This is a genomic window from Nonomuraea sp. NPDC050451 (genome assembly GCF_044458585.1).
Genome location: NZ_JBITHZ010000021.1, coordinates 1 through 57,671, shown reverse-complemented (window position 1 = coordinate 57,671; position 57,671 = coordinate 1). Strand labels below are relative to the sequence as shown.

The 57,671-nt window shown below is 70.8% G+C and carries 50 protein-coding genes (1 of these 50 running past the window's edge); 34 read left to right on the top strand and 16 right to left on the bottom strand.

Translation table 11 applies throughout. The annotated features are described in order from the left end of the window. Together ACIBI9_RS42690 and ACIBI9_RS42685 are read left to right on the top strand one after the other, a co-directional pair. On the top strand, positions 1-542 hold the 3' portion of the coding sequence (locus tag ACIBI9_RS42690; protein ID WP_397231309.1) for an NAD(P)H-dependent glycerol-3-phosphate dehydrogenase. 469 nt of this gene lie to the left of the window's left edge; the window shows 542 of its 1,011 coding nt (coding positions 470-1,011); its start codon lies beyond the left edge, outside the window; the stop codon is at positions 540-542. A gap of 72 nt (positions 543-614) precedes the next feature. Beyond that, positions 615-1,709 carry a D-alanine--D-alanine ligase family protein gene (locus ACIBI9_RS42685; RefSeq protein WP_397231307.1) on the top strand — a complete coding sequence of 365 codons (1,095 nt, stop codon included), beginning with the start codon at positions 615-617 and terminating at the stop codon, positions 1,707-1,709. Between the two features lie 16 nt (positions 1,710-1,725). Here ACIBI9_RS42685 and ACIBI9_RS42680 read toward each other — a convergent pair whose 3' ends face one another. Further along, complete coding sequence (locus tag ACIBI9_RS42680) at positions 1,726-2,157, bottom strand: DUF3515 domain-containing protein (RefSeq protein WP_397231305.1); 432 nt, start codon at positions 2,155-2,157, stop codon at positions 1,726-1,728. Positions 2,158-2,170: 13 nt separating this feature from the next. Further along, positions 2,171-2,404, bottom strand: a complete 234-nt coding sequence (locus tag ACIBI9_RS42675) for an Lrp/AsnC family transcriptional regulator (RefSeq protein ID WP_106249262.1) — start codon at positions 2,402-2,404, stop codon at positions 2,171-2,173. Between the two features lie 47 nt (positions 2,405-2,451). On the opposite strand from ACIBI9_RS42675, the gene ACIBI9_RS42670 reads away from it, so the two are divergent. From ACIBI9_RS42670 to thiD, 3 genes are all read left to right on the top strand, one after another. Continuing rightward, positions 2,452-3,417: a thiamine-phosphate kinase gene (locus ACIBI9_RS42670; protein ID WP_397231303.1), complete on the top strand. Its 966-nt coding sequence runs from the start codon at positions 2,452-2,454 to the stop codon at positions 3,415-3,417. Positions 3,418-3,686: 269 nt separating this feature from the next. Further along, positions 3,687-5,318: a hypothetical protein gene (locus tag ACIBI9_RS42665; protein WP_397231300.1), complete on the top strand. Its 1,632-nt coding sequence runs from the start codon at positions 3,687-3,689 to the stop codon at positions 5,316-5,318. An 8-nt stretch (positions 5,319-5,326) separates the two neighbouring features. After that, positions 5,327-6,136 carry a bifunctional hydroxymethylpyrimidine kinase/phosphomethylpyrimidine kinase gene (gene thiD, locus ACIBI9_RS42660; protein ID WP_397231298.1) on the top strand — a complete coding sequence of 270 codons (810 nt, stop codon included), beginning with the start codon at positions 5,327-5,329 and terminating at the stop codon, positions 6,134-6,136. A 66-nt stretch (positions 6,137-6,202) separates the two neighbouring features. Here the strand turns inward: thiD and rpmB are convergent, their stop codons facing one another. Further along, complete coding sequence (gene rpmB / locus ACIBI9_RS42655; protein ID WP_043618345.1) at positions 6,203-6,388, bottom strand: 50S ribosomal protein L28; 186 nt, start codon at positions 6,386-6,388, stop codon at positions 6,203-6,205. Positions 6,389-6,605: 217 nt separating this feature from the next. Here rpmB and ACIBI9_RS42650 point away from each other — a divergent pair, with 217 nt between their 5' ends. From ACIBI9_RS42650 to mutM, 8 genes are all read left to right on the top strand, one after another. Then, positions 6,606-8,153: a DAK2 domain-containing protein gene (locus tag ACIBI9_RS42650; RefSeq protein WP_397231296.1), complete on the top strand. Its 1,548-nt coding sequence runs from the start codon at positions 6,606-6,608 to the stop codon at positions 8,151-8,153. A 61-nt stretch (positions 8,154-8,214) separates the two neighbouring features. Then, positions 8,215-10,392, top strand: coding sequence for an ATP-dependent DNA helicase RecG (gene recG, locus ACIBI9_RS42645; protein ID WP_397231294.1), 2,178 nt, complete (start codon positions 8,215-8,217; stop codon positions 10,390-10,392). A 422-nt stretch (positions 10,393-10,814) separates the two neighbouring features. After that, on the top strand, positions 10,815-11,381 hold the full coding sequence (gene rsmD, locus ACIBI9_RS42640; RefSeq protein WP_397231292.1) for a 16S rRNA (guanine(966)-N(2))-methyltransferase RsmD: 567 nt from the start codon (positions 10,815-10,817) through the stop codon (positions 11,379-11,381). 14 nt (positions 11,382-11,395) lie between these two features. Next, positions 11,396-11,872: a pantetheine-phosphate adenylyltransferase gene (gene coaD / locus ACIBI9_RS42635; protein WP_185068071.1), complete on the top strand. Its 477-nt coding sequence runs from the start codon at positions 11,396-11,398 to the stop codon at positions 11,870-11,872. Between the two features lie 53 nt (positions 11,873-11,925). Further along, positions 11,926-12,495, top strand: coding sequence for a YceD family protein (locus tag ACIBI9_RS42630; protein WP_378525625.1), 570 nt, complete (start codon positions 11,926-11,928; stop codon positions 12,493-12,495). 1 nt (position 12,496) lies between these two features. Then, positions 12,497-12,676, top strand: a complete 180-nt coding sequence (gene rpmF, locus ACIBI9_RS42625; protein WP_139632166.1) for a 50S ribosomal protein L32 — start codon at positions 12,497-12,499, stop codon at positions 12,674-12,676. A gap of 195 nt (positions 12,677-12,871) precedes the next feature. Further along, positions 12,872-13,612, top strand: coding sequence for a ribonuclease III (rnc, locus tag ACIBI9_RS42620; RefSeq protein ID WP_397231289.1), 741 nt, complete (start codon positions 12,872-12,874; stop codon positions 13,610-13,612). A 38-nt stretch (positions 13,613-13,650) separates the two neighbouring features. Next, entirely contained in the window at positions 13,651-14,496 is an 846-nt protein-coding gene (gene mutM, locus ACIBI9_RS42615) for a bifunctional DNA-formamidopyrimidine glycosylase/DNA-(apurinic or apyrimidinic site) lyase (protein WP_397231287.1), read from the top strand. On the opposite strand, the gene ACIBI9_RS42610 is transcribed toward mutM, so the two are convergent. Further along, positions 14,444-15,607, bottom strand: coding sequence for an MFS transporter (locus ACIBI9_RS42610; RefSeq protein WP_397231285.1), 1,164 nt, complete (start codon positions 15,605-15,607; stop codon positions 14,444-14,446). The genes mutM and ACIBI9_RS42610 overlap by 53 nt on opposite strands. Before the next feature lie 91 nt (positions 15,608-15,698). Here ACIBI9_RS42610 and ACIBI9_RS42605 point away from each other — a divergent pair, with 91 nt between their 5' ends. The 6 genes from ACIBI9_RS42605 to ACIBI9_RS42580 all read left to right on the top strand — a co-directional run bounded on the left by ACIBI9_RS42605 (position 15,699) and on the right by ACIBI9_RS42580 (position 24,353). Continuing rightward, entirely contained in the window at positions 15,699-16,601 is a 903-nt protein-coding gene (locus tag ACIBI9_RS42605; RefSeq protein WP_397231283.1) for a LysR substrate-binding domain-containing protein, read from the top strand. Positions 16,602-16,612: 11 nt separating this feature from the next. Next, positions 16,613-16,900 carry an acylphosphatase gene (locus ACIBI9_RS42600; RefSeq protein WP_192787578.1) on the top strand — a complete coding sequence of 96 codons (288 nt, stop codon included), beginning with the start codon at positions 16,613-16,615 and terminating at the stop codon, positions 16,898-16,900. Between the two features lie 190 nt (positions 16,901-17,090). Then, complete coding sequence (locus ACIBI9_RS42595) at positions 17,091-17,285, top strand: hypothetical protein (protein ID WP_090938435.1); 195 nt, start codon at positions 17,091-17,093, stop codon at positions 17,283-17,285. Positions 17,286-17,461: 176 nt separating this feature from the next. Then, positions 17,462-21,142 carry a chromosome segregation protein SMC gene (gene smc / locus ACIBI9_RS42590; RefSeq protein WP_397231281.1) on the top strand — a complete coding sequence of 1,227 codons (3,681 nt, stop codon included), beginning with the start codon at positions 17,462-17,464 and terminating at the stop codon, positions 21,140-21,142. Positions 21,143-21,244: 102 nt separating this feature from the next. Continuing rightward, entirely contained in the window at positions 21,245-22,423 is a 1,179-nt protein-coding gene (gene ftsY, locus ACIBI9_RS42585; protein WP_397231279.1) for a signal recognition particle-docking protein FtsY, read from the top strand. Positions 22,424-22,676: 253 nt separating this feature from the next. Continuing rightward, positions 22,677-24,353, top strand: coding sequence for a tetratricopeptide repeat protein (locus ACIBI9_RS42580; RefSeq protein WP_397231277.1), 1,677 nt, complete (start codon positions 22,677-22,679; stop codon positions 24,351-24,353). 13 nt (positions 24,354-24,366) lie between these two features. Here the strand turns inward: ACIBI9_RS42580 and ACIBI9_RS42575 are convergent, their stop codons facing one another. Genes ACIBI9_RS42575 through ACIBI9_RS42565 form a run of 3 tightly spaced genes read right to left on the bottom strand, consistent with a single transcriptional unit; the run spans position 24,367 to position 27,244 of the window. Further along, positions 24,367-25,170, bottom strand: coding sequence for an ABC transporter ATP-binding protein (locus ACIBI9_RS42575; RefSeq protein ID WP_397231275.1), 804 nt, complete (start codon positions 25,168-25,170; stop codon positions 24,367-24,369). Then, positions 25,167-26,210 carry a FecCD family ABC transporter permease gene (locus tag ACIBI9_RS42570; protein ID WP_397231273.1) on the bottom strand — a complete coding sequence of 348 codons (1,044 nt, stop codon included), beginning with the start codon at positions 26,208-26,210 and terminating at the stop codon, positions 25,167-25,169. The genes ACIBI9_RS42575 and ACIBI9_RS42570 overlap by 4 nt, the downstream gene beginning before the upstream one ends. Then, entirely contained in the window at positions 26,210-27,244 is a 1,035-nt protein-coding gene (locus ACIBI9_RS42565) for a FecCD family ABC transporter permease (RefSeq protein WP_397231271.1), read from the bottom strand. Before ACIBI9_RS42565 ends, ACIBI9_RS42570 begins: the two co-directional genes overlap by 1 nt. 105 nt (positions 27,245-27,349) lie before the next feature. Here ACIBI9_RS42565 and ACIBI9_RS42560 point away from each other — a divergent pair, with 105 nt between their 5' ends. Beyond that, entirely contained in the window at positions 27,350-28,324 is a 975-nt protein-coding gene (locus tag ACIBI9_RS42560) for an ABC transporter substrate-binding protein (RefSeq protein ID WP_397231269.1), read from the top strand. A 6-nt stretch (positions 28,325-28,330) separates the two neighbouring features. On the opposite strand, the gene ACIBI9_RS42555 is transcribed toward ACIBI9_RS42560, so the two are convergent. Beyond that, on the bottom strand, positions 28,331-29,404 hold the full coding sequence (locus ACIBI9_RS42555) for a PLP-dependent cysteine synthase family protein (RefSeq protein WP_397231267.1): 1,074 nt from the start codon (positions 29,402-29,404) through the stop codon (positions 28,331-28,333). A 247-nt stretch (positions 29,405-29,651) separates the two neighbouring features. On the opposite strand from ACIBI9_RS42555, the gene ACIBI9_RS42550 reads away from it, so the two are divergent. Beyond that, positions 29,652-30,236: a sigma-70 family RNA polymerase sigma factor gene (locus tag ACIBI9_RS42550; RefSeq protein WP_185068057.1), complete on the top strand. Its 585-nt coding sequence runs from the start codon at positions 29,652-29,654 to the stop codon at positions 30,234-30,236. A gap of 10 nt (positions 30,237-30,246) precedes the next feature. Here ACIBI9_RS42550 and ACIBI9_RS42545 read toward each other — a convergent pair whose 3' ends face one another. Continuing rightward, positions 30,247-31,191, bottom strand: a complete 945-nt coding sequence (locus ACIBI9_RS42545) for an anti-sigma factor RsbA family regulatory protein (protein WP_397231265.1) — start codon at positions 31,189-31,191, stop codon at positions 30,247-30,249. 19 nt (positions 31,192-31,210) lie between these two features. Further along, positions 31,211-32,050, bottom strand: coding sequence for an EamA family transporter (locus ACIBI9_RS42540; protein WP_397231263.1), 840 nt, complete (start codon positions 32,048-32,050; stop codon positions 31,211-31,213). A gap of 93 nt (positions 32,051-32,143) precedes the next feature. Here ACIBI9_RS42540 and ACIBI9_RS42535 point away from each other — a divergent pair, with 93 nt between their 5' ends. The 4 genes from ACIBI9_RS42535 (at position 32,144) to ACIBI9_RS42520 (ending at position 34,826) form a co-directional block, all read left to right on the top strand. After that, positions 32,144-32,719, top strand: coding sequence for a helix-turn-helix domain-containing protein (locus ACIBI9_RS42535; RefSeq protein WP_397231261.1), 576 nt, complete (start codon positions 32,144-32,146; stop codon positions 32,717-32,719). A 286-nt stretch (positions 32,720-33,005) separates the two neighbouring features. Next, a complete protein-coding gene (locus ACIBI9_RS42530; RefSeq protein ID WP_397231259.1) occupies positions 33,006-33,311 on the top strand; it encodes a hypothetical protein in 306 nt (101 codons plus the stop codon). A gap of 30 nt (positions 33,312-33,341) precedes the next feature. Next, positions 33,342-34,139: a polysaccharide deacetylase family protein gene (locus ACIBI9_RS42525; RefSeq protein WP_397231257.1), complete on the top strand. Its 798-nt coding sequence runs from the start codon at positions 33,342-33,344 to the stop codon at positions 34,137-34,139. 36 nt (positions 34,140-34,175) lie between these two features. After that, the gene (locus tag ACIBI9_RS42520; RefSeq protein WP_397231254.1) at positions 34,176-34,826 is read left to right on the top strand and encodes a DUF2461 domain-containing protein; all 651 of its coding nucleotides are present in this window, start codon (positions 34,176-34,178) and stop codon (positions 34,824-34,826) included. A gap of 123 nt (positions 34,827-34,949) precedes the next feature. On the opposite strand, the gene ACIBI9_RS42515 is transcribed toward ACIBI9_RS42520, so the two are convergent. Further along, positions 34,950-37,463, bottom strand: a complete 2,514-nt coding sequence (locus tag ACIBI9_RS42515) for a hypothetical protein (protein WP_397231252.1) — start codon at positions 37,461-37,463, stop codon at positions 34,950-34,952. A gap of 185 nt (positions 37,464-37,648) precedes the next feature. Further along, complete coding sequence (gene typA / locus ACIBI9_RS42510) at positions 37,649-39,499, bottom strand: translational GTPase TypA (protein ID WP_397231250.1); 1,851 nt, start codon at positions 39,497-39,499, stop codon at positions 37,649-37,651. A gap of 186 nt (positions 39,500-39,685) precedes the next feature. Between typA and ACIBI9_RS42505 the strand changes: the two genes are divergently transcribed. The 5 genes from ACIBI9_RS42505 (at position 39,686) to ACIBI9_RS42485 (ending at position 46,758) form a co-directional block, all read left to right on the top strand. Continuing rightward, positions 39,686-40,429 carry an AMP-binding protein gene (locus tag ACIBI9_RS42505; RefSeq protein ID WP_397231248.1) on the top strand — a complete coding sequence of 248 codons (744 nt, stop codon included), beginning with the start codon at positions 39,686-39,688 and terminating at the stop codon, positions 40,427-40,429. A gap of 52 nt (positions 40,430-40,481) precedes the next feature. Continuing rightward, a complete protein-coding gene (locus ACIBI9_RS42500) occupies positions 40,482-42,980 on the top strand; it encodes a LuxR C-terminal-related transcriptional regulator (RefSeq protein ID WP_397231246.1) in 2,499 nt (832 codons plus the stop codon). 72 nt (positions 42,981-43,052) lie between these two features. After that, positions 43,053-43,466, top strand: coding sequence for an AMP-binding protein (locus ACIBI9_RS42495; protein WP_397231244.1), 414 nt, complete (start codon positions 43,053-43,055; stop codon positions 43,464-43,466). 54 nt (positions 43,467-43,520) lie between these two features. Continuing rightward, positions 43,521-45,950, top strand: a complete 2,430-nt coding sequence (locus tag ACIBI9_RS42490) for an ATP-binding protein (RefSeq protein WP_397231242.1) — start codon at positions 43,521-43,523, stop codon at positions 45,948-45,950. 37 nt (positions 45,951-45,987) lie between these two features. Next, positions 45,988-46,758: an alpha/beta hydrolase gene (locus tag ACIBI9_RS42485; RefSeq protein ID WP_397231552.1), complete on the top strand. Its 771-nt coding sequence runs from the start codon at positions 45,988-45,990 to the stop codon at positions 46,756-46,758. 199 nt (positions 46,759-46,957) lie between these two features. On the opposite strand, the gene ACIBI9_RS42480 is transcribed toward ACIBI9_RS42485, so the two are convergent. Further along, positions 46,958-48,391, bottom strand: coding sequence for an aldehyde dehydrogenase (locus tag ACIBI9_RS42480; RefSeq protein WP_397231240.1), 1,434 nt, complete (start codon positions 48,389-48,391; stop codon positions 46,958-46,960). A gap of 123 nt (positions 48,392-48,514) precedes the next feature. Next, the gene (locus tag ACIBI9_RS42475; protein WP_397231238.1) at positions 48,515-51,532 is read right to left on the bottom strand and encodes a M14 family zinc carboxypeptidase; all 3,018 of its coding nucleotides are present in this window, start codon (positions 51,530-51,532) and stop codon (positions 48,515-48,517) included. A 202-nt stretch (positions 51,533-51,734) separates the two neighbouring features. Between ACIBI9_RS42475 and ACIBI9_RS42470 the strand changes: the two genes are divergently transcribed. Further along, a complete protein-coding gene (locus ACIBI9_RS42470) occupies positions 51,735-52,631 on the top strand; it encodes a coiled-coil domain-containing protein (protein WP_397231236.1) in 897 nt (298 codons plus the stop codon). On the opposite strand, the gene ACIBI9_RS42465 is transcribed toward ACIBI9_RS42470, so the two are convergent. Beyond that, positions 52,613-53,908, bottom strand: a complete 1,296-nt coding sequence (locus ACIBI9_RS42465; protein WP_397231234.1) for a GH1 family beta-glucosidase — start codon at positions 53,906-53,908, stop codon at positions 52,613-52,615. The two genes, ACIBI9_RS42470 and ACIBI9_RS42465, sit on opposite strands and share 19 nt — an antisense overlap. A 57-nt stretch (positions 53,909-53,965) precedes the next feature. Between ACIBI9_RS42465 and ACIBI9_RS42460 the strand changes: the two genes are divergently transcribed. Next, entirely contained in the window at positions 53,966-54,604 is a 639-nt protein-coding gene (locus ACIBI9_RS42460) for a TetR family transcriptional regulator (RefSeq protein WP_397231232.1), read from the top strand. 127 nt (positions 54,605-54,731) lie between these two features. On the opposite strand, the gene ACIBI9_RS42455 is transcribed toward ACIBI9_RS42460, so the two are convergent. Next, positions 54,732-55,655: an aldo/keto reductase gene (locus ACIBI9_RS42455; protein ID WP_397231230.1), complete on the bottom strand. Its 924-nt coding sequence runs from the start codon at positions 55,653-55,655 to the stop codon at positions 54,732-54,734. A gap of 81 nt (positions 55,656-55,736) precedes the next feature. Here ACIBI9_RS42455 and ACIBI9_RS42450 point away from each other — a divergent pair, with 81 nt between their 5' ends. Beyond that, a complete protein-coding gene (locus ACIBI9_RS42450) occupies positions 55,737-56,096 on the top strand; it encodes a MerR family transcriptional regulator (protein WP_397231228.1) in 360 nt (119 codons plus the stop codon). A 36-nt stretch (positions 56,097-56,132) separates the two neighbouring features. Further along, positions 56,133-57,578, top strand: a complete 1,446-nt coding sequence (locus tag ACIBI9_RS42445) for a penicillin-binding transpeptidase domain-containing protein (RefSeq protein ID WP_397231226.1) — start codon at positions 56,133-56,135, stop codon at positions 57,576-57,578. The last annotated feature ends 93 nt before the right edge of the window (positions 57,579-57,671 follow it).

The window sequence follows — 57,671 nt, the reverse complement described above, 5'->3', positions numbered from 1 at the left end:
ACGAGTCGGTCGCCGCCCGGCTGCAGGCGATCTGCCACCTGCCGCCGTGGTTCCGCCCGTACACCAACCACGACGTGGTCGGCGTCGAGCTGGGCGGCGCGGTCAAGAACGTGATCGCCCTGGCCGTGGGCGTCTCCGCGGGCATGGGCATGGGCGACAACGTCAGCGCCATGCTCATCACCAGAGGGCTGGCCGAGATCTCCCGCCTGGGCGCGGCCCTGGGGGCCGACCAGCACACGTTCGCGGGGCTCGCCGGCATGGGAGACCTCGTGGCGACCTGCACCTCGCCGCTGTCGCGCAACCGCACCTTCGGCGAGAACCTGGGCAGGGGCATGACCCTCGCCGAGGTCGTGGCCGCCACCAAGCAGACCGCCGAGGGCGTGAAGTCCTGCGAGTCCGTGCTGGAGCTGGCCAGGAAGCACGACGTCGAGATGCCGATCACCGAGGTCGTCGTCGGGGTCGTGCACGACGGCATGTCACCGGCGGAGGCGGGCATGTTGCTGATGTCCCGATCGCCCAAACCGGAGCGGTACGGGGTGTGAGGATGTGAGAAAGTCCTGATTACGGCGTGCTCGGCTCGCTGTGACCGGGACACCCCGGTAGATTCGGACACCATGAGCAAGCCACGCGTCGCCGTTGTTTTCGGAGGCCGCAATTCGGAGCACGCCGTGTCCCTGATGGGCGCGGGCAGTGTGCTGGATGCGATCGACAGGAGCAAGTACGAGGTGATCCCCATCGGGATCGCCCAGGACGGCAGGTGGGTGCTGGCGGCTTCCGACCAGCGGTTCGCCATCGAGTCTGGTGAGCTGCCGGTCGTCGACACCTCGGGCGCGGCGCTGGCGCTGCCGTCCGGTGGGAGTTCGCTGGTGGCGTACGACCCCGGCAGCATCCCCGTGGAGCTCGGTGCGGTGGACGTGGTGTTCCCCGTGATGCACGGCCCGTTCGCCGAGGACGGCACCATCCAGGGCCTGCTCGAGATGGCGGGGGTGCGCTACGTCGGCTCGGGCGTGCTGGCCAGCGCGGTGGGCATGGACAAGGCCCACATGAAGACCGTGATGGCCGCCGCCGGGCTGCCGACCGGCCGCCACGTCGTCGTACGCGACCGCGACTGGCGGCTCGACCGCGACCGCGTGCTGAAGGAGGCCGAGGGGCTCGGCTGGCCGGTCTTCGTCAAGCCCGCCAGGGCCGGGTCCTCGCAGGGCATCTCCAAGGCCCACGATCTTGGCGAGCTGGAGGCGGCCGTGGAGTTCGCCAGGCAGCACGACCCCAAGGTGCTCATCGAGGCCGCCATCGTGGGCCGCGAGATCGAGTGCGCGGTGCTGGAGTCGCTCGGCGACGAGCCCGCGGTCGCGTCGCTGCCCGGCGAGGTGAAGGTCGAGGGCGGTCAGGAGTTCTTCGACTTCGAGGCGAAGTACTACCCGGACCAGATGTCGCTCACCGTGCCCGCCGACCTCCCCGAGGAGGCGGCCGAGCAGCTGCGGGCCATGGCGGTGCGCGCGTTCGAGGCGCTCGACTGCGAGGGGCTCGCGCGGGTCGACTTCTTCTACACGCCCGAGGGCGAGCTGATCTTCAACGAGATCAACACCATGCCCGGGTTCACGTCGCTGTCGGTGGCGCCGCAGCTCTGGGCCGCCTCGGGGCTGGACTACCCGGCGCTGGTCGACCGGCTCGTCCAGCTCGCGCTGTCGCGCTCGGCAGGACTGCGTTGAGATTTAGGGGGCGCCGTCACAGGGACGGGGGCGAGACCTGGGCGATCGGCTTCGACAGGTCCGCGAGCACCTCGGCGGCCACGTGCTCGCCGCCGACCGTGACCTCCACGTAGGCCGCGTCCGTGACCGCGGTGAACAACGTGGGCCTGTCGGGATCGGCGAACCAGCCCACCCCGCCGATCTCCTGGAGCTGGTCGGTGGGCGCCATCCTGGTGGGCCTGGGCACGCCGCAGCGCAGTGCGATGGACCCGTCGCCCCAGACGGCCACGTACGGCGACTCGGGCGTGGACATGCCACGCCGGTCGCCGTCGAGCGTCTGGGGCAGCAGCGTCGCCAGCTTGCCGCAGGCCGTCACCGCCTCGCCCGTCGGCTTGGGCGGATCGACCTGTACGGTGCCGCCGCAACCGGCGAGCGCGAGGAGAACGAGCAGGGCGGCGGCGGCACGCATGCGACGACTACCTTCAAATGTGGACGATCGGACACGTAAGAGTACGCGTGATCCCTTCCACCGCCTGAATCTGCGCGACGACGAGCTTGCCCAGCTCGTCGACGTTGTTGGCCTCCGCGCGCACGATCACGTCGTAGGGCCCCGTCACGTCTTCCGCCTGAGTGACCCCGGGAATCCCGGAAATCTCGCGAGCCACGGCAGCGGCCTTGCCGACCTCGGTCTGAATAAGGATGTAGGCCTGCACCATCACGTCCTCCCGGGCGATTGGATCACGCCGAAGGGCCACCGTACCCTGTGTGCGTCAGGAGGTGCGTCATCACAGTCGGAGATCTCGGCGAATTCGGAGTGATAAATCGGATTACCGGACGTCTGCCCCAGGGTGCGGCGGTAATGCTCGGTCCGGGTGACGACGCCGCCGTGGTCAGCGCGCCGGACGGCCGGGTCGTGGTCTCAACGGATTTGCTGATCGAGGGTAGACATTTTCGGCGGGATTGGTCCAGCGGTTACGACGTGGGGCGTAAGGCCGCCGCCCAGAACCTCGCCGACGTGGCAGCCATGGGCGCCGAACCGACGTCCCTCGTGGTCGGGCTGGGCGTGCCCGCCGACCTGCCGCTGGCGTGGCTGGACGCGCTGACGGACGGGTTCCGCGACGAGTGTGCGGTGGTCGGGGCGAGCGTCGCCGGGGGCGACATCACGCGGTGCGAGCTGGTGGTCATCGGGGTGACCGCGCTGGGTGACCTGGGCGGACGGGCTCCCCTGACGCGCTCGGGCGCCCGGCCCGGGCAGGTGGTGGCGGTGACCGGGCGGCTGGGGTACGCCGCCGCCGGGTGGGCGCTGCTGGAGGCGGGCGTGCCGGAGAACCCCGTACTGGAGGAGGTCGTGGTCGCGCATCGGCGGCCCAGCCCTCCGTACGCGATGGGGCCCGGGGCGGCCGAGCTGGGCGCGAGCGCGATGCTGGACGTCAGCGACGGGCTGCTGCAGGACCTCGGCCACGTCGCCAAGGCCAGTGGCGTACGTATCGAGCTGGACCCGCAGGCCTTCGCCGTGGGGGAGCCGGTTTCGGTCGCGGCCAAGGAATTGGGGGCCGATCCGCTGGAGTGGGTGCTCACGGGTGGTGAGGATCATGCGCTCGCCGCGGTCTTCCCCGCAGAGGTACGTCTGCCGCCGTCGTGGCAGGTCGTGGGCCGGGTGGTCGAGGGCGAGGGCGTGCTCGTGTACGGGCGGGAGATCGGCCGGCGCGGCTGGGATCACTTTCGGTGATGACTTGTCCCAATTTGAGTGACATTTTCCGGATTTGTGGTGGGACTCCGGGGATTACTGTGACAAGGGTGTCGCGAAGGTGTTATGAAGATTGGCGGCCACTGTAACCGCGAGAAAGGGCAGCCATGGGCCGCCACGGCACAGGTGGATCCGACGACGGGGATGAACGGGGGAACAACAGCGCATTCTGGGGTCCTGACGAGCAGGCCGAGCCGCCGGGCTGGCCTTCGCTGCCGGACGAACCCGAGGTGACGGGCCAGTGGGCTCCCATGCCGCGGCGCACTGACGGACCGCTTCCGCGCGGGCCGCAGTCCGAGCCGTTCGAGACCACCGGTGCCTTCGCGCTGCCCAACGACCCCGCCGGCGGCTTCCCCCCTGCCAACGACCCCGTGCGTGGCTTCCCGCAGCCGGGTCCTGGGGAGGAGGCCGGGCCGTTCGAGACGACGGGCGCCTTCGCCCGGCCGCCGGAGTGGGACCAACCGGGCGACCGCCCTTTCGACGCCGACCGCCCCGGTCCCTTTGACGGGGCCATGGAGCGCACGGCCTTTTTCGACGGCCCCGGCAACCCGGGCGCGCCCGCCGGGCGGGGCCCTTTTGACGCGGCGGCTCCCATGGAAGGGCCCGCCGAGCGTACGGCCTTCTTCGGCGGCCCGGACGCTCCGCCCGGCCCTGCAGGCCCGAGCCCGGGCCCGGCCGCCGGGCGAGGCCCCTTCGAGACGCCTGGCCCCTTTGACGGGCCCATGGAGCGCACGGCCTTCTTCGACGGTCCCGACGTGCCGGGTGGCGCCTTCGGCGGACCACCTCCCGGCGATCGGCCCGGGCCGTTCGACGGGCCGTTCGACGGGCCCGGCGACCGTACCGGCGCGGTGCCCATGTCGCCCGGTCCGCCCGAACCCGGGGACGTCAAGGTGGCCGGGGAGCCCACGGCCGTGCAGCAGGCGCCCGCCTGGGCGAACGCCGAGACCGGATTCCTCGCCTCCGACTGGGCGGCCGACTCCGGCCTCGACGAGCCGGACGAGCCCAAGGGCCGCCGCGGGCGCCGTAAGGGCGGACGCGGCGGCGGCGACGTGCTCACCCCGCCCCCGTCCTCGGGTGGCGGCAAGGGCCGGGTCGCGCTGCTGTCGGTCGCGGCGGTCGCCGTCGTGCTCGGCGGCACCGTGGCGGGGGTCAAGTTCATGAGCTCGTCGGGTACGCCCGACAAGTGCTCGGGCGCGACCTGCGCCGCCGTCCAGGCGACGAACAACCAGCCGGGCCCCGCGGCCTCCCAGCCGGCCGAAGAGGAGACCGCGCCGGAGGAGGAGCCGTCCGAGGAGGAGTCGGCGGACGAGCCGACGCAGTCCCAGACCCCGTCCCCGACGGCCTCGTACAGCGCCCGTACGCCGCCGCGCCGCACCGCCTCCGCGACGCCGACGCCCACCAAGACCAAGGTGAAGACGTCCGCGAAGCCGACGAAGGAGCCGACGCCGCCCGTCGAGGAGCTCGCCTCCGAGACGCCGACCGAGGAGCCCTCGACGCTGGACGACTCCGACACCGGTGGCGGGGTGAGCAACGGCGGCAGCACCCCGATCCCGTCCAACACGGACACCTTCGGGTCCGGCCAGAGCGGCGCGATGAACATCAAACAGACCATCAAGCAGCGCCTGCTCAGCTACCAGGCCGACATGACGCTCTCGAACACCTCCCAGGAGACGCTGGAGAACCCGACGGTCTCCGTCCCGGTCGAGGGCGATGTCATGACCGTGACCGGCGCCCAGTGGACGCAGGACGGCGATCTGCTGATCCTCGACCTGTCGGCGTCGCTGTCGGCCGGTGACTCGGTGAACGTCTCGTTCACCGCCTCGGGCAGGGGCCAGAAGGCCGCCAACTGCGGGCTGGTCAGCGGGGACTGCGCCATCAGCTGAGTGGTTGGATGGGGGACATGACGGTTTCGACCCCTCCACGCGTGCTGACCGTCGCCGGCTCCGACTCCGGGGGCGGCGCGGGCATCCAGGCCGACCTGAAGACCATGCTGGCCATGGGCGTCCACGGCATGAGCGTCATCGCCGCGGTGACGGCTCAGAACTCCCTGGGCGTCCAGGGCTACTGGGAGCTGCCGCCCGAGGCCGTACGCGCGCAGCTCGACTCGGTCCTGGGCGACATCGGCGCCCAGGCGGTGAAGACCGGCATGCTGGCCTCCCCCGCGCTGGTCGAGGTCGTGGCCGACGCGCTCGGCTCGTACGCCGCGCCGGTGATCGTGGACCCCGTGGGGGTGTCGAAGCACGGCGACTCGCTGCTCGCGCCCGAGGCCGTCGACACGCTGCGCACGCGGCTGCTGCCCGTGGCCACCGTGGTGACCCCGAACCTGTGGGAGGTGGAGCAGCTCACCTCCGTCAAGGTGGAGGACGAGGACGGGCTGCGGACGGCGGCCGACGCCGTTCTGGAGCTCGGGCCCAAATGGGCGCTGATCAAGGGCGGCCACCTGCCAGGCGCACCTGTGGACCTGCTCACGGACGGCACGGACGAGTACCGCTTCGCCGCCGAGCGCCTCGACAACCGCCACACCCACGGCACGGGCTGCACGCTGGCCTCGGCCATCGCCTCCCGGCTCGCGCTGGGCGACGACGTGCCGGAGGCCGTGGGGAAGGCGAAGGAGTACGTGACGGGCGCGATCGCCCGCGGCTTCCCCCTGGGAGGCGGCATCGGCCCGGTGGACCACGCCTGGCGCTGGCGCCTGGCGTAAGGGACGAAAACGCGCAAGCCCGCGGCTCCCTCGTCGGGAGCTACGGGCTTGCGCGAAAGTGTGGGACTAGCGGGTGACCTTGCCCGCCTTGATGCACGAGGTGCACACATTCAGCTTCTTCGGCGTGCCGCCGACGACCGCGCGGACCGTCTGGATGTTGGGGTTCCAACGACGACGGGTACGGCGGTGGGAGTGGGACACGTTGTTGCCGAAGGTCGGGCCCTTGCGGCAGACATCGCAGACGGAAGCCACGGTTCGCTCCTTAAAACAGTCGATGTAGCCCTGTCCGCTGATGCTTTCCGGGCGGAGGGCATGCCGGGACAACCGGCCAGCCAGACGAGAATATCCGATCCACACCGATGGGCGCGAACTGGAACGCTGGACCGGAGCCCCAGCGGCGATATTCTCCATCGACAACCGTAGCGCATTCGGGCCTGGCAATTGGCCGAGTCGGAGGGTGAGGGTGCAGATGAAGATCCTCGACCCGCCGGCCGTGCGCCGCTGGGCCCGCCTGGCCGCCGACGCGCTCGGCCGGGCCAGGACCGAGATCGACGCGCTGAACGTCTTCCCCGTGGCCGACGGCGACACCGGCACCAACCTGCACCTGACCATGCTGTCCGCGGCCGAGGCCGTCGAGTCGCTGCCCGACGACGTGGACGCGGCCGTGGTGTGGCAGACGCTCTCGTACGGCGCGCTGGTCGGGGCCCGCGGCAACTCCGGCGTGATCGTCAGCCAGGCGTTACGCGGCCTCGCCGAGGTGCTGAAAGACGGCTCCGACCTGCGGGCCGGGCTGCTCAGGGCCGCCGTGCTGGCCAGGGAGGCGGTGGCCAGGCCGGTGGAGGGCACGGTGCTGAGCGTGCTCGAGTCCGCCGCGCGAGCCGTACAGGACGTGGACGGGGACGATCTTCGGGAGGTGGCGCGGCAGGCGGCGGGCGAGGCCCGCGCCGCGCTGCGCCGTACGCCTGCCCAGCTGGACGTGCTGGCCCGCAGCGGCGTGGTGGACGCGGGCGGCGCGGGCGCGGCGATCGTGCTGGAGACGCTGGCCTCCGTGCTCACCGACTCCTACAGCGATCACTACGACGTGCCCGCGCCGACCTCGCGGGTCGCGCCGATGGCCGAGGTGGGGGTGGGGTACGAGGTGATGTACCTGCTGGACGCCGACGACGCCGCGGTGGCCGTGCTGCGAGAGGAGCTCGACGCCATGGGCGACTCGCTGGTCGTGGTCGGCGGCGGCGGGCTCTGGAACGTGCACGTCCACGTGGCCGAGGCCGGTCCCGCCGTCGAGGCCGGGGTGCGGGCCGGGCGGCCGCACCGGATCAGGATCACGTACCTGGCCGAGCGCACCCACCGCGGCAGCGCGGGCCGGGGCGTGGTGGCGGTGGCCGCGGGGGACGGGATCGCGGCGCTGTTCGAGGAGTGCGGCGCGGTCGTCGTACGCCGCGAGCCCGGCACCCGGCCCACCCTGCCCGCCATGCTGGCCGCGATCAGGCAGGCGGGCAGCGAGGTCGCGGTCCTGCCGAACGACGAGGGCGTCAGGTCGGTCGCCGCCGCGGCCGCGGAGATCGCCCGCGAGGACGGGGCCGTGGTCAGCGTGCTGCCGACGAAGGCGACCGTGCAGGGGCTGGCGGCGCTGGCCGTACATGATCCGCTGCGCCGCTTCGACGACGACGTGGTGGCGATGACGGACGCGGCGGGGCACACGCGGTACGGACACGTGACCGTGGCGGACCGGGAGGCGATGACGAGCGCGGGGCTGTGCCGCCCCGGGGACGTGCTCGGCATGATCGACGGGGACGTCGCGATGATCGGCGCCTCGCTCGACCGCGTGGCCACCATGGTCGTGGACCGGATGGTGGCCGGCGGCGGCGAGCTGGTGACCCTGGTCACGGGCGCGCAGGCGCCGCCGGGGCTCGCCGCGCGGCTGGAGGAGCAGCTGCGCGGTACGCGGCCCGACGTGGATCTGGTCGTGTACGACGGCGAGCAGGGCGGCTACCCGCTCCTGATCGGCGTGGAGTGACCTGACGTCAAGGGCCGATGGACGGGATTCCTGTCGGGCCGACGCGGTAGAACTTAATGCCGTGAGCCGTTTCGACGAGCCTCTGACGAAGGCGCTCGACCCGAAGACCGCCAAGTTGCTGCACAGCGTGCTCGACCTTGAGACGGTCGGCGACCTGCTGCGCCACTATCCCCGGCGCTACGCCGAGCGCGGCGAGCTGACCACGCTCGACGCGCTGGAGGTCGACGAGCACGTCACCGTGGTCGGCGAGGTGACCAGGCTCATGCGCAAGCCCATGCGCAACCGCGGCGGCACCTGGCTCGAGGTCGAGGTCGTCGACGGAAACGGCAACAAGCTCTACCTGTCGTTCTTCGGCAAGGGCTCCCACGTGGCCGAGTCGCGGCTCAAGCCAGGGCATCGGGGCATGTTCGCGGGCAAGGTGGGGCTGTTCGGGGCGCGGTCGAAGCCGCGCTGGCAGCTCACGCACCCGGAGTTCGAGCTGTTCGAGGAGGGCGAGGCGAACGCCGAGGAGTTCGCGGCGGCGCCGGTGCCGATCTATCCGGCGGGCAAGGACGTCACGCCGTGGGCGATCAGGCGCGCGGTCGGCGTCGTGCTCGACACGCTGGGCCCGCTCGACGACCCGCTGCCCGCCGACCTGCGGGCCCGCCACGGGCTGCAGGACCTGGGCGAGGCACTGGAGGCCATCCACCGGCCGAAGGACTTCGCCGAGGTGGGGCGGGCGCGCAAGCGGCTGAAGTTCGACGAGGCGTTCGTGCTGCAGGCCGTGCTGCTGCGGCGGCGCCAGGCCGCCACCGCGCTGCCCGCCAAGGCCAGGCCCAGGCGCGGCGACGGCCTGCTGACCGACTTCGACGCGCGGCTGCCGTTCTCGCTGACGGAGGGGCAGGCGCAGGTCGGCGAGGAGATCGCCGCCGACCTCGCGCTGGAGCACCCCATGCACCGGCTGCTGCAGGGCGAGGTCGGCGCGGGCAAGACGGTGGTGGCGCTGCGGGCGATGCTCCAGGTGGTCGACGCGGGCGGCCAGGCGGCGCTGCTGGCCCCGACGGAGGTGCTGGCCCAGCAGCACCACCGCTCGATCACCGGCATGCTCGGGGATCTGGCGCAGGGGGGCATGTTCGGGGGCACGTCGGTCACGCTGCTGACCGGCTCCATGGGCGCCGCCGCCCGCCGCGCGGCCCTGCTGGACGCCGCCTCGGGCACGGCGGGGATCGTCGTGGGCACGCACGCGTTGCTGCAGGAGCACGTGCAGTTCGCCGACCTGGGGCTGGTCGTGGTGGACGAGCAGCACCGGTTCGGGGTGGAGCAGCGCGACGCCCTGCGCGAGAAGGCGGCCGGCGGGCGTCCGCACGTCCTGGTCATGACGGCCACCCCGATCCCGCGCACGGTCGCCATGACCGTCTTCGGCGACCTGGAGATCTCGACGCTGTCCCAGCTCCCGTCGGGCCGCGCCCCCATCACCACGCACGTCGTACCGGCCGCCGAGAAGCCCCACTACCTCGAACGCACCTGGCAGCGGGTGCGGGAGGAGGTGGCGCTGGGGCGGCAGGCGTACATCGTGTGCCCGCGCATCGGCGATCTGGAGGGCGACGAGGGCGACCTGGCGGCCGCCGGCGGCGACGACGACCGCCGCCCGCCGCTGGCGGTCCTCGACGTGGCCGAGCTCCTGAAGAGCGGCCCCTTCCACGACCTGCGGGTCGGCACGCTCCACGGCAAGCTCCCGCCGGAGGAGAAGGACGCGATCATGCGCTCCTTCACGCGGGGCGAGCTCGACGTCCTAGTGGCCACCACGGTCATCGAGGTCGGGGTCGACGTCCCCAACTCCTCCGTCATGATCATCATGGACGCCGACCGCTTCGGCGTCTCCCAGCTCCACCAGCTCCGCGGCCGCGTCGGCCGCGGCGGCCTCCCCGGGCTGTGCCTCCTGGTCTCCGACTTCGCCGAGGGCACCCCGGCCCGCGGCCGCCTCGACGCGGTGGCGGCCACCCTGGACGGGTTCGAGCTGTCGCGGGTGGACCTGGAGCAACGGCGGGAGGGCGACGTCCTGGGGGCGGCGCAGTCGGGCAAGCGGTCGTCGCTGAAGCTGCTGCAGCTCCTGCGGGACGAGGACGTGATCGCCACGGCCCGCGACGAGGCCGCCGCGCTGCTGGAGGAGGATCCGGACCTGACGTCGTCCGAGGGGTTGCGGGCGGAGATCGTCCGTCTGCTGGCGGACGAACGCGCGGAGTACCTGGAGAAGACCTGACCGCCGTCGGGTGGCGCGCTGGGGTCTTGGGCGCCGGTGTGGCGGGATGGTGTGCGGTGGTGCTCGGCGCGATGCGTGCGGCGGGTCAGGGGGCTGGGGGGCGGTGCTTGCGCGGTTGCCCGGGCTTGGGGCGGTGCGGGTGGCGGCGGTGGAAAAGGCCGGCCAGAAGTGGAAAAACCCAGCCGCGGGGACGGCCTCCCCCCGAATGCCGTCCCCGGCTGGGCCCACCCTCGGGTCAGGTGCCGAGGGAACCGGCGTGCGGAAGGGCTCACGATCACGCCGGTCGGCCTTCATGTGGGTCACCTTGAAGGCCGCAGAACTCATCATGCGGGCCCGTCGCGCCGATGTGAATCACCCTTGCGTACTCGAGGCAGACACTTGTCCACTCTTGACCTGCGCGAACATGCGGAACAATGGGTCACATGACGCGGATCATCGCAGGCAGCGCGGGTGGCAGGCGGTTGGCGGTGCCGCCGGGGCGGGGGACGAGACCGACCAGCGACAGGGCCAGAGAAGGGATCTTCTTGACGCTCGACTCGCTGTACGGCCTCGCCGGCGCCCGCCTGCTCGACCTGTACGCCGGGTCCGGGGCGATCGGCCTTGAGGCGCTGTCCAGGGGCGCCAAGGAGGCCGTCCTGGTGGAGTCGGACCCCAAGGCCGTCAGGACGATCAAGGCGAACGTCCAGTCGCTCGGCCTCGACGGCGCCCTGGTGATCGCGGACAAGGTCGAGCGCGTGCTCGGCAAGCCGCCCGCCGAGCCGTACGACATCGTCTTCGCCGACCCGCCCTACGCCGTGTCCGACGAGGAGGTCCGGCGGACGCTGGAGTCGCTGCGCGACAACGGGTGGCTCCTGGATGAGGCGTTGGTGGCATTCGAGAGGGAAAGCAGGGGAAAGGCCCTGATGTGGCCGGAAGGCTACGTTGAGGAGAGGGTCCGTCGTTATGGCGAAGCGTCCGTTTGGTACGGTCGCGCCGCCGGGAACCCGTAGACCTGGGAGGCGTCTTGCGCCGCGTAGTCTGCCCGGGGTCGTTCGACCCCATCACGAATGGCCACCTCGACATCATCGGCCGGTCCGCCCGGCTCTATGACGAGGTGACCGTGGCAGTCCTCATCAACGTCGAGAAAAGCAGCCTGTTCACGGTGGACGAACGAATTGAGATCCTGCAGACCGTGACCAAGGAATATCCGAACGTCAAGGTGCGGAAATTCCACGGACTGCTGGTCGACTTCTGCAGGCAGAACGACATCCCCGCCATCGTCAAAGGCATCAGGGTGGTCAGCGACTTCGACTACGAGTTGCAGATGGCGCAGCTCAACTACCGCCTGTCGGGGGTCGAGACGCTGTTCATGCCCACGAACCCCGAATACTCGTTCCTGTCCTCCAGCAGGGTGAAGGAGATCGCCAGGTATGGTGGGGACGTCTCGGGCCTCGTGCCCGATCTCGTGCACAAGCTGCTCATCGAGCGGCTCAGGGGCTGAGCGCGACCTGCTATCCTTTCATTTCGGCCTTGTACGACGGCGATCGTCTCGCCATGCCTAGCGAGAGCAGGATGACTCAGCACCTCGACCCCCGCTCCCCGTGGGTGATCTCCACTCATGACCTGGGAAAGCGGCCGGGCACGATGCGGCAGATGACTCTGACCCTCCCGGCACCGGCAGATCTCGGCGTCGACATGATCGGTGTCCCCAAAGACGCCGAAGTCGAGCTGGACCTCCGGCTCGAAGCAGTGATGGAAGGCGTGCTCGTGTCGGGCACGGCGCAGGCCCCGCTCGCCGGGGAGTGCGCCCGCTGTCTCGACCCCGTCACCTCGGACCTCGAGGTTGACCTGCAGGAGCTGTTCTTCTACTCCGACGAGGACGCCTCGGAGGAGGACTCGCTGCTCGACGGCGAGCTGCTCGACCTCGAGCCGACGTTCCGCGACGCGGTGGTGCTCGCACTGCCGTTGAGCCCCGTCTGCCGCGAGGACTGCGAAGGGCTCTGCACGGAGTGCGGGATCAAGCTGGCCGAGGCCGGCGAGGATCACCGGCACGAGAAGATCGATGCCCGCTGGGCGTCGTTGCAAGGTCTGATTACCGACAAAGATAACGATCAGGAGAAGTGACGTGGCCGTCCCGAAGCGAAAGATGTCGCGGAGTAACACCCGCCACCGTCGCTCCCAGTGGAAGACGACTGCTGTCGCCCTGGTGAGCTGCCCGCAGTGCCGTTCGCCCAAGCAGCCGCACATCGCGTGCCCCACCTGCGGCACCTACAACCGTCGTCAGGTCATCGAGCCGTCCGCCTGATCCGTCAGCAGTTGACGTGATGCCGACCGGGTGCGATGGTGCCTCGGTCGGCGTTACCGTCTCAGATGCGTGCGGCGGCGGTTCGCCCGCGGCCGTGGTGGACGCCGGGGCTACGCGTTACCCCGACGCCCACCACGTTTTCGGGCATCTTCCGCAGTCGACGCACCATGCGAAGATGTCCGAGGAGGAAAGCACGTGGGCACAGGTCCTAAGCCGGTGGCCGTAGAGGTCGCCCGAGACGAGCTGGAGCGGGTCCTGGCGGTCGGCCTCGACCCCGACATCCTGGAGCGGGCGCTGACGCACCGCTCCTACGCGTACGAGAACGGCGGCCTGCCCACCAACGAGCGCCTGGAGTTCCTGGGCGACTCGGTGCTGGGCCTGGTGGTCACCGACACCCTCTACCGCAACCACCCCGACCTGCCCGAGGGGCAGCTGGCGAAGCTGCGTGCCGCGGTGGTCAACATGCGCGCGCTGGCCGACGTGGCCCGCAACCTGGGCCTGGGCCGGTTCCTGCGGCTCGGCAGGGGCGAGGAGGGCACCGGTGGGCGCGACAAGTCGTCCATCCTGGCCGACACCCTCGAGGCGCTGATCGGCGCGATCTACGTCGACAAGGGGCTCGACGAGGCGTTCCGGGTGGTGCACCTGCTGTTCGACCCGCTGATCGTCCGCTCGGCCTCGCTCGGCGCCGGGCTCGACTGGAAGACCTCCCTGCAGGAGCTGACGGCCTCCGAGGCGCTCGGCGTGCCCGAATACCACGTCGAGGAGAGCGGCCCCGACCACGCCAAGTCGTTCACGGCCATGGTGCGGGTCGGCGGCGAGTCCTACGGTTCGGGCAACGGCCGCAGCAAGAAGGAGGCCGAGCAGCAGGCGGCCGAGGCGGCCTGGACCCGGATCAGGGCCCGGCGGGAGCAGCGCGAGAGCCAGCCCGCGGGCTGAACGGCCGCCCGGGGGCGAGCCACACGAAAGGGTCTGAGGTGCCTGAGCTACCGGAGGTCGAGGTCGTCAGGCGCGGCCTCGCGCAGTGGGTCATCGGGCGCGAGATCGCCTCGGCGGAGGTGCTGCATCCCCGCGCCATCAGGCGGCACGCGCCCGGAGCCGACGAGTTCACCGCGCGCCTCAAGGGCCGCACGCTGCTGTCGGCCGAGCGGCGCGGCAAGTACCTGTGGCTGCCGCTGTCGGGCGCCGAGGAAGCGCTCCTGGCCCACCTGGGGATGAGCGGCCAGCTGCTGGTCGTCGAGCCCGACTCGCCGCTGGAGAAGCATTTGCGGGTACGCGTCCGGTTCGAGGACGGCGGCCCCGACCTGCGCTTCGTCGACCAGCGGACGTTCGGCCACGTCATGCTGACCGGCCTGGCCGCGGGCGTCCCGGAGCCGATCGCCCACATCGCCCCCGACCCGTTCGAGCCGGGGTTCGACGACGCGGAGTTCGCCCTGAGGCTCGGGGCCAGGCACACGGAGATCAAGCGCGCGCTGCTCGACCAGTCGCTGATCAGCGGCGTCGGCAACATCTACGCCGACGAGGCCCTGTGGATCGCCCGCCTGCACTGGGCCCGCCAGACGCAGACGCTCACGCGTCCCAAGATCGCCGAGCTGCTGGCCGGGGTGCGCGCCGTCATGTCCTCCGCGCTGCAGCAGGGCGGCACCTCGTTCGACAGCCTGTACGTCAACGTCAACGGCGAGAGCGGCTACTTCGAGCGCTCGCTGGAGGTCTACGGCCGGCGCGACCTGCCCTGCTCCCGCTGCGGCACCGCGATCAGGCGCGAGCCGTTCATGAACCGCTCGTCCTACTCCTGCCCCAGATGCCAGCGACGGCCGCGGTGAGAACGGCGAGCCCGCAGCCCAGCCACATCACCGCGGAGATCGAGACCCCGTCCACGACCCGGCCGCCGGCGAACGCGCCGAGCGCGATGGAGACGTTGAAGGCGCCGACGAAGAGCGCCGTGCCGAGCTCCCCGCCGCCCGAGCGCATGATCCACAGCTGCAGGGTCACCCCGACGCCCCCGTAGCCGAAGCCCCACACCAGCAGCACGACCAGCGGCAGGCCGATCGAGGCCAGGGCCGCCGTGGCGAGCGCGATGAGGGCGGCCAGAGCGATCAGGACCGGCTTGGGGTTCCTGGCCGCCCACGCCCCGGCGGCGAAGTTGCCCGCCACGCCCGCGGCGCCGTACAGGAGCAGGGTCGTGCTGACGAGGGCGGGGCCGGCGTGCGAGACCTGCTCCAGGAACGGCCGGACGTAGGTGTAGGCGGCGAAGTGGCCGGACACGACGAGCACGGTCATGACGAGAACGGTCTTGAGCGGTCCGGAGAGCCATCGGCGCCGGGATTCCGGAGTCCGGGCAAGGGCCTCGCCCGGAAGGGGCGGCAGGGTCGCGTACAGGACGACGATCAGGACCAGCGCCACCACCCCCATCGCGACGAACGTGCTGCGCCACCCCGCGAACGACGACACGAACGTCGCCGCGGGCACGCCCAGCACCGACGCCACGGACACCCCGGCCAGGATGATCGACGTGGCCCGCCCGACGGACCGTTCCGGCACCAGCCGCGTCCCGAGACCGGCCGCGAACGCCCAGAATCCGCCGATGCTCACCCCGGTCAGCACCCGGGCGGCCAGGATGACGGGATAGCTCGGAGCGAAGGCGCCCACCAGGTTGGCCACCGCCAGCAGCGCCATCAGCCCGATCAAGATCGTCCGCCGGTCGAGCCGGCGGGCGGTGAGCGCCAGCACCGGCGCGGACACGGCGGCGACCAGCCCCGGGGCCGACATCATCAGCCCGGCCGTCCCGTCGGACACCTCAAGGGTGGCGGCGATCGAGGTCAGCAGGCCGACGGGCAGCATCTCGCTGGTCACGATGGTGAACGTGCCCACCGCCACCGACGACACGGCGAGCCAGCGCGCCCGGGTGGCAGGGGAGACATCGGTAATGGTCATGCCCCTCAGCCTCGGGTTCGGCGGCGGACGGGAACAATGACGAAGTCCGAAGGCTTGGTTTAGGCAGGCTAAGCGATCCGAGGGGATGGGGATGGAGTTCAGGGAGCTGGAGTGCTTCGTGGTGCTCAGCGAGGAGCTGCACTTCGCGCGTACGGCCGAGCGCCTCTATCTGTCGCCCGGCAGGGTGAGCCAGCTCATGCGCTCGCTGGAGACCAGGATCGGCGGCAGGCTCTTCGAGCGCACCAGCCGCAGGGTGCGCCTCACGCCCCTGGGCGAGCGTTTCCTGGCCGACCTGCGCCCCTCCTACGACGGCCTGGCCAATGCGGTGCACCGGGCCAAGGCGGCCGCCCGCGAGGTGACCGGCGAGCTCAAGGTCGGCTTCCTGGCCACGCCCACGGAGGTCGTCACCGGCAGCGTGCGGGCCTTCGAACGCCGGTTTCCGGAGTGCGAGGTCGAGCTGGTCGAGATCCCGCTCTCGGACCCCTTCGGCAAGTTGCGCGCCGGGCAGGTGGATCTCGCGTTCACGCTACTCCCGGTGAACGAGCCGGACCTGGCGACCGGCAAAGCGCTGAACGAGGTCTCCTACCAACTCGGCGTCTCCATCCGCCATCCGCTGGCCGCCCGCACCGGCATCGCCGCGGAGGAACTGGCGGACGTGCCCCTGATCGGCCTGGACGGCCCCGCCCCGCGCGCCTGGCGCGAGCGGATCGCCCCGTCCGTAACCCCTTCCGGACGCCCGATTCCCCTGGCCGGCACCGTCGCCACCAGCCAGGAGGGCCTGACCCAGGTGGCGCTCGACCGGGGTGGCATGCTGTTCTGCACGCCGACGGCGGCCCACCACCGGCGGCCCGACGTGAGCTTCGTCCCCGTCGCCGGGCTGAGCCCGTCGATCATGGGCCTGGCCTGGGTGAAGGCGGCAGAGACCGCGGCCGTGCTGGCGTTCAACGAGACGGCCGTCGGGCACGCACACCGGGTGGAGTCCCTTGTGGCCTGACGGGAGATGAAATGCAGGAAAACAATGACAACTCACGGCTGACCGCCTGGGTACGGGGCAGGGTCCAAGGTGTGGGGTTCCGCTGGTGGACCCGGGCGCGCGCACTGGAGCTGGGGCTCGTGGGGTGGGCACGCAACACCGAGGACGGACGGGTGGAGGTGGTCGCGGAGGGCCCGCGCGAGGCGTGCGTCAAGCTGCTGGCGCTGCTCAGAGGTTGCGACACGCCGGGCAGGGTCGATGGAGTAGTGGAACGTTGGAGTGAACCCCGAGGTAGTTTGGGCGGGTTTGTGGAGCGCTAGCGACTTCCGTTAAACCGCCCAAATAGGGTATAGTTGTATGTCGGGAGTGCCCATCAGTAGGGCTCAGCGGTTCGTTCGACTTGACCGCCCACACTGCCGGTGCGACTCTTGTTAGGTACCACGCGCACCCCTCCCGCGGAATAGAAGTGCGCGAACCAGTCTGGTCACTCAGCGTGGAGGACCCTTTACCATGGCGAAGGCTCTACTCGGCCACGTCGGCGGTCCTGACCCTCGAATGGTCTCGGAGATGCGCCGCCTGCAGCAGCGTATCCGGGATCTGGAGGCAGAACTCATCCGACTTCAGGCCACCAATGACGCTCTTGCGGCGCAAACCCGCGATGAGGCGCTAAGCCGCATGCAAGAGCGCGAGCCGGCACTCACCTGAGAGTGATCGGAGCGCAAGACCCCAGGGACGTCTCGGAGAGGCGTCCCTTGTTATTTGCCGATATTCGGAAAGCTTCCTTTGCCCAGGTCGGGCCGGTGTGGACTGCACCGGCCCGCGTGGGGCAGTGAGGACCAGTAGGCTTTCCCGAGTCCGCATCAGGCAGAAGGGGGTCGCGCTTGTATTTGAAGACCCTCACCCTGCGCGGCTTCAAGTCTTTCGCCTCTGCGACCGCCCTGCGTCTAGAGCCGGGCATCACCTGCGTCGTCGGCCCCAACGGCTCGGGAAAGTCCAACGTCGTCGACGCCCTCGCCTGGGTCATGGGCGAGCACAGCGCCAAGTCGCTGCGCGGCGGCAAGATGGAGGACGTCATCTTCGCCGGCACCTCCTCCAGGCCGCCGCTCGGGCGCGCCGAGGTGACGCTGACCATCGACAACTCCGACGGCGCGCTGCCGATCGACTACACCGAGGTCACGATCAGCCGGCTGATGTTCCGGTCGGGGCAGAGCGAATACGCGATCAACGGCGACACCTGCCGCCTGCTCGACATCCAGGAGCTGCTGTCCGACTCCGGCATCGGCCGCGAGATGCACGTGATCGTCGGCCAGGGCCAGCTCGACGCCGTCCTGCACGCGGGGCCCGAGGACCGGCGGGCGTTCATCGAAGAGGCCGCCGGCGTGCTCAAGCACCGCAAGCGCAAGGAAAAGGCGCTGCGCAAGCTCGACTCCATGCAGGCCAACCTGACCCGCGTGCAAGACCTCGCCACCGAGCTGCGCCGCCAGCTCAAGCCGCTGGGCCGGCAGGCGGAGATCGCCCGCAAGGCCGCCGTCATCCAGGCCGACCTGCGTGACGCCCGGCTGCGGCTGCTGGCCGACGACGTGTGCATCCTGCGTACGACGCTGGAGCGCGAGGCCGCCGACGAGGCCGCCATCATGGAGAGGCGATACAAGGTCGAGTCCGAGCTGGCGGAAGGCCAGCAGCGCGAGGCGGCCCTGGAGACGGCCGAGGCCGAGACGCAGCCGCGGCTGAGCGCCGCGCAGGAGACGTACTTCCGGCTCTCGTCGCTGCGCGAGCGCATCACCGGCCTGGCGCGGCTCGCCGCCGAACGCCACCGGCACGCGCTCGACGCCGCCGCCATCGAGCGCCGCGGCCGCGACCCCGAAGACCTCGAGCGCGAGGCGGCCGAGGTGCGCGAGCGGGAGCTGATCCTCAGGGCCGAGCTGGAGCAGGCGCAGGAGCTGCTGGACGAGGCCGTCCAGCGGCGGGCCGAGGCCGAGGCCGAGCTGAGCACCGAGGAGCACCGCCTCGCCCTGGCCGCCCGGGCCGCCGCCGACCGCCGCGAAGGGCTGGCCAAGCTGCGCGGCCAGGTCGATTCCGTACGGAGCCGGACGCGGGCCGCCGAGGAGGAGATCGGGCGGCTCCAGCAGTCCGTGGCCGACGCGGCCGGGCGCGAGCGGCGGGCCAGGGAGGACCTGGAGGCGCAGCGGCTGGAGGAGCCCGCGGTCGATCCCGCGCTCGCCGAGGAGCTGGCCACGGCGCAGGCGACGGTGGAGGAGGCCAGGGCGGTCGCCGACGAGGCGCGGGCGGCGGCCGAGGAGGCCAAGTCGGGCCTCGACGCGCCCCGCGCCGCCCTGCAGGCCGCCAAATCCGGGATGACCACCGCGCGCGCCGCCGACCAGGAGGCCCAGCGATCCGTGGCCGCGCTGATCGCCCGCCGGGACGCCCTGGAGCTGGGGCTCGCCAAGGGCGACGGCGGCGCGGCCCTGCTGGACGCGGACCTGGCCGGGGTGCTGGGGCCGCTGGCCGCCTCGATGCAGGTCACGCCCGGCGCCGAGCCGGCGGTGGCGGCCGTGCTGGGCCCGGTCGCCGAGGCCATCGCGGTCAAGACCCTCGACACGGCCGTCGAGGCACTGGAGCTGCTGCGCGCCCAGGGCTCGGGCCAGGCGACCCTCCTGGTGGGGGCGGAGGACGACAGGGCCCGGCGCGCCCGTACGGCGGCTCCCGAAGGCGGTCAGTGGGCCGCCGACCTCGTCACGGTCCCCGACCACCTGCGGCCCGCCCTCGACCACGTCCTCGCGGACGTCGTGGTCGTGGCGGACCTCGAAGCCGCCCGCGCGGTCGTCGGGAGCCACCCCGGGCTCAGGGCGGTCACCAAGGCGGGCGACCTGGTGAGCGCGCACCTGGCCAGCGGCGGCTCCGAGGGCGGCACCTCCGTGCTGCAGGTGCGGGCCGCGTTCGACGAGGCCGTGAGGGACCTGGAGGAGGCCGAGAGGCGGGCGGAGGAGACGGCCGCCGCCCTCGACCAGGCGGTCGAGGAGGAGCAGGCGGCCCAGACGGCGCTGGAGGCCGCCCAGGCGAAGGTCAACGAGGCCCAGACCGCCGTCACCACCGCCCAGGCGGGCGTGAGCGCCGCCCAGGGGGCCCTCGACCAGGTCAGGGGCCGCCAGCGGGAGGCCGACCAGCGCAACGCCGCCGCCGCCAAGCGCCTGGCCCAGCTCGAGGCCGCCGCCAACGCCGCCCACGACGAGGCCGAGCGCCTGGCCGTGAGCGTCACCAAGGCGGAGGAGGCCCGCGCCGAAGGGCTGGAGGAGCTGGCCGAGCTGGAGATCCGCCTGGCCGAGGCCGAATACGCCCAGGAGCTGGAGTCCGAGCCCACCACCGACCTGCGCGACGACCTGGCCGGCGCCTGCGAGGCCGCCAGGCAGCGCGAGATGGACACCCGGCTCCAGGTCCGCACCGCCGAGGAGCGGGTCAAGGGCATCGAAGGCCGCGCCGACGGACTCGTCCGGGCCGCCCAGCGCGAGCGCCAGGACCGCGCCGAGGCCGCCGCCCAGCGCGCCAGGCGCCGCCGGCAGGCCGCCGTGGCCGAGGCCGTCAGCAAGGGCGCCAAGCAGGTGCTCAGCGCGCTCGAGTCCTCCATCAGGCTCGCGTCGAGGGAGCGTGACGAGGCCGACCTCGCCAGGGTCGCCGTCGACGCCGAGCTCAAGCAGGTGCGCCTGCGCGTCCGCGAGCTCGGCCAGGAGCTGGACAAGCTGGTCAACCGCGTGCACGGCAGCGAGGTCGCCCGCACCGAGCAGCGGCTGCGGCTGGAGCAGATGGAGCAGCGGGCCCTGGAGGAGTTCGGGGTCGAGATCGAGGCCCTGATCTCCGAGTACGGGCCAGAGGCCCCGGTCCCCGGCGACCCGCCCGTGCCGTACGTGCGCGAGGAGCAGGAGAAGCGGGCCAGGGCCGCCGAGCGGCAGATGAACCAGCTCGGCAAGGTCAACCCCCTCGCCCTGGAGGAGTTCGCGGCGCTGGAGGAGCGGCACGCGTTCCTCACCTCGCAGCTCGAGGACCTCAAGAAGACCAGGCGCGACCTGCTGACCGTGGTCAAGGAGGTCGACGACCGGGTGGAGCAGATGTTCGCCTCGGCGTACGAGGACGTGGCCCGGGAGTTCGAGCAGATCTTCACCAGGGTGTTCCCGGGCGGCGAGGGACGGCTGGTGCTGACCGAGCCGGCCGACATGCTGACCACCGGCATCGAGGTCGAGGCCAGGCCGCCGGGCAAGAAGGTCAAGCGGCTGTCGCTGCTGTCGGGCGGCGAGCGGTCGCTGACCGCCGTGGCGTTCCTGATCTCCATCTTCAAGGCGCGGCCCTCGCCGTTCTACGTGATGGACGAGGTCGAGGCGGCTCTCGACGACACGAACACGCAGCGGCTGCTGACGCTGTTCGAGGAGCTGCGCCAGAGCTCGCAGCTGATCGTCATCACCCACAACAAGCGCACGATGGAGATCGCCGACGCGCTCTACGGCGTCTCGATGCGCGGGGACGGCGTGACGCAGGTCGTCAGCCAGCGCCTCCGCGAACGCGAGCCGGCCTGACCCCGGCGGCTCGCCGGACAGGCGGTCTGAGGACGTGAGTTGGGGCTGATCGGTGGTGCCTTGGGCATGACCATGCCGGTCGATCTGGAAAACTGACATCTTGTGGATGGTTACCTCGGCGTCATAGTGATCGTGGCCGTCGTCGCCCTGCTGGCGGCCGGCGGCCTTCTGCTGTACTTCAAGCCGGGTCGCAAGGCGGCCCCGCCGGTCAAACCGCCAGAGCCCCCCGTGCTTCCCGAGAAGGAGGAGCGGCCCGCGGGAGTGGCGGGCGAGGAGGGCGAGGGCGCGACCACCACGCTGCCGCCACCGGTCAAGCCCGCCGAGCCGGCCGTCGTCAAGCCCGAGATCGAGGTGCCGCCGCCGTCCGCGGGCCGGATGGTGCGGCTGCGCTCACGGCTTGCGCGCTCGCAGAGCGCCCTCGGGCGCGGCCTGCTGGAGCTGCTCTCCCGCGACCGCCTCGACGACGACGTATGGGACGAGGTCGAGGAGAAGCTGATCACCGCCGACGTCGGCGTCGCGCCGACCCGCGTGATCGTCGACGACCTGCGCACCAAGGTCAAGGTGCTGGGCAGCCGCACCCCCGAGGAGCTGCGCGGTCTGCTGCGCGAGGAGCTGCTGGCCCAGATCAACCCCGACCTCGACCGCACGCTCCACATCCAGAAGCACGGTGAGCGGCCCGCGGTGGCCCTCATCGTGGGCGTCAACGGCACCGGCAAGACCACCACCACCGGCAAGCTCGCCCGCTCGCTCGTCGGCGACGGCAGGAAGGTCGTGCTCGGCGCGGCCGACACGTTCCGCGCGGCCGCCGCCGACCAGCTCCAGACCTGGGGCGAGCGCGTGGGCGCCGACGTCGTGCGCGGCCCCGAGGGCGGTGACCCGGCCTCCGTGGCGTTCGACGCCGTCGCCAAGGGGATCGAGGAGAAGGTCGACGTGGTCATCGTCGACACCGCGGGCCGCCTCCACACCAAGACCGGCCTCATGGACGAGCTGGGCAAGGTCAAGCGGGTCATCGAGAAGAAGGCCACGGTCGACGAGGTGCTGCTCGTCCTCGACGCCACCACGGGCCAGAACGGCATGCGCCAGGCCCAGGTGTTCGCCGAGGTGGTCAACATCACAGGCATCGCGCTGACCAAGCTCGACGGCACCGCCAAGGGCGGCATCGTGATCTCCGTGCAGCGGGAGCTGGGGGTGCCGGTCAAGCTCGCGGGGCTGGGCGAGGGGCCCGACGATCTGGCGCCGTTCGACCCCGAGGTGTTCGTGGACGCGATCCTGGGCGACTGACACGTTTCCGGGCGCGCGGTAATTGTCGAAGGAATAGCCATTACCAGATAAAGAATTGTTCGAAGGCTTTTCCTTGTGCTGACATGTAGCGGTCATCAATGATCGCTCGTTCCGCGCAAAGGGGCGCCATGAAGAAGATCGTCGTTCATCGGCCAGGAACCGTGAAGCCGACCGCCGCGGCCGCGCCGAGACACAGCGCCTGAGCCGCCCGGCCGGCGTCTCGTGGGGCGCCGGCCAGCACGGAAGGCCTTTCGTGGACACGATCTTCCTTGACGCCGACCGCCGGATCGGCGGCCCCTACACTTTCGCGGCCGGGCTCCTCGGCCACCTCGTCCCCCAGGCGCTGGAGCACCGGCCCGAGCTGGTCGCCGCGCACGACATCGAGATCCGCGCCGCCGCGCCGCGATTACGCGAGTCCGTCCCCGAGCGCAGGACCTCGCTGGCCGGCCGCCTGCCCAGGGGGCAGCGCATCCTCGTGCCCGGCGCCCGGCGCAGCCTCAGGATCGCGAACGGGCTGGCCGAGTTCGTCCGCGACCACCTGCGCGACACGGGCCCCCTCGCGCTCACCGTGACGAACCTGGACGCGGCCGACCACACCGACACCGAGCTGGTGGCCGTGCTGCGGCGCCGGCTCGACCCCCAGCTGCTGCGCATCGACGAGGGCCCGTCGGCTCCGAGCACCGGACCGCTGTTCGCGGACTTCGACCGGTACCGCGACGAGGGCTTCCACCACGCCATGGCCGAGTCGGGGCTGGCGGTGCTGCGCGGGATGGCGTACGAGGACGACCCGGAGGGCTGGCAGCACCTCCTGCAGCGGGTGGCCGGCGCCCTGGAGGCCATCGAGCGCGAGGACGAGGCCCGCGAGCTCTACGACCGGGCCAGGCGCGTGAGCACCGACCCCAAGCACCGCGCCACCGTCGCGTACGCCACCGCCATGATCCTCGTACGCCACCACGACCCCGCCCGGCGTGACCCCGAGCAGGCCCTGGCCTGGATCAACGAGGCGATCACGATCACGTCGCTGCTGCCGGACCGCCACGAGCGGGCCTTCCACCTCGGGTTCGACCTCAACGGCAAGGCCCTGGTCGAGGTGCGCAGGGGCCGTCACGAGGCGGCGGCGGAGCTCGTGCGGCAGGCCGTCGACCTGGCGGAGACGGACCTGGCCGGCGAGCACCCGATCCACCGGCTCGTGCTGCACGCCAACAGGGCGCAGCTCCTGGCCATGGCGGGCCGGACGGAGGAGGCGCTGGCCGACTACACGCGGGCCGTGGAGGCCGATCCCGGCTATCCCGACTACTACCTCGAACGCGGCAACCTGCTGCACCGGCTCGGCCGGTCCGAGGAGGCGCTGGCCGACTACGAGGCGGTCATGCGGCTCAGCCCGCCCTTCCCCGAGGCGTACTACAACCGGGCCGAGGTCCGGTTCGCGGCGGGCGACCTCGACGGGGCCCGCGCCGACCTGGACCACACGCTGGAGCTCGACCCCGAGTTCGCGCCCGCGTACGTGAACCGCAGCGGGATCGGTGTGGCCATGGGGGACTACGCGAGGGCCAGGGAGGACGTGGTGCGCGGGCTGGGGCTGACGCCCCGCGACCCCCACCTGCTGTGCGTGCTCGGGCAGGTGGAGCTGGCCGAGGGCAGGCGCCCGGAGGCGCGGACCGCGTTCGACGGGGCGCTGGAGGCCGACCCCGACCTGGTGGCGGCCTGGGCGGGCCGGGCCGAGCTGGCCTTCGAGAGCGGCGACCACGACGCGGCGCTGGCCGACCTGACCCACGCGCTGAAGCTGGCGGAGACGGCCGAGCTGCTGTTCAACAGGTCCGTGGTCCACCGGGCCGCGGGGCTGGCGGACAAGGCCAGGGACGACCTGCTCAGAGCCGCGGAGCTGGCTCCCGACGACGAGGAGGTCAGGCGGGCGCTGGCCGACGTGTGATCGCCGCGGTGGGTCAAGCTCGCGGGTCCGCGGGGTGCGAACGCGGCCGGATCGGAACCACGAGCGGCGTCCCCGCCACCGGATCCTCGATGACCTTGGCGTCCAGCTCGAACACCTCGCCCAGCAGGTCCTCGGTCAGCACCTCGTGCGGGGTGCCCGCCGCGACCACCCGCCCGGCGCGCATGGCCACCAGCCGGTCGGCGTAGCGGGCCGCGAGGTTGAGGTCGTGCAGGACCATGACGACCGTGCGGCCCGCCTCCTGGTGCAGGTGCCGTACGAGCTCCAGCACCTCCACCTGGTGCGCCAGGTCCAGGAACGTGGTCGGCTCGTCGAGCAGCAGCAGGTCCGTGCCCTGGGCCAGGGCCATGGAGATCCACGCCCGCTGCCGCTGCCCGCCCGACAGCTCGTCCAGCGGCCGTTCCGCCAGGTCGGCCAGGCCCGTCATGTCCAGGGCGGCGGCGACGGCGCCCTCGTCGTCCGAGGACCACTGCCGGTACCACGTCTGGTGCGGATGCCTGCCCCTGGCCACCAGGTCGGCCACGGTCAGCCCTTCGGGGGCGCTGGGCGCCTGGGGGAGCACGCCGAGGATCTTGGCCACCTCGCGGGTGGGGATCTTGTCGATGCGCTTGCCGTCCAGCAGCACCTCGCCGCCCTGCGGCTTGAGCAGGCGGCCGAGCGCGCGCAGCAGCGTGGACTTGCCGCAGCCGTTCGGACCGATGATCGTGGTCACCGTGCCCGCCTCGATGCCGAGGTCGAGCCCGTCGACCACCAGGCGTTCGCCGTACCCGAGCTTGACGCCGGCGGCCTGCAGCCTCATTTGCGTGACCTCCAGATCAGGTGGATCAGGTAAGGGGCGCCCAGCACGGCCGTGACGATGCCGACCGGCAGCTCCAGCGGGGAGAACGCGGTCCTGGCGATCAGGTCGGCGGCGGTGGTGAGCACGGCGCCCACGACCGCCGAGCACAGCAGCGGCGGCTGGGCGGAGCGGGTGAGCCGCAGCGCGATCTGCGGCGAGGCCAGGGCCACGAACGCGATCGGGCCGGCGGAGGCGGTGGCCACGGCGGCCAGCAGCACGGCCGCCAGGATCATCAGCGCGCGGGCCAGGTTGGTGCGGACGCCGAGCGCGGTCACCGTGTCGTCCCCGAAGCGCAGGGCGTCGAGGGAGCGGGTGCCGAGCAGGGTCAGCGGCACCAGTACGGCCAAGGCCAGCGCGGTGGGCAGCACGTGCTCCCAGCCGCGGCCGTTGAGCGAGCCGCTGATCCAGACCATGGCACGGCCGGTGTCGTTGACGTCGCCGACGGTCAGGAGCCAGAACTTGATGTTCGTGAACACGGCGGCCACGCCGATGCCGACCAGGACCAGCCGGTAGCCGTCCAGGCCGCGCCGCCACGCCAGCCCGTACACGACGGCCGCGCCGATCAGGCCGCCGAGCAGCGCCAGCGCGGGGATGCCGACAGTGGCCAGCAGGCCGCTGGTGCCGCCGTACGCGCTGCCGCTGGCCACGACGCCGGCCACGACCGTGACCGAGGCGCCGGTGGTGACGCCGAGGATCTCGGGGCTGGCGAGCGGGTTTCGCGCGATGGACTGGATGATCGCGCCGGACAGCGCGAGCGCCGCGCCGACGAGGGCGCCGGTGAGGGCGCGCGGCAGGCGCAGCTCCATGATGACGAAGTGGGCGGCGCTGTTGACGTCGAACGTGCCGGAGATCACTTCCGGCAGCGTCATCCGGATCTCGCCGATGCGCATGTTCATGGCCATGAGCAGGACGATCAGGACCAGGCCGATCAGGGAGACGGCGACGCCGCGCAGCCGTACCCGCCAGGACATGGCACCGACGCGAAGGGAGAGGGCGGTCATCACAGTCGCACTGGCTTCCTGCGCCTGACGAGCGCGACGAAGAACGGCGCGCCGAGCAGCGCGAGCACCACGCCCACCTCAAGCTCTCCCGGCGGGGCCACCACCCGGCCGATCACGTCGGCGAGCAGTAGCAGCGCCGCGCCGATCAGCCCCGAGAACGGCAGCAGCCACCGGTGGTCGGTGCCCGACAGCGGGCGGGCGAGGTGGGGCACGATCAGGCCCACGAACGCCAGCGAGCCGCAGGCCGCGACGGCCGCGCCCGACAGCAGGGTGACCGCGGCGACGCCGACGGCCCGGGTCGTGGAGATGTTCTGGCCGAGGCTCCTGGCCACGTCCTCGCCGAGGGAGAGGGCGTTCAGGCCCGGCGCGTTGACCATCGCGAGCACCAGGCCCACGAGGATGAACGGCAGCACCTGCCAGACCACGTCCGAGCCCCTGGCAGCGATCGAGCCGGCCTGCCAGAAGCGGAAGACGTCCATCGCCTGCTCGTCGAGCAGCACGATGGCCGAGGTCAGCGCGTACAGCAGGGCGCTCACGGCGGTGCCCGCCAGCGCCAGCGTGACCGGGGTCGGGCCGCCCCTGCCGCCCACCATGCCCAGCGCGAACACCCCGACGCTGGCCACCAGGGCGCCCGCCAGGCCGAACCAGATGTAGGCGAGCAGGCTGGAGGTGCCGAGCAGGATGATCGAGGACACCATCGCGAACGCCGCCCCCTGCGTGACGCCGAGCAGCCCCGGGTCGGCGAGCGGGTTGCGGGTGTGACCCTGCATGAGCGCGCCCGCCACGCCGAGCGCGATCCCGGCGAGGATGCCCAGGGCGGTCCTAGGGATGCGCAGCGAGCGGATGACGATGTCGTTCTCGGTCCCGCTGGGGGCCGTGAGGGCGTGCCAGGCGTCGGCGACCGGCACGGACTTGGAGCCGATCGTGATGCTCAGCACGATCGTGACCAGCACGGCGGCCAGCAGGGAGAGGAGAACGGTGAGCCGTCTGTGGCGGATGCCATGGAGGCGCGGGGCCACAGCGGTCGCACTCACCCACGTCCTCCTCAACATTTGCCCGATCACGGTGAAGTATGCCAGCTTAGGCAGGGCTAACCTAATTTAGGTTTACCTTACTTTGGGATTTGGGAAAGGGATCTTATGAGACCGTTGCGCATGCTGGTCGGCGCTCTCCTCGTGGCAGGGCTCGCGGCCTGTGGCTCTTCCGGCGCTTCCGGGGGGAGCGCGGCGGCTCCCGCCTCCGGTGCCCCGTTCAGGACCGTCAAGCACGCGATGGGCGAGGCCGTGATCCCGGCCCAGCCGAAGCGGGTGGTGGCGCTCGACCAGAGCTTCGTCGACGCGGTGCTCACGCTGGAGACGCCGGTGGTGGGGTACACCACGTACCGCTCGATCGACTCCAAGCTGCCGGACTATCTCGGGACCGTGGCCGCGCAGTACGGCAAGGAGGCGACCCCGGTCGGCACGCTGGAGGAGCCGAGCCTGGAGAAGATCATCGCGCTCAAGCCCGACCTGATCGTCTCCGCGAAGGTGCGGCATGAGGCCCTGTACGACAAGCTGTCCAAGATCGCGCCGACCGTCTTCAGCGAGACCACCGGGGCCATCTGGAAGGAGAACGTCCGGCTGATGGGACAGGCCCTGGGCAAGGAGCAACTCGCCGACTCCAGGATCAAGGAGTACGAGGGACGAGCGGCGAAGATCGGCGCGGCCATCAAGGCCAAGGACGGCGAGCTGCCGACGATCTCGGTCGTGAGGTTCGCCGGCGAGCCGACGGTCCGGCTGTATGTCGAGAAGTCCTATTCCGGGCTGGTGATGAAGGACATCGGGTTCCCGCGGCCCGAGGGTCAGCCGACCAAGGACGACGCGATCGCGGTGGACGTCAGCCAGGAGCGGATCACCGACCTGGACGCCGACCACATCTTCGTCTCGACATATCAGGATCCGTCGGCTGAGGAGGCCAAGGAGAAGTTCGTCGGCAACCCGCTCTGGGGCAAGCTCAAGGGCGACAAGCACGACGTCAACGACCTGACCTGGATGAGCGCGGTCGGCATCCAGGGCGCGCACGCGATCCTGGACGACGTGGCCAAGCTCTTCGAGGTGGACCCGGCGAAGGCCTGAGCCCGCTCAGCCCGGCAGGAACGCGCGGAGCTCCGTCAGGTGGGCATCGACGTCGAGGTCCTGGTCGGCGAGCCAGCTCGGGTTGCCGTACGTGCCCCGGTAGCGGTCGCCGCTGTCGCAGACCAGGGTGACGATGCTGCCCTGCTCGCCCGCCGAGCGCATCTCCTGGATGAGGTCCACGCAGGCCGCCATGTTCGTGCCCGTGGAGCCGCCGACGTCCAGGCCCGTGACCTCGCGCGTCCAGTGCATGGCGGCGATCGAGCGGGCGTCGGGGACGGCGATCATGCGGTCGATGACGGACGGCTGGAACGAGGGCTCCACGCGCGGGCGGCCGATGCCCTCGATGCGGGAGCCCCGCGCGGTGACGGCGGTGTCGCCGGAGACCCAGCTCGGGTAGAAGGCCGAGCCCTCGGGGTCGACGACGGCCAGGCGGGTGGGGTGGCGGCGGTAGCGGATGTAGCGGCCGATGGTCGACGACGTGCCGCCGGTGCCGGCGCCCACTACGATCCAGGAGGGCTCCGGGTGGGGCTCCATGGACATCTGGGAATAGATGGACTCGGCGATGTTGTTGTTGCCGCGCCAGTCGGTGGCCCGCTCCGCGTAGGTGAACTGGTCCATGAAATGGCCGCCGGTCTCGGCGGCCAGACGGTGAGATTCCTCATAGATCGCGCCGGGGTCGGTCACGAGGTGACACTTCCCGCCGTAGAACTCGATGAGGTGGCACTTCTCCGGCGACGTGGACGCGGGCATGACCGCGATGAACGGCAGGCCCAGCAGGCGGGCGAAGTACGCCTCGCTCACCGCCGTGGACCCGCTCGACGCCTCCACGATCGTCGTGGTGGGCCCGATCCAGCCGTTCGCGAGGCCGTAGAGGAACAAGGAACGAGCAAGTCGATGTTTGAGTGAACCCGTCGGGTGTACCGATTCGTCTTTCAAGTAGAGGTTTACACCCCAGTGCGAGGGCAGCGGAAAGACGTGCAGATGTGTGTCGCAGCTACGGTTGGCATCGGCCTCGACCTTGCGTATGGCGTCTGTCACCCAGTGGCGCGAAGCAAGGTCGTGACGGTCCACAAAACTCATGCCCATACGCTATCCCATGTGACTCTTGCCACTATTACTGCAAAATTGGGTGGGTAGTGTTATGATACTGAGACTTGTCCGGCCGTGGACGTGACCACACACGCCGCGAGCAGATGGACGGAACCCCCCTCTGACCAAGGCGGAATCTCTAACGCGTCCCTTACCGGGGACTTGCCATGATGGAAACCGCCCGCAGGCGGCTTGTGCCGAAACGGGGGATAGCGCAAGGGGGAATGAATTGATCACTATGACCGATGAGCAGCGTCAGGACTGGTTCGAGCGCGATGTCGTGCCCGTGACGTCGCAGCTGTTCGCCTCCGCCATGCGCCTCACCCGCAACGCCGCTGACGCGGAGGACCTGGTGCAGGAGACGGTGGCCAAGGCGTACACCTCGTACCACCAGTTCCGGGAGGGCACCAACCTCAAGGCGTGGCTGCACCGGATCCTCACCAACAACTTCATCAACGACTACCGCAAGAAGCAGCGTTCGCCCAAGTTGTCGGCCGCCGAGGACATCGAGGACTGGCAGCTGCACGCCGCCGAGTCGCACAGCTCGACGGGCCTGCGCTCGGCCGAGACCGAGGCGCTCGACCGGCTGCCCGACAGCGTCGTGATGAACGCCCTGCGTTCGCTGCCCGAGGACTTCCGCGTGGCCGTCTACCTGGCCGACGTGGAGGGATTCGCGTACAAGGAGATCGCCGACCGCATGGGCACGCCCATCGGGACCGTCATGTCCCGCCTCCACCGGGGCCGCCGCCAGCTGCGCGGCATGCTCGAGGAGTACGCCCGCGAGGAAGGCGCCGTACGGCTCCCCGCCCAGCGCGCCGCGTGAGGACAGACCCCTACGACCCCATCATGAGATGAAGGCGGACGCGTAACACGCCGCCTTCATTGCGCAGCTGCACGAGATCGCAGAGCTGCCGGCTGATCCAGAGCCCGTATCCCCGAGGGGATTCGGGCTCAGGTGGTATGTAGCCGGGTAACGGGTCGTCCAGGGCGCCGCCCGGGTCGGCGATCTCGCAGACCAGCTCCCCGTCGCTCACCCACATCGTGATCATGCCGTACCCGGCGCCGTGCTCGATGCTGTTCGCGGCGATCTCGGACACGCTGATCACGAGCGAGGTGATCAGGTTGCGGTCCATGCCGGCCGCCCTGGCGTAGTCGCCCACGCTCTGGCGCAGCCGCTTCAGCTCGCGGGCCGTGAAGGGGATGGTCTCGGCGCCGTCGGCGGGTGGGGGCAGGGGTGCGCGGTCGCCGTTCAGGACCAACTCGTGGGGCTCGACGAAGCGGGTGCTGACCGCCTCGCCGTCCGCGCCCAGCAGGAACGGGTGGCTGACCGGGCCGAAGTCGAGCGCGGTCTCGGGGGCGCGGCGCGCGTCGTACAGGCACAACATGATCGCCGCCGCCGGGCGGAGCGCGGCGTTGACCACCGACTCGTAGCGGATGAGCTCCCTGATGTCGCGCTCGCTCCTGCCCTCCCAGTCGGGCTCGCCGATGACGAGGGTGCGGCGGTCGCGGGTGTACTCGTGATAGGCGGCCAGGGTGCGGTACGGATGCCCGTACCAGCCGGTCGAGACCTGGCTGTCGATGCGCCCGGCGTCGCGGCCGAGGGCGTCGTGCAGCAGGGCCAGCTTGTCCGCGCACGTGATCACCAGCACGTGCCTGCCCTCGTCGAGGGCGGAGCGCACGCGCGGCGTGGCGAGCCTCACAAAGGTCTCGTCCGAGTCGTGCGGCACCGCGATGTGCCGCAGCGACTCACCGTCGGAACGTGCCCGGTCAGGGCGCACGGGCGAAACGTAGCAAGCGCTAGAGGTGCTGCGCAACGGCTATCAACGCCACCGCCCCGAGCGCGCAGGCCACACCGGCCACCTGGATGGCCCGCAGCCGCTCTCCGAGCACCTGTCTGGCCAGCAGCAGGGTGCTCGCGGGGTACAGCGACACCAGCACGGCGACCAGGCTGAGCAGGCCGTCCTGCTGGGCGAGCAGGTAGAGCACGTTGGCCGCCATGTCGAGCACGCCGGCCGCCACGATGATGTGCAGGGAGCCCGGGCCGGGCCTGAGCGCGCGCCGCGTGACCAGGGCCAGCAGCGCCACCGTCGTGATCGACGACACTCTGGCGCCGACCAGCGGCCACAGCCCGGCATCGTCCGGCGCCATGGCCAGCAGGATGAAGAAGCCGCCGAACCCGGCCCCGGCCGCCAGCGCGGTCAGCACCGAGGCGCGGGAGCCCCGGCGTTCGGTGGAGCTGTCCTGGCTGATCAGCAGCACCGCGCAGAGCGCCAGCGCCACCCCCACCAGCGCCCAGAACGTGGGCCGCTCGCCCGTCGCCAGCCCGAACACCACGGGCAGCGCCGCCGAGGTGACCGCGGTCGTCGGGGCGACCACCGACATGACGCCCGTGGCCAGCGCCCGGTAGAACAGCACCAGCCCGGCCGCGCCCGACAGGCCCGCCGCCAGGCCCCACGACAGGGCGGCGGCGCCGGCCGTGCCGGGCAGCACCGGCAGCAGGGCGAGGATCAGCACCAGGCCCGCGATCTGCGACAGCACGACGACCGACAGCACTTGGGATCGGCGGGTGGCCAGGCCGCCGAAGAAGTCGGCCGTGCCGTACACCACCGCGCACGCGGTCGCCAGGATCACCGTCACCGGTATTTCCCCCCTTTGGTTCAACAGATTGCACTGTCAGTACAACACATAGAGTACATTCCACTGCAAATCGAATTCACTAGACTGCACTGCGTGGAAGATCCAGACCTGATCAACCAGGCCATCGCCAACAACGTCCGGGCCCAGCGGGCGCACCGGGGGCTGACGCTGGACGCCCTCGCCGCCAGGTCGGGGGTGAGCAGGGGCATGCTGGTCCAGGTGGAGCAGGGCAGGACGAACCCGAGCGTCTCCACCCTCACCCGGATCGCCTCCGCCCTGGGCGTCACGGTGGCCCGGCTCGTCGAGGTCGCCGACGTGCCGACGGTGCGGATCGTGAGCAAGGCCGACGTGGTCACGTTCGACCAGGGGGACGTGCGGGCGCGGCTGCTGGTCGGGGCCGACGTGCCGATGATCCTGGAGCTGTGGGACTGGCGGATGGCGCCCGGCGAGCACCACGACGGCGACGCCCACCCGCCGGGAACCCGCGAGATGCTGACCGTCCTGGACGGGGAGCTGACGCTCACCGTGTACGGCAAGAGCCACGTGATCGGCAAGGACGACGCGGTGCTCTTCACGGCCGACCGGCCCCATCGCTACGCCAACCGGGGGACCGAGGACCTCAGGTTCGTGATGGTCGTCGCGGAGCCGCGCGAGGCCCATGACGAATAGCGGCGCTCCTCCTTGGCGAACAGCATGGAAAACCTTGGTAACAGCCAGTAATGTTTGCGGTCGGTGAGGCTTGCGTGACAGGAGGTGTGCGATGGCGATCCGAAAGTTGCCGTCGATGGCGCCGTCCCCTGTGACGCGCGCCGGATGATGACCGGCCTCCCTGCGGCCAGACGGGACCGTCAGAGCTTCAACCAGTGGTAGTTGACGATTACTTGACGCTTTGGACGGCTGATGCCCGTTGTTGGGTACATCCCTGGTGTGGCGGAACGTGGGCAGGGGGTGGCGTGTGAGTGAGGCCCTGGCGGCGACCGAGAAGCTCCAGTCGGAGCTTCGCGCTCTGGGCGTCACCAGCGCGTACGAGATAGGGGACGGAGCGACTATCTCGGTATGGATAGGCCTGGTCGTTCGGTATAGAGATGGTTTTTACCGTTGGCGGGAAGGACCGGTGAAACGTCGGCATCTGGGTACGGATCCGGTCGGATGTGCCATGCGCGTGGCGCGCCGCTACAAGGAACTGCAGGCCGATATCCCACTCTGGTGGGACGACCTGGCCAGGGAATTGCGGGGGAAACCGGTCCAGGACTATCCGTAGGCCCCCGCGCGCGGCGTTTCGGGGGGAACCATGCGCGTATGGGCTCTGCCGCTGGCCCTGCTCGCTCTGGCGATCTGCGTCACCTACTCGGTGGCGCGCCGCCATCAGACCGAGGCGCCGATCGTGCCGTACAAGGCGGCCGTCATCGATCCGGCGGTGCTCGCCAAGCGACTGGTGTCGATGCAGTACGGGTTCGGCTGGCCGCGCAGCCGCAAGTTCGACTGCGCGAAGCTCAAGTGCGTGGCCCTGACCTTCGACGACGGGCCCGGCGAGTACACCGGGCGGCTGCTCGACCTGCTGCGCAAGCGTGACGTCAAGGCCACGTTCTTCGTCATCGGGCAGATGGTGGCGGCCGACAAGGGCGGCCGTCTCACCCGGCGCATCGTCGAGGACGGCCACGAGCTCGGCAACCATTCCTGGAGCCACCCCGCCCTCGCCGGGCTCTCGCACGACGACGTCCAACGCCAGCTCAAGCACACCGACGACCTCGTGTTCAAGCTGACCGGGGTGCGGATGCACGTCATGCGGCCGCCGTACGGGTCGACCAACGACGCCGTCGCCGCGGAGGCGCGCCGCGAGGGGCTGGCGCAGATCCTCTGGAGCGTCGACACCCTCGACTGGCTGAATCGGGTCCCCGCGGTCGTGGCCCGGCGGGCGGGCGAGGCCAAGCCCGGGTCAATCGTCCTTTTGCATGACATCCACCGCACGACGGTCGAGGCCGTGCCCGCCATCCTCGACCTCCTTGACCGGAAGGGCTTCACGTTCGTCACGGTGTCGGAGCTCTACGGCAGGACGCCGTCACCAGGGCGGACGTACACCGAGCGGTGACCCGAGGTGTCGGTGCGGCGTGGCACCCTTGGGAGCATGGGTTTCAGCGGCTTCCCTGATGAGGCTTTCCTGTTCTACGAAGGGCTCGAGGCGGACAACTCGAAGACCTACTTCACGCGGCACAAACACCTCTACGAGGAGGCGGTCCGGGAGCCGATGCTCGCGCTCACGGACGAGCTGGCCTCCGAGTTCGGGGCGGCGCAGCTCTTCCGGCCCTATCGTGACGTGCGCTTCTCCAAGGACAAGGCGCCGTACAAGACCCATCAGGGCGCGTTCGTGGACCTCCAGCCGGGGATCGGGCTCTACGTCGAGCTGAGCGCGGCCGGGCTCTACACGGCGGGAGGCTTCTACACCCAGGCGCCCGACCAGGTGGCCCGCTACCGGGCCGCGGTGGACGAGGACCTGACCGGCAAGCCTCTGGAGTCGATCACGGGGGAGCTGGTGTCCGCCGGTTACGAGCTGGGCGGGGAGCGCCTCAAGACCAAACCGCGTGGTTTCTCGGAGGACCATCCGCGGATCGAGCTCCTGCGGCACAAGTCGCTCTACGCGGGGGTGCGCTGGGAGCCTGAGCCGTGGGTGCACACGGAGGAGGTGCGCGAGCGGGTGTCACGTACGTGGCGCGCGTACGGCCCCCTGGTCGCCTGGCTCACCACCCACGTCCGCGGCAGCGAACTCCCCCGCCGCTAACCCCCGGCCACCGGGTCGGCGGGACGTCGCTACGACGTGCCCCAGCCCACCGGATGCCGGGTCGGTGGTGTTCGGCGCAATGCGGTCGGTGCGCACGCCGTCGGGTGGGCGAGGGCCGAGCAGCTAGCGGGGGGCGGTGGTGGTGATTTGGTCGCCCTTGAGGATGCGGTCGACGGTTTGGCCGGCTACGGAGGTGGCGGCGGTGGTGCCGGCCGCTACGACGATGGCGAGGGTGGGGGCCGCCAGGCTGCGGATGCTGCGTAGGCTGCGGACCCGGGCCCACGGTTCCCCGGCCAGGTGCATGAGGCGCCACTCCCAGTACAGCCCCAGCCCGACGCAGACCATGGTCACCTGACCCACCACGATCCCCACCACCTGCACCTTGTCGACGGCCCCGATGTCCGGCTCCACCAAGGTGGACAGGTAGCCGGACAGCTCGGTGAGCAGGGCCGCGGCGGTCAGGTGGAGGGCCTTGGTCATCGGCTGGGTGCCGCGCAGCCGCGGGTAGAAGTAGCCGAACAGGAAGCCGAAGGCCGGCAGGGTGATCAGGTAGCGCGCGTCGAAGATGAAGCTGGTCAGGTCGGCCCCGTCCGGCCACCCGTACACGATCGCGAAAGGCAGGCTCAGCAGCAGGCTCACGGCGAAGGCGTGCACGCCGTTGTGCCAGGGCGTGCATCCGGCGGCCGTGGCGAAGGCGGTCTCCGGGTGCCGGCCGTGCTGCCGCAGCGCCTCCTCCAGGGCGTCCCGCCGCTCGTCGAAGTCGGTCATCGACATCTCGCCCGAGCCGATGCTGCCCCGTCCGACGCGGTACAGCTCCTGCTCGGCCACGAGCAGCAGCCGCTTGTGCAGGGCGGCCCTGATGAGCCGGCGGTGCTCCTCCTGGGACGCGGGCTCGGTGAGTACGGGGCGCGGCCCGGAGAGCAGCCAGCGCGCGCTCGCCCAGGCGACGATGGAGGTGATCGCCAGCAGCGGCAACGGCACGTCGATGTCCGCCAGCGTCGTGCTGCCCCCGGGCGTGATGTACAGCACCATCAGTACGGCGATCATGGTCGACTCGGCTACCGGGTTGTCGATCGCCGAGAGCTCGTCGCCGAGCCGCCGCAGCCGCAGCACCAGCATCAGGAACCCCAGCAGCAGCAACCCGAGCACCCCGCGCACGAGCGGGGTGAGCACCAGGCTGCCGATCCGGGGTTCGGGTTGCGAGACGGCCAGGCTCCACGACCCCGAGTCCAGCCATTCGGTCGGCCAGCCCTGGACCAGCAGGCTCACGATCACCGCGCCGGCCACCGCGCCGCGCGTCCACTGCTTGGTGGCCACGGCGAGGGCGGCGACCGGGATCATGGCCCAGCCCAGCGCCAGCACCAGCCGGATGCTGTCCGGCGGGTACACCCCGGCCAGCAGCGCCCGCAGCCACAGCGCCAGCGCGAGCAGCCCGATCGCGGCCTCCGCCGACAGCACGGCCAGCCGTACGATCACCGGCCTGACCCCCAGGTCCACGCTGAACGCCACCGCGGACCCGGCCGCGGCCACGGCCGCCACCGCGCCTCCGGCCAGCAGCGTCTGCCCCGGCAACTGCCCGTGCAGCCACGACCAGGCCAGCATGCCGAGCCCGACCACCACGCCCAGCCCGGTCACTACCAGCAGGTCGCGGGTGTTCCACGGCGGGCTGGTGGGCAGCACCCGTCCCGCGTGCCGCAGCGCGAGCGCGGGCACCGCGACGAAGAGCATCACGTACGCGACCGCCGACCAGTCCTCGGCGAACAGCGGGATCAGCAGCGTGGGCGCCGCCATGACGAGCCCGACGAACAGCTCCCTGTTGGCCAGCCGCCCCCACCACCCGCGCCCGAGCGAGCGCAGCAGGAAGGCGACGAGCGCGATAGCGGTGAGCACGCCGAGCGCGGTGGCCCACGAGAAGTCGTCCTCGACGACCGTGTCGGCGAACCCGAACGAGTCCGGCGCCAGCGTCATGCTCACCGGGTACGCCCCGATGGTGAACTCCAGCCGCTCCTCCTGCTCCCGGTCCGGCGTGATGCCGGCCAGCCGCAGCACCGTCCACTCACCGGGCAGCACCGCGATCGAGCGCGAGGTGACGATCAGCGGGACCGCGTTGGGCGCGGTGAAGTCGAGCTTGAGCAGCTCGTCCGTCTTGACCTGCCGCAGCAGCGTCACGGCGAACCTGGCCGTGGTGCCGGTGGAATCGGAGGTCAGGATCGGCGCCAGGCGTGTCGTGGGCGCCAGCCCGGGCCCGCCCACCTTGATCGCGCCGAACGCGGAGTCGGTGACCTGCTGAAGCGTTCCCGGGAACCCGCTTCCCTGGCGCAGCGCCTCCGTGAGCGGGTCCTTGGGCGCCATCTGGAGGCGGTGTACGACGGTCACCTTGACCTGCCGCTGGCGGGGATCGATCCGCCCCTTGGGCACCGGGGCCAGGTCGCTCTCAGTCGCCCTGGCGACCGTCACCTCGGTGGTGGCCTTGCGGGCCCAGCCCACGAGAGTGTCGGCGCGGGCGGCGGCCGCCACCCACGGGTTGGGCGCCGCGGTGCTCTTGGGCAGCGCGGGGCCCGCCACCGGTCTGGCTGCGACGGTGCACCAAACGATCGCCCCCAACGACACCAGAGCCAGCCCGAACGCAGTTGCCATCCGGAGCTTTCCCACAAATTGGATGATTCTCCGGAATGGCGGAATGTTCTATGTCAGGGGGTCACGGTGTGATTACAGCTTTTCCCCATGACCCCTTTTCTTGACGGGCTGGCCCATTCATCGCCCATGGCGAAGCTGGAGCCTTACCGGGCGTGCTTACACCGAAAAATGCCGCCCGGAAAATCTCAGGCGCGCTTGGCGCGGGCCGCGGCGCGACCGCGCGTGGCGGCGTCGAGAACGACCTTGCGAATGCGCACGTGCTCCGGAGTGATCTCCACGCACTCGTCCTCGCGGATGAACTCCAGCGCCTGCTCCAGCGAGAGGACGCGCGGCGGGATCACCTTCTCCGTCTCCTCGCTGGTGGAGGAGCGCATGTTGGTGAGCTTCTTCTCCTTGGTGATGTTCACGTCCATGTCGTCGGACCGGGAGTTCTCGCCGATGATCATGCCTTCGTAGACCTCGGTCGTCGGCGAGACGAACAGCGTGCCGCGCTCCTGCAGGTTGAGCATCGCGAACGCGGTCACCGGGCCGGACCGGTCGGCCACCAGGGAGCCGTTGTTGCGGGTGCGCAGCTCGCCGAACCAGGGCTCGTACGAGTCGAACACGTGGTGCACCAGACCGGTGCCGCGCGTCTCGGTGAGGAACTCCGTACGGAAGCCGATCAGGCCGCGCGCCGGGACCACGAACTCCATCCGGATCCAGCCGGTGCCGTGGTTGGTCATGTGCTCCATGCGGCCCTTGCGTACGGCCAGGAGCTGGGTGACCGCGCCGAGGTATTCCTCGGGGCAGTCGACCGTCAGGCGCTCGACCGGCTCGTGCACCTTGCCGTCGATGGACTTGGTGACGACCTGCGGCTTGCCGACGGTCAGCTCGTAGCCCTCGCGGCGCATCTGCTCGACCAGGATGGCCAGCGCCAGCTCGCCGCGGCCCTGCACCTCCCAGGCGTCGGGCCGGTCGGTGGGCAGCACGCGCAGCGACACGTTGCCGACCAGCTCCTTGTCGAGGCGGTCCTTGACCATGCGGGCGGTGACCTTGGACCCCTTGACCTTGCCGACCAGGGGCGAGGTGTTGGTGCCGATGGTCATCGAGATGGCCGGCTCGTCGACCGTGATCAGCGGCAGCGGGCGCGGGTCGTCGGGGTCGGCCAGCGTCTCGCCGATCATGATGTCGGGGATGCCGGCGATGGCGATGATGTCGCCGGGGCCGGCCTCCTCGGCCGGCTTGCGCTCCAGGGCCTCGGTCATGAGCAGCTCGGTGATCTTGACGCGCTGGATCGTGCCGTCGGTGCGGCACCAGGCCACCTGCTGGCCCTTGCGCATGACGCCCTGGTGGATGCGGCACAGCGCGATGCGGCCGAGGTAGGAGGAGGCGTCGAGGTTGGTGACGTGGGCCTGGAGCGGCGCGCTCGGGTCGTACGTCGGCGCCGGGATGGTCGACTTGATGATGTCGAACAGCGGCTCGAGGTCCGTCGAGTCGGGCATGCCGCCGTCTTCGGGGCGCTCCATGGAGGCCCGGCCGGCCTTGGCGGAGGCGTAGACGATCGGGAAGTCGATCTGCTCCTCCGTGGCGTCGAGGTCCATGAACAACTCGTAGACCTCGTCCACGACGTCCTTGATGCGGGCGTCGGGGCGGTCGACCTTGTTGATGCACAGGATGACCGGCATCTTCGCGCTCAGCGCCTTGCGCAGCACGAAGCGGGTCTGCGGCAGCGGTCCCTCGGAGGCGTCGACCAGCAGCACCACGCCGTCGACCATCGACAGGCCGCGCTCGACCTCGCCGCCGAAGTCGGCGTGGCCGGGGGTGTCGATGATGTTGATGGTCATGCCACCGTGCTTGACCGCGGTGTTCTTCGCGAGAATGGTGATGCCCTTCTCGCGCTCGAGGTCGTTGGAGTCCATGACGCGGTCGTCGACGTCCTGGTTGGCGCGGAAGGCCCCGGACTGCCAGAGCATGGCGTCGACCAACGTGGTCTTGCCATGGTCGACGTGCGCGATGATCGCGATGTTCCGCAGGTCGTCGCGGCTGTTCAAAGGCATGATGACGTCTCGCTCTGTGTCGTGGGGGCGGCCGCGCGAAGTCGCGGCCTTATAAGTCTAGTTGATCCCCTCTGATGACAAGCGCGACGTGAGCGGATCTCCGATGTCAAGGGGAGGCTCTATGTACATAGCCGGTTGCACAATTGTGCGCATGGCAAGCGGGGCCGGCGTCCCTAGATTGTCGGCATGACCTGGACAGAGCTGGTTATGGCCGCGGCGCCGACCCAGGGGGACCAACCGGCGGTCAGCGAAGTCAGGACCGGCGAGGTGCTGTCGTACGCCGCGTTCACCAGGCGGGTCACCCGCGCCGCGGCGGGTCTGCAGCGCCAGGGCCTGCGTTTCGGCGACGAGGTGATCGTCGACGTCCCGCTCGGCACGACGTTGCCCCTGGCGGTCCACTCCGTGGCCTGGGCGGGCGGGGTGGCGGTGCTCGCGGCCTCGGGCACGGCGCGGTTCATGATCACCCAGCGCCGCTACGACCCCGCCGCGGTGAAGGTCGACCGGGTCTTCTCCTTCCAGTCCGTGCCGGGCGCGAAGCCGTTCACCGCGCTGATCGGCGACCGCGCCCTCGAGTACGGCCCGCTGGCCGGGCCCGCGCTCACCGTCGAGGGCGGGCGGGTGTTCGATCACCACACGCTGGCGGCCGACCTGCGCAGGCTCGCCGGTCGGCTGGTGATCGGCAAGGAGGACGTGGTGATCAGCGCGGTGAGCGAGCCGTTCCGGGGTCTGCGGGTGATCGACCTGGCGATGACGGTGGGCGCGCACGTCGTCATCGCCCACGAGCCGAGCCTGGTGGGCTGCCGCGTGCTGGCCCAGGAGCGCCGGGCCACCATGGTCGTCGCCCCATATGACCTGGCCAGACGGCTGCTCGGCGACCCCGTCCTGCGTGTCGTCGACGAAAGGGCGATCGTGAGCTCGCTTGGGCTGTGAAAAGTGCGACACTGTGGGAGAGTGTGATCCTTCAGCGACGCAGGGTGACCACATGCCAGAGCCCCCCAGGCACAATCTTCCGGCGGAGCCCAACCGGTTCGTTGGTCGCGAGCGCGATCTCGACGAGCTGCGCGGGCTGTTCCGCGAGACGCGCGTGGTCACGTTGTGCGGCGTGGGCGGCATCGGCAAGACCCGGCTGGCCCTGCGGGTCGCGGCCGGGCTGGTCTCCGCGTACCCCGACGGCGTCTGGCTGGTCGAGCTGGCCAGGCTGCGCCACCCCGAGCTGGTCGACCAGGAGATCGGCCGGGTGCTCGGCGTGCGGGAGGAGGCGGGCCGCCCGGTGTTCGGCACCGTCCTCGACCGGCTGCGTGACCTGCACTGCCTGCTGCTGCTCGACAACTGCGAGCATCTCATCGACAGGTGCGCCGAGGTCGCCGCGGCGCTGATCGCGGCCTGCCCGCGCCTGAGCGTCCTGGCCACCAGCAGGGAGCCGCTGCGCATCGCCGGCGAGCTGATCTGGCGGGTCCCACCGCTCGACCTCCCCGACGAGGGCAACCCCGGCGAGGCCGGTCCCATGAGGGGCGGCCCCGAGACAGAGCCCGCCCGGGGCGCCCCCGAGGAAGAGTCCGCACAGAGGCGTCCCGAGGCCGAGTCCGTGCAGCTCTTCCTGGACCGGGCGACGGCCACCGGCACCAGGCTGGGTCCCGGCAGCCTGCCCGACGTGGTGCGGCTGTGCCGGGCGCTCGACGGGCTGCCGCTGGCGCTGGAGCTGGCGGCGGCCCGTACGAGCCTGCTCAGCCCCGGGCAGATCGCCGACCGCATCGACGACCGGTTCTCGCTGCTCACCACCGGCGGCCGCACCGCCCCCGCCAGGCAGCGCACGCTGCTCGCGGCCGTCGAGTGGAGCTACGACCTGCTGTCGGCGAAGGAGCAGGTGCTGCTGCGCAGGCTGTCGGTGTTCGCCGGGGACTTCGACCTCGACCTGGCCGAGCAGGTCTGCGCCGAGCGGCCCATCTCGGAGGCGGAGATCGTAGATCTGCTCGGCGGGCTGGTCGACAAGTCCCTCGTGCTGTGTGACGAGAGCCGCAGGCGCTACTGGCTGCTGGAGACCATCAAGCGCTACGCGGTGGACTGCCTTCAGAAGGCCGGCGAGCGCGAGGTCCTGCGCGAGCGCCACCTGCACGTGGTCTGCGAGCTGCAGGAGCGCCACTTCGCCACCGAGATGGTCGAGCCGGGCGTGCCGTGGGCGCGCCGCCTCGAAGCGCTGACCATGAGCAAGAGCCTCGTCGACGACCAGCGGATGGCGCTCGACTGGTCCGTGGAGTCCGGCAACGTGCCGCTGGGCCTGCGCCTCTGCGCCGCCAGCAGCGGGCTGCTGCCGCTCTGCGGAAACCTGACGGAGATCGTCACCTGGATCGAGCGGCTGCTGTCGCTCGACCTGACCCAGGTGCCCGGCGAGCAGATCGCGCAGGCCAGGGGCTACCTCGCCTACGGCCTGGAGGCCAGGGACGAGCTGAGCCGCTCCCTGGCGCTGGCCGAGGAGAGCCTGGCCGGGGTCACCGAGGACAACACGTTCGCGCGCTGCGTCATCCACAGCCTCATCGTCGTCGTGCTGCTGCGCATGGGCAGGCCCGAGGACGCGGTGCACCACGCGGAGGAGGGCCTGGCCCTGGCACTGCGGTCGGGCGACGCATGGAACCAGGCGGCGGGGCTGGCCGGACTGTCGGCCGTGGCACTGACGCGGGGGCGGCTGCGCGAGGCGCAGCGGCACGGCGAGGAGGCGCTCGCCCGGGCCCGCGAGCACGGCCACCGGTGGATCATGGCCAGGACCGCCACCCAGCTCGGCGCGGTGGCCGAGTTCCGCGGCGACCTGGTGACCGCCAAGGCCCACTACGAGATGGTCGTCCCGTGGCTGCGCGAGCTGGGCAGCGACCTCGACCTGTCGCGCGCCCTGGCCAGGGTCGGCAGGGTGACGGCGATGCTGCACGAGTTCGCCGCCGCGCGGGATTGGCTGACCGCCAGCCTCGCCCTGGGCCGGGAGACCGGGCAACGCCACGGCGTGGCCCTGTGCCTGGTCGGGCTGTCGGTGCTGGCGGAGCGCGAGGGCGACCTGGAGGGCGCCGTGCTGGCGGCGGGCGCGGCGGCCAGGCTGCGCGAGTCGATCGGGCAGCAGTCACCCACGATCAGGATCGAGGAACTGCTCGGCCGGGCCCGCACCAAGCTGGGCGACGGCCGCACCACCTCCCTATGGTCGCGGGGCCGGGCCATGAGCCCCGACGACGCCGCCCGCCACGTGCTGGAGGGCGAGCGCATCGCGCAGAAGGCGCCGGTGGTGACCGAGCCGGTCAGGCACTCGCTGCTGACGGCCCGCGAGCAGGAGGTCGCCGGCCTGCTCACCCGGGGGCTGTCCAACCGCGCCATCGCGACGGAGCTGGTGATCAGCCCTGCCACGGTCGCCCGCCACATCGCCAACATCATGGAGAAGCTGGGCTACACGTCGCGGGCCCAGATCGCGGTCTGGGCAGCCGAGCACCCGACCGTCGCAAGGTGACCGCGGTTCTGCATAGGGATCTGCATATTCCGCCCCATGTATGCATGAGGGGCCCTCCCTACCGTGGGCCACATGGATGAGCGCATCGTCATGGTGGACTCGGGCACCGGCCTGAGGCTCACCGAGGAGCAGCTGGACGAGAGGTCTGCAGTCGCGGCCGTCCAGCTGCGGCGCCGAGGTGTGCGCGCGGGTGACGCCGTGCTCATCTGCCTGCCCGTGGGTGCCGACCTGCTGGTGGCGGCCGACGCGGTGATCGCCGCGGGCGGCGTCGCCTGGCCGCTGCCGTGCGATCTCGACACGGGCGCCTTCAGGGACCAGATCCACGCGAGCGGCGCCCGCGTGATGATCTCCGACGTGCCGGGGGCGCTCGACGCGGCGGACGAATCACGCGTACGGATCGTGCTGAGCGTCGCCGACCTCGGCGCCCTACATTCATATCCAACCAGTCGCGAACTCTGCACGGAAAGTGATCCCATCAGCCCCTGAAGCAGGGGAGACTTGGCATCGGATGTGATCCCCCCGCGACCACCTGGGCCCCACATGATCGCGCAAGTCCCGCATAATCTCCCCGCCGAGCCCAACCGCTTCGTCGGGCGCGTCCGCGACGTGGCCGAGCTGGCGGTGCTCGTCCACGAAGAACGCGTGGTCACGCTCAGCGGCGTGGGCGGCATCGGCAAGACGCGGCTCGGCCTGCGCGTGGCGGCGCAGGAGCTGAGCCGCTTCCCCGACGGCGTGTGGCTGGTCGAGCTGGCCCGCATCGGCAACCCCGAGCTGATCGTCAACGAGATGGCCGAGGTGCTCGGCGTACGCGACGAGGTGCCCGGGCGGCTGCTGGACGGCCTGCGCACGCGCCTGCGCACGGCCAGGGCGCTGATCGTGCTGGACAACTGCGAGCACCTGGTCGAGCGCTGCGCCGAGCTGGTGTCCGGTCTGACCGCCGAGTGCCCCGAGCTGCGGTTCCTGCTCACCAGCCGCGAGCCGCTGCGCATCCCGGGCGAGCTGGTCTGGCGGGTGCCGCCGCTGGAGCTGCCCGACGAGCGGCATCCCGAGGCCGAGTCCGTGCTGCTGTTCGTCGAGCGGGCGCTCGCGGCGGGCGCGAGCGGGGTGGCGGCCGTCATGGACGACGTCGTACGCCTGTGCCACGCGCTCGACGGCCTGCCGCTCGCGCTGGAGCTGGCGGCGGCCCGTACGAGCCGGCTGAGCCCCGGGCACATCGCCGACCGCCTGGCCGGTCGCGACGGCGGGCGCTTCGGCCTGCCCGCCACCGGCGAGCGCACGGCACCCGCCAGGCAGCGCACGCTCCTGGCCACCGTCGAGTGGAGCCACGAGCTCCTCCCGCCCAAGGAGCGGGTGCTGCTGCGCCGGCTCTCGGTGTTCGCCGGGCCGTTCGACGTCGAGCTGGCCGAACGGGTCTGCGCCGACGGCGGCATCCTGCGCAAGGCCGAGCTGCCCGGCCTGCTCGCCGGCCTGGCCGGGAAATCGCTGGTGCGCCACCACATCCCCGGCCGCTACCGCCTGCTGGAGACCATCAAGCAGTACGCCGCCGAGCGCCTGGACGAGGCCGGCGAGGCCGCGCGCCTGCGCGACAGGCACCTGAAGGCGGTCTGCGAGGAGATGGAGCACTGCCACGAGTCGGGTTCGCTCGATCGCAGGACGCCGTGGGAGGAGCGCTTCGCCCATTTCACCAGGGGCAGAGCCCTCCTCGACGACTCCAGGAACGCGGTCGACTGGGCGGTGGAGTCGCGCGACCCCGTGCTCGGGCTGCGCCTGGCCCGCGCCGCCATGGCCGTCATGGCCGTCCGCGGCGACCTGGGCGAGAGCGTCGGCTGGCACGAGCGGCTGCTCGCGCTTGACCTGTCCGGCGTGCCCGCCGACCTGGTCGCGGTGGCCAGGAGCGGGCTGGCGTACGGGCTGGAGCTCGCCGACGAGCTGGGCCGGGCCGAAGAGCTGGTCGTGCGGGGTCTCGAGGAGCAGAAGCGGCACCCGTACACCCACTGGCTGGGCATCACGTACGGCGTGGCGCTGACCGTGCTCTTCCGCACCGGGCAGAGCGAGCGGGCGCGGTGTTACGCCGCGGAGCTGGAGGCGGCGGCCGGCGCCCACGACGACCTGTTCAACCTGGTCACGGCCAGGATCGCCCAGCTCAACCTGGCGCTCTTCCACGGCCGGCCGGACGAGGCCCGGCGCTACGGCGAGGAGGCGCTCGCGCTGGCGAGGGAGGCAGGGCATCACTGGTCGCTGGCCAGGGCGCTGACCCACCTGGGCGCGGTGGCGGAGGCCGCGGGCGACCTGGAGACCGCCAGGTCGCACCATGCCGCCGCGCTGCCGCTGCTGGAGGACCTGGACAACCGGATCGAGCTGGCCCGCTGCCAGGCCCAGATCGGCCGGGTGGCGGCCGGGCTGCACGACCACGCCGCGGCCAGGGGGCACATAGCCGACAGTCTGGCGCTGAGCAGGCAGACGGGCCAGCGCAGGGGGATCGTCCGCGCGCTCATGGCCGTCTCCGCCCTGGCGCAGGCGCGGGAAGACCTGGAGGGCGCGGTGCTCGCGGCCTCGGCCGCCACCGCGCTGCGCGAGTCCATCGGGCAGGTCGGCGCGTCCGGCCGGATCGAGGAACTGCTGGCGCTCGCCCGCGCGCGGCTCGGGGCGGACCGGGTGGACCTGCTCTGGGCCAGGGGGACGGGGATGCCGCCGGAGGAGGTGGCCGGGCTGGTGCTCGACGGCGATCCCGGGTCGGCCGCGCCGCCGCCGCGCGTGCCCGTCCAGGACGGGCTGACCGCGCGGGAGCGGGAGATCGCCGCGATGCTGGCCCGCGGCCTGAGCAACCGCGGCGTCGCCGAGGCACTGGTGATCAGCCCGGCCACCGTGGCCAGGCACGTCGCCATCATCATGGAGAAGCTGGGCTTCGACTCGCGGGCGCGGATCGCGGTCTGGGCGGCCGAACACGAGGTCGACGCGGAGCGAACATAAGCTCAGCTCCATGCCGTACGCGCCCCATTTCCCCGTCATGCTCAGGACCGACGACGGGGTACGCCTCAACGCCGCCCACACCCCCTCGACACGGCGACGGCTCCCCAGCGACCGAGCCCGCCTCCACGGAGTGGAGGCCATGAACACAGGGATTGTCATGGCGCACGGGTTCACGGGTTCGTGGCGGGATCGCACCGCGCGGCGCATCGTGCACGTGCTGAGCGGGTACGGCGGCGTGGTCGCCTTCGACTTCCGCGGCCACGGGCGCTCCGGCGGTGAGACCACGGTGGGCGACCTGGAGATCCTCGACCTGGACGCCGCCGTCCGGCACGCCCGCGTGGCCGGCTACTCCAAGATCGCGGTCGTGGGCTTCTCCATGGGGGCGGCGGTGGCCGTACGGCACGCGGGCCTGCGCGGCGGCGTGGACGCCGTGGTGGCGGTGAGCGGCCCGGCCCGCTGGTACTACCGCGGCACCAAGCCGATGCGGCAGGTCCACTGGGCCATCGAGCGGCCGTTCGGGCGCCTGGCGGCGAGGGTGGTCAAGCGGACGAGGATCGCCCGCGGCGAGTGGGACCCGATCCCGGTGCCGCCGCACGAGGCCGCCGCGCTCATCTCGCCGACCCCGCTGCTGATCGTGCACGGCGACCAGGACGCGTTCTTCCCGCTCGACCACGCGCACCAGCTCTACGCCGGCGCACGCGAGCCCAAGGAGCTCTGGATCGAGCCCGGGTACGGCCACGCGGAGACCGCCGCGCCCCCCGAACTCATCCGCAGAATCGGCAAGTGGATCTCCTCGAACCTTTTGTGAGTTAAACGCGTCTATCTAGGACGGAAAGAAAGAAACCACCGGGAGAAAGTCTCTGGGGAAGGAAACCGTCGCCGCGGTGGACGTGGGACATACTTCCGGTAGCGGGATCTGTACCTAGCGTTGCGGGGGCGCGCTGGGTGCACGTCCCGTGGCACGACGAAGGGCCTCGCGGCATGCCGCGAGGCCCTTCTCGACGGGGCTAGCCGAGCCGCGCGATCGTCTTGTACTCCAGGTAGCCGTTCAGGCCCTCGGGGCCCAGCTCGCGGCCGATGCCGCTGGCCTTGTAGCCGCCGAAGGGCGCGTTGGTCTCCAGCATGAAGCAGTTGACGCCGTACGTGCCCGTGCGGACCTGGCGGGCCACGTCCATGCCGTGCTCGGCGTCGGCCGTCCACACCGAGCCGGCCAGGCCGTAGTCGCTGTCGTTGGCGATGCGTACGGCGTCCGCCTCGTCCTCGTACGGGATCACGGCCAGGACCGGGCCGAAGATCTCCTCGCGGGCGATGCGCATCTCGTTGGTGACGCCGGCGAAGACGGTGGGGGAGACGTACCAGCCGCGGTCATAGGGCCGGTCGAGGCCGCCGACGACGACCTTGGCGCCCTCGTCCATGCCGATCCTGATGTAGCCCTCCACCCGGTCCTGCTGCCGCTTGGCCACCAGCGGGCCGATGCCGGTCGCCGGGTCGGCGGGGTCGCCGACGGGCTGGGAGTTGACCATGTTCGCGACGGCCTCGACGACCTCGTCGTAGCGGTTGCGCGAGGCCAGGATGCGGGTCTGCGCCACGCAGGCCTGGCCGTTGTTCATGAGCGAGGCGATGGACAGGAAGCCCATGCTGGCGGCCAGGTCGGCGTCGTCCAGGACGATCGCGGCGGACTTGCCGCCCAGCTCCAGGCTGACCCGCTTGAGCTGCTCGCCGCAGATGGCGGCGATGCGCCGGCCGGCCGCCGTCGAGCCGGTGAAGGCCACCTTGTCCACGCCGGGGTGGGAGATCAGGTGCTCGCCGACCTCGCGGCCGGCGGCCACGATGTTGAGCACGCCCGCCGGGATGCCCGCCTCGATCGCCCACTCGGCCAGCAGGTACGCGTCCAGCGGCGTCTCGGGGGCCGGCTTGAGCACGATGGTGCAGCCGGCCAGCAGCGCGGGCGCGACCTTGGTCATCGTGACGAACTGGGGCACGTTCCACGGCACCACGGCCGCCACCACGCCCACCGGCTCCCTGCGCACGGTGATCGGGCCGAACAGGCCCGGCCGCTGCTCCTCCTGCTCGAACGTCTTGCCGAGCTCTGCGTAGTACTGCAGCATGCCCAGCGGCTGGGGCGCCTGGGCGAGGTTCGAGAACGTGATCGGCGAGCCCATCTCCTCCGTGATGAGCTGGGCCATCTCGCCCTGCCGCTCGTTGTAGATCGCGGCCAGCCTGCCGATGGCCTCGGCCCGCTCGGCGAACGTCATCCGCGGCCACGGCCCGTGGTCGAACGCCTCCCTGGCGGCCGCGACCGCCCGGTCCATGTCCGCGGCCGTGCCGTCGGGCACCTGGCCGACGACCTCCTCGGTGTGCGGGGAGACGACGTCTATCGTTCCGGTGCCCGCGGGGGCCACCCATTCGCCCCCGATGAACAGCGTGTCGTGCCGGCGCATGTCGTGACCCTCCTGTTTGACCGAATGCTTGCTTGTTTTCGGACTTCCTCAAGGTGACCGAACCATGTTCTGTCCGGACACGCAAGAGGGGTGCGGCACGCTCTGCCGCACCCCTCTCCGGCTCTAACCGAGCAGGTGCTCCATGGACCTCTTGACGAGATCGGCGCGCGTGGCCGGGTCGGTCACGCTCTCAGCGCCGAAGCCCAGGTAGACGGTGTCCTTGGTGACGATGCCGGCACCCTCCTCGAACACCTGGTCCGTCCTGAACCAGTTGTTGATCGACGGCGAGGTGCCCTCGGGAGGCGCCCCGACGGCCCAGCCGCCCAGGTCCGACTCGAACGAGGTCTGCTCGGTCGTCACGCCGTCCAGGGCGACCGCGAAGTCGTCCAGGAAGACGCCCGCGCCCTGGGTGCCCCAGTCGCTGATGTAGGAGATCGACAGCTCGACCTGCTTGCCCGCGTACGGGGTCAGGTCGATCTTCCACTGCTGCCAGCCGGCCGAGTTGCCGGTGGCCGCGTTCCAGGCGCCGGAGGTGCCCGTGGACTCGCAGTTGGGGCCCTGGTAGCGCCGGGTGAACGGGTGGATCGTCCACCAGCCCTCGCCGCCGCTGGGCGGGTCGCAGCTGCTGCCGGTCACTTGGGTGGTGTGCCCGTTGGCGTCCGGAAGCGTGGTCCAGTCGTCGCCGCCGGCCGTGTGCGCCTCGACCGCGAGGTAGTCCCAGGTGTTCTCGGTGTCGTACGAGGTCCAGAACGTCAGCTCGCCGCTGCTCTTGCCGGTCAGGTCGATCGTCTTGGTCAGCCGCTTCCACGAGACGTCGGCGATGCCGCTGTAGACGTCCCATGCCCCGGAGTGCGGGTCGAACGGGCCGCCCGGGCGTACCCACTTGACCTGCGCCGAGCTCGCGAACAGCGGGAACTGCTGCGCGGGCAGGATGGCCGAGGTGGCCACGAACGAGTTGGTGTGGCCAGGCTCGATCGTCGCGCCGAAGCCGTCGAACGTGCCGCCGTTGCCCGCCAGCCCGAACGGCTGGCCCGTGTTGTGGTCGGTGCCGGCGTCGTCGAAGAAGACGTACGCGCCCAGCCAGTACTGCTGGAAGTCGTTGAACACCGGGATGCACGGCGGGTCGTCCGGGACCGTGCACTCCGCCTGCGCCGGCTGGTCGGGCTGGTAGTAGTAGGCGCCGTTGTTGTTGGCCGCGAACGACGGGTACTTGCCGGCGTGCAGCAGCTTGCCGCCCTCGTTCAGGTAGTCGCGGACCGCGAGCTCGGTGTCCACGCCGCCCTTGGAGGTCGTGCCTCCCACCTGGCCGGGCGACCTCGGGATGATGTCGTCGCCGGTCTCCCACACCACGGCCTTGTAGTGGCTGAGCACGCCCAGCGGGTGCGGGGCCTTCCGGCCCGCCTTGTCCATGTCGTACACGTCCGAGGTGTAGCCGGCCGCCGTGAGCGCCGCGGTGTACTCGTCGGCGTACTTGGCCTCGGTCACGCCCTGCGCCGGGCTGAGGCCCGTGACGTCCTCCGTGGCGAGGATCAGCACCTTGCCGCCGATGTCGGTCGCCACGGTGTAGGTGAAGTCGGCGCTCTTCCTGCCGATCGAGGCGAACCAGACCTTCACCTTGTCGCCCGGCTTGGTGCCGGTGATCTTGCCGCGCAGCCGGTGGTAGTAGCGGTTGTAGCCGCTGCCGTACCGCTCGCCGCCCTTCCACTCGCCCGTCAGGACCGTCTTGGTGCGGCCGCCGTTGACCTGGTAGTTCAGGAGGACCGGGCCGAGCTTGCGCTTGGCGTTGACCTGGACGACCTGGTCCTTGCCGTAGCTGACCTCGAACGGGTCGATCTCGAAGTCCGGGGTCTTGTTGCCCAGGTGGTTCACCGGCTCGACGGGGTTGACCGCGGACCTGGCCACGTCGAGCGCGAACGGCAGGCCCTTCTCGAACTCGGCCTGCACCAGCGCCTCGTCGTCGGGGAAGACGAACCCGCAGCCGTCGCAGCCCTCGTTCAGCTCCGGCGTCCACGACAGCGTGCCGTACTGGCGGTGGGCATGGTCGTTGGTGTCGCCGTTCGTGGTGTAGAGCTCGGCCCCGAGGTCCGGGTCGAAGCCGGGGACGGCCGGGTTGGCGTCGTTGCCGGTGATGGCCTCGTAGATCGGGTTGTCGGCCGTCTCCGTGGCGATCTGGAAGCCGCTCGGGTAGAGCAGCAGCGGGCCGTAGGAGTGGTAGTTGAGCTGCATCTCGAACCCGATGCGCCTGAGCAGGCCGTCCATGGCCTTTGTCTCCGGCTCGCTGGCCGGGGCCGTGCCGCGGTAGGTGTCGCTGCTCGGGATGCTCGACGAGCCTTCCTCGTCGTAGTGGAAGTTCGTCGGGAAGTTCCGGTTCGGGTCGACGCCGTCGCCGACCGTGATCTTGCCGTCGCCGTTGATGTCGCGCAGGTTCTTGCGCCACAGGCGGTTGCCCTCGGTGAACGTGAAGTCGTACCCGTCGGGGTTGGCCACCGGCACGAACCACAGCTCGGTCTTGTTGAGCAGGTCCTTCAGCGCGGCCTTGTTCGCGGTCACGTACTTCAGCAGCCGCATGTCCACCTCAGTGGCGATCCACTCGCGGGCGTGCTGCGTGGCGGAGTAGAGCGTCGAGGGCTTGATGCCGTCGGGCAGCAGCCGGGCGCCCGTGGTGACCTTGACGGCCAGGATGTCCTGGCCCTTCAGCGTCTTGCCGATCGACTGGAGCTTGACGATGTCCTTGTTGGCGTTCGCGATGGCCTTGAGCTGGTCGGCGATGCCGCCCGCCTCGGAATAGGACTTCCACACGGTGTAGCCGGAGGCCGCCTGCGCCTTGGCGGCCTCGAGCTGGGTCTGTCCCTGGGGATTGCGTACGGGCTCGGGTTTGTGGCCGAGCTTGCGCAGCGCATCCAGGTCGGCCTGTGCGGCGGTGAGCTCGATGTGTTCCTGGTCGCCCTTGTTCTGCTGCTGGACGACGTCGAAGCCTTTTTCCCTGAGTGTCTGCGCGGTGCCCGGGGCGCTGTCGAGCTGGTAGAGCTCGATGCGGTCGCGGGGCGGTAGCGGGTCCACGGACGCCTGCGCGGTCGTGGCCACGATGGACGTGCCTAAGCCGAGGATGACGGCGGTGGCGAGGGTCAATGTTCGAGACACGATCTGCCCCTTCGCAGAGACGAGTTCGATCGCCATCTCAGACCGTTGGAGCGATCTAGACAAGGCCCAATCTTTAGGTCCGCCTTAATTCGGACAAATCACCAGAAATGTCGCCAAAGGTGCGGCAGTTCGGCCGTTCGGGTGACAGGCATCAAGATCATCTTCTATAGTTTCGGTCCGTCTATGAGGGGAGGGGGCGGGTGTGAGAACCGGGCGGATCGCCGTTCTTGTCGCCGTCCTCGCCGGGCTGCTCGGCCTCCCCGCGCCATCTCCCGCCGCGGCCGATCCCAGCCCTGCTGACCTGCGGAAACTCACCAAACAGGCCGAGCTGCTCGAAAAGCGCTACCGCGGCCAGATCCAGAGCCTGGAGGAGATCAAGCTCCAGGTGAAGCGGGCCACCACCACTTCCGGCACCCTTCAGGCCCAGCTGAAGGACGCGCAAGCGGACGTGGCGGACATCGCGCAGACCGCGTACATGGTGGGGCCCCTCGACACCTTCCGGCTCCTCACCCCCAACGCCGACCCGACCGTGATACTGGGGCAGGCGGCCAACATGAACTACATGGCCGACGAGCGCACCAGGCGCGTCCAGAGCGTCCAGAAGCTGATCGACAAGTCCAAAGAGGCGAAGATCGCCGCCAACGACAAGATCGAGAAGCTGCGCAAGGAGATCAAGAACCTCCAGAGCAAGCAGCGCGAGGTCGAGAAACTGCTCGCCAAGTACGGCTTCCAGCAGCCCGGCGGCGCCGAGGGTCTGACCCAGCGCATGATCGACGTGCGTGCCGCCATCATGCAGAACTTCCCCATGAAGTACGGCGTGGGCTGCCTGCGCCCCGGCGACCCCGGCGAGCACGGCAAGGGCCGGGCCTGCGACTTCATGATGTCCCGGGGCGGCACCATGGCCACCGGGTCCGACGAGGCCCGCGGTGACGCCCTGGCCGACTACCTGATCAAGAACGGCGCCCGGATCGGCGTCATGTACATCATCTGGAAGCAGCGCTACTACGACATCCGGTCAGGCGGCGGCTGGGACCCGATGTCGGACCGCGGCGGGGTCACGGCCAACCACTACGACCACGTTCACGTGTCGGTGTTCTGAGCCCGGATGTGCTCCCGCAGCCAGCGGTAGGAGGCCTTCGGGGTGCGGCGCCGGCTCTCGAAGTCGACGTGTACGAGGCCGAAGCGCTGGTGGTAGCCCTCGGCCCACTCGAAGTTGTCCAGCAGGGACCAGACGAAGTAGCCCCGTACGTCCACGCCCTCGGCCATGGCCCGGCGCATCGCCGCGATGTGGCCCTCCAGGAACTCGATGCGGGAGTGGTCCTCCAGCGTGTCGTCGGTCGAGCAGCCGTTCTCGGTGATGTGGACGGGCGGGAGCGCGCTGCCGTACCTGGACTTGAGGCCGGTCAGGAGCTCGCGCAGGCCGTCGGGGACGACCGGCCAGCCGAACGCGGTGGTGGGGTAGCCGGTGATGCCCGCGTCCGCGAAGGGGAGGCCCTCGTCGGTGGGTGCGGCGATGCGGGTGGGGTTGTAGTAGTTGATGCCCAGGCCGTCCAGCGGGGTGGCGATGATGTCGAGGTCGCCGTCCCGGACGAAGTCGACGTTCTGGGTGTAAGCCGACAAGTCCGGATATTTGCCGAGAAGTACGGGGTCGTTGAAGAGGCGGTTGTGGAGGATGTCGTAGGCCTCCGCCGCCTTCAGGTCGGCTTCTTCCTGGGACGCGGGCCAGACCGGGGTGCAGTTGTTGGTGATGGCGACCTGGCGGGCGCCGGCCGCCCTCAGGGCCTGCACGGCCAGGCCGTGGGCCAGGAGCTGGTGGTGGGCGGCGGGGAGCGCGTCCGTGAGGAGGGCCTGGCCGGGGGCGTGGATGCCCATGGCGTATCCGTAGGCCATGTGGACGAACGGCTCGTTCAGGGTGATCCAGAAGGGGACGCGGTCGGCCAGGCGGGCGGCGACGGTGGCGGCGTACTCGGCAAAATTTCCCGAAATATCGCGGTTAATCCACCCACCGCGATCTTGCAGCGCCTGCGGCAGGTCCCAGTGGAACAGCGTCGGCACCGGCTGGATGCCCTTCTCCAGCAGCGCGTCCACCAGCCGCTCGTAGAAGTCGAGCCCCGCCGCGTTGACCTCGCCGTCCCCCTGCGGCTGGACGCGCGGCCAGGCGATGGAGAAGCGGTAGGCGTTCACCCCGAGGCCGGACATGAGCTCGACATCCTCACGCCACCGGTGATAGTGGTCGCACGCGACGTCCCCCGTATGCCCGTCCCTGGTGCGGCCCGGCTCGTGGGCGAAGGTGTCCCAGATGGAGACGCCCCTCCCGTCCTCCTTGACCGCGCCCTCGATCTGGTACGCCGCCGTGGCCGTCCCCCACAGGAACATCCCGGGCTCCTTTCGTCTATGGGAACTTTAATGTCAGTAATAGGTCAGGATGGGGTCATGACGAGTACTTTGCGCCGCCGTCCCGCCCAGCGCCGGAGCGTGGAGCGGGTGGAGCGGATGCTCGACGAATGCGCGATCCTGCTTGACGAGGTCGGCTACGAGGCGATGACCACCAAAGAGGTCGCACGCCGCGCCGAAGTCCCGATCGGCACCTTTTACCAGTTCTTCCACGACAAGCAGGGGTTGGTGCGGGCTCTGGCGCGGCGCAACCTCGAAGCGTTCCTCTCCCGCGTCATCGACCGCATCCCCAAGGCCGACCTCGGACACTGGACGGACCTGGTGGACCTGGCCATCGACGAGTTCGTCGCCATGAAGCGCACCACGCCGGGATTCGCGGTGCTGGACTTCGGCGAGGTCCTCCTCGCCCCCGGCGGCCCGGCGGTCGGCGGGAGCAAGAAGGCGCTGGACGGGACGCAGGAGAACAACATGGTGGTGGCCGAGCGGCTGCGCACCCTCACCCTCGAACTCCTGGACGCGCCCGTGGGGCCGGGTCTGGATCGCGCGCTGCTGGTGGCGGTGGAGGCGACGGACGCGGTGCTCAAGCTGGCGTTCCGCGTGGATCCGTGCGGCGATGCGCTGCTGATCGCCGAATGCAAACACCTCGTCCGCCGCTACCTCGCCGACCACCTCGCCTGACCACCCCTCTCACCCCCCTGCCTCGCTGCTGCGCTTGCGCGCCGTGGGCCTCGCCCTTCCGGCGCCGGGTCGGCGGGGTGTGGTCCGGTGGGCGTCGGGCCCCGGGCCGGGTTGGGTGGGTCGGAGGTCAGCTGGTGGTGTCGAGGCGGGTGCGGAGGTCGGGGTCGAGTTTGAGGTCGGTGGCGGCGACGGCCTCCTCCAGCTGGGCCATCGTCGAGACGCCCACGATCGGGACCACGCCGTCGGCCAGCAGCCATGCCAGCACCACCTGGTTGGTCGTGGCGCCCAGCTCGTCCGCGACCTCCCGCAGCACCGCGAGCCGCCGCGCGGTCCCCGGGTGGTCGTAGATCTCCGGGATGGGCCGGTCGGCGCGCGTGTAGCTGCCGAACATCAGCGTGTTGTACGCCCACAACGTCAGGTCAGGCTCGGCGGCCAGGTAGTCGAAGGTTTCATCCGTGGCGAGCCTGTGCCCCGACTCCGCGAGCTTGGTGAGCGGGCGGGGTCGCAGGTAGGTGTGGCGGAGCTGGAGGTAGGTGTAGGGGATCCAGCCGTGGGCGGCCGAGACGTTCCTGGCCCGTTCGAGGCGCCAGGTCGCCATGTTGCTCGCCCCCGCGCTGCGGATCTTGCCTGCCTGGGCGAGCTCGTTCAGCGCCCCCAGGGTCTCCTCCAGCGGGACGGAGCGGTCTTCGACGTGCGACCAGTACAGGTCGATGTGGTCCGTGCCCAGTCGCCGCAGGCTGCCCTCGGCGGCCTTGGCGATCGCGGGGGCGGACAGGCCCTCGGCGGAGGTCAGGGTGGTGTCGCCGGGGACCGTGGGGCGGGCGCCGCCCTTCGTGCTGATGAAGATCTCGTCGCGGTTGCCGCGGGCGGCCAGCCACGCGCCGATGGCCAGCTCGCTCTCGTCACCCGACCGGCCCTCCACCCAGAACGGGTAGTTGTTGGCCGTGTCGAGCATCGTGCCGCCGGCCTCGTGGAACCGGTCCAGGATGGCGAACGTGTCCCGCAGGTCGACGGTCGTGCCGAACGGAATCGTGCCGAGTGCGATGTTCATGGGCCCGACTTTGGGAGCTGGAGCGCACTCCATGTCAAGCCCGTTGACCTGGAGTGCGCTCCAGGTGGGATCCTGGTAAACGTGAGTGTCTACACGCCGGCGGAAGTTGTCGAGGAGACCGGCTTCAGCATCGACACCCTGCGTTATTACGAGAAGATCGGCCTGCTGGAGCGCGTCGGGCGCAACGCGGCCGGCCAGCGCAGGTTCAGTCAGGAGGACGTCGGTTGGCTCGGCACGCTGCGCTGCCTGCGTGACACGGGCATGCCCATCGCCAAGATGCTCCGCTTCGCCGAGCTCGTACGCGCCGGAGACCACACGATCCCCGACCGGATCAAGCTGCTGGAGGAGCACGACAGGCAGGTCAGGGAGCAGATCGACAAGCTGGCCGAGCGGCAGAAGTACATCCACAACAAGATTGGCTACTACCGCAGCCAGCTCTAGCCCTGTCTTTGCGGTCCGGCTGTTAAACCAAGATCCATGGCCGGATCGAGGGCGGAGCGGATCGACGAGCCGCTGCGCCGTGTCGCCAGGTTGTGCGCGGCGATGTTGTTCCTGTTGCTGGCGCATGTGACGGTCGTCCAGGCGTTCGGCTCGCGGCAGCTCAACGCCGACCACCGGAACGTGCGGCCGCTGATCGCCAGGTTCGACCATCCGCGCGGCGACATCCTCACCTACGAGGGCACCCCGATCGCCGTGAGCCGCCCGACCGGCGGCGGCCCGTACCTCTACCGGCGGGTCTACCGGGACGGGGAGCTGTACGCGGCCGTCACCGGCCACATGTCGCTCTACCGCTCCACCGGGATCGAGCAGGCGCGGGACGAGGTGCTGTCCGGGGAGGACCCGAAGGTCAAGGTGCGGTCGCTGGTCAGGGGTGGCGTCGTGGAGGGGGCCGACGTCCGGCTGACGATCAGCGAACGGGTGCAGCGGGCCGCGTACCAGGAGCTCAGGAGGATGGGGCTCCCGGGAGCGGTGGTGGCCGTCAACCCGGCGACGGGGGCGATCCTGGCGCTCGCCACCTATCCGACCTACGACCCGAACACCCTCACCACCTTCGACGCCGGGCGGCTCCACGAGACCTCGCGCCTGCTCCGGCAGGATCCGTCGCGACCCCTGCTCAACCGGGCGCTGAACCGGCTCTATCCGCCAGGGTCCACGTTCAAGCTGGTGACGGCGGCCGCGGCGCTGGCCTCCGGGGAGTACACCCCGACCGCGCTGGTGGACGCGCCCGTCCGGCTGCGGCTGCCCGGGACGCCGACGGTCCTGCAGAACGCGGGCGGCGGCGGGTGCGGGAAGCAGAAGCCGACGCTCACGGACGCGTTCCACGTGTCCTGCAACACCGCGTTCGCCAACATCGGGCTGCAGCTGGGGCAGGACCTGCTCAGGGACCAGGCGGAGGCGTTCGGGTTCAACGCGCCGAACCTGACGATCCCGCTCGTCGCCACGGCCAGCCGGTATCCGCTGGCCATGGATCGGGCGCAGACCGCCCTGTCGGCCATCGGGCACCATGACAGCCGGGTGACGCCGCTGATGGTCGCCATGCTGTCGGCCGCCGTGGCCAACAACGGGACCTTGATGCGGCCGTACCTGGTGGAGGAGGTACGGCTGGCCGACGGCTCGGTCATCGACCGCGCAGGCCCCTCCGTCTACCGCAAGGCCGTGTCACCGGCGCTGGCCAAGAGCCTGGCCGCGATGATGACGATGGCGCCGCGCACCGGGAAGTCGGCGGCCGCCCCCAAGAAGACGGCCGCCGCGGCTGTCATATCGGAGGTCATCCCGGGGACCGACGACCACGCGCTCGTCACCGCCTTCGCGCCCGCGGACGCGCCCGAGGTGGCGGTGGGGGTCGTGCTGGAGCGCCCCGGGGCGCGGGCCGACGCGGTGACCTCGATCGCCCGCGCGGTCATCGAGGCAGCCTTGCAGTGAGGGTCAGCGGTAGGCGGCGGCCTGGAGGGTGTAGAGGTCGGCGTAGAGGCCGTTGAGGGACATCAGGGTGTGGTGGTCGCCCTGTTCGGTGAT

Coding starts and splice junctions, on each gene's coding strand:
- ACIBI9_RS42685 (WP_397231307.1), top strand. CDS start 615: ATGAGCAAGCCACGCGTCGCCGTTGTTTTCGGAGGCCGCAATTCGGAG.
- ACIBI9_RS42680 (WP_397231305.1), bottom strand. CDS start 2,157: ATGCGTGCCGCCGCCGCCCTGCTCGTTCTCCTCGCGCTCGCCGGTTGC.
- ACIBI9_RS42675 (WP_106249262.1), bottom strand. CDS start 2,404: ATGGTGCAGGCCTACATCCTTATTCAGACCGAGGTCGGCAAGGCCGCT.
- ACIBI9_RS42665 (WP_397231300.1), top strand. CDS start 3,687: ATGCCGCGGCGCACTGACGGACCGCTTCCGCGCGGGCCGCAGTCCGAG.
- thiD (WP_397231298.1), top strand. CDS start 5,327: ATGGGGGACATGACGGTTTCGACCCCTCCACGCGTGCTGACCGTCGCC.
- ACIBI9_RS42650 (WP_397231296.1), top strand. CDS start 6,606: ATGAAGATCCTCGACCCGCCGGCCGTGCGCCGCTGGGCCCGCCTGGCC.
- rsmD (WP_397231292.1), top strand. CDS start 10,815: ATGACGCGGATCATCGCAGGCAGCGCGGGTGGCAGGCGGTTGGCGGTG.
- ACIBI9_RS42630 (WP_378525625.1), top strand. CDS start 11,926: ATGCCTAGCGAGAGCAGGATGACTCAGCACCTCGACCCCCGCTCCCCG.
- ACIBI9_RS42610 (WP_397231285.1), bottom strand. CDS start 15,607: ATGACCATTACCGATGTCTCCCCTGCCACCCGGGCGCGCTGGCTCGCC.
- ACIBI9_RS42605 (WP_397231283.1), top strand. CDS start 15,699: ATGGAGTTCAGGGAGCTGGAGTGCTTCGTGGTGCTCAGCGAGGAGCTG.
- ACIBI9_RS42600 (WP_192787578.1), top strand. CDS start 16,613: ATGCAGGAAAACAATGACAACTCACGGCTGACCGCCTGGGTACGGGGC.
- ACIBI9_RS42595 (WP_090938435.1), top strand. CDS start 17,091: ATGGCGAAGGCTCTACTCGGCCACGTCGGCGGTCCTGACCCTCGAATG.
- ACIBI9_RS42575 (WP_397231275.1), bottom strand. CDS start 25,170: ATGAGGCTGCAGGCCGCCGGCGTCAAGCTCGGGTACGGCGAACGCCTG.
- ACIBI9_RS42570 (WP_397231273.1), bottom strand. CDS start 26,210: ATGACCGCCCTCTCCCTTCGCGTCGGTGCCATGTCCTGGCGGGTACGG.
- ACIBI9_RS42560 (WP_397231269.1), top strand. CDS start 27,350: ATGAGACCGTTGCGCATGCTGGTCGGCGCTCTCCTCGTGGCAGGGCTC.
- ACIBI9_RS42555 (WP_397231267.1), bottom strand. CDS start 29,404: ATGAGTTTTGTGGACCGTCACGACCTTGCTTCGCGCCACTGGGTGACA.
- ACIBI9_RS42550 (WP_185068057.1), top strand. CDS start 29,652: ATGACCGATGAGCAGCGTCAGGACTGGTTCGAGCGCGATGTCGTGCCC.
- ACIBI9_RS42525 (WP_397231257.1), top strand. CDS start 33,342: ATGCGCGTATGGGCTCTGCCGCTGGCCCTGCTCGCTCTGGCGATCTGC.
- ACIBI9_RS42520 (WP_397231254.1), top strand. CDS start 34,176: ATGGGTTTCAGCGGCTTCCCTGATGAGGCTTTCCTGTTCTACGAAGGG.
- ACIBI9_RS42515 (WP_397231252.1), bottom strand. CDS start 37,463: ATGGCAACTGCGTTCGGGCTGGCTCTGGTGTCGTTGGGGGCGATCGTT.
- typA (WP_397231250.1), bottom strand. CDS start 39,499: ATGCCTTTGAACAGCCGCGACGACCTGCGGAACATCGCGATCATCGCG.
- ACIBI9_RS42505 (WP_397231248.1), top strand. CDS start 39,686: ATGACCTGGACAGAGCTGGTTATGGCCGCGGCGCCGACCCAGGGGGAC.
- ACIBI9_RS42500 (WP_397231246.1), top strand. CDS start 40,482: ATGCCAGAGCCCCCCAGGCACAATCTTCCGGCGGAGCCCAACCGGTTC.
- ACIBI9_RS42495 (WP_397231244.1), top strand. CDS start 43,053: ATGGATGAGCGCATCGTCATGGTGGACTCGGGCACCGGCCTGAGGCTC.
- ACIBI9_RS42490 (WP_397231242.1), top strand. CDS start 43,521: ATGATCGCGCAAGTCCCGCATAATCTCCCCGCCGAGCCCAACCGCTTC.
- ACIBI9_RS42485 (WP_397231552.1), top strand. CDS start 45,988: ATGCTCAGGACCGACGACGGGGTACGCCTCAACGCCGCCCACACCCCC.
- ACIBI9_RS42480 (WP_397231240.1), bottom strand. CDS start 48,391: ATGCGCCGGCACGACACGCTGTTCATCGGGGGCGAATGGGTGGCCCCC.
- ACIBI9_RS42465 (WP_397231234.1), bottom strand. CDS start 53,908: ATGTTCCTGTGGGGGACGGCCACGGCGGCGTACCAGATCGAGGGCGCG.
- ACIBI9_RS42460 (WP_397231232.1), top strand. CDS start 53,966: ATGACGAGTACTTTGCGCCGCCGTCCCGCCCAGCGCCGGAGCGTGGAG.
- ACIBI9_RS42455 (WP_397231230.1), bottom strand. CDS start 55,655: ATGAACATCGCACTCGGCACGATTCCGTTCGGCACGACCGTCGACCTG.
- ACIBI9_RS42445 (WP_397231226.1), top strand. CDS start 56,133: ATGGCCGGATCGAGGGCGGAGCGGATCGACGAGCCGCTGCGCCGTGTC.